This is a genomic window from Paraburkholderia fungorum, assembly GCF_046026025.1.
GTDB lineage: Bacteria > Pseudomonadota > Gammaproteobacteria > Burkholderiales > Burkholderiaceae > Paraburkholderia > Paraburkholderia fungorum_E.
Map to the genome: position 1 here is coordinate 1 of NZ_JAQQFL010000038.1, position 57,671 is coordinate 57,671.

General features: G+C 62.4%; 49 protein-coding genes and 1 pseudogene (1 of these 50 running past the window's edge). 24 read left to right on the forward strand and 26 right to left on the reverse strand.

Going from position 1 to position 57,671, the window contains the following annotated elements; genetic code table 11:
• Window positions 1–154 precede the first annotated feature (154 nt).
• From PQR67_RS31385 to garD, 6 genes are all read right to left on the reverse strand, one after another.
• Entirely contained in the window at window positions 155–1,507 is a 1,353-nt protein-coding gene (locus PQR67_RS31385; protein ID WP_408466695.1) for a TRAP transporter large permease, read from the reverse strand.
• 8 nt (window positions 1,508–1,515) lie between these two features.
• Window positions 1,516–1,995, reverse strand: coding sequence for a TRAP transporter small permease (locus PQR67_RS31390; RefSeq protein ID WP_408466696.1), 480 nt, complete (start codon window positions 1,993–1,995; stop codon window positions 1,516–1,518).
• Window positions 1,996–2,134: 139 nt separating this feature from the next.
• Window positions 2,135–3,127 carry a TRAP transporter substrate-binding protein gene (locus tag PQR67_RS31395; protein WP_408466697.1) on the reverse strand — a complete coding sequence of 331 codons (993 nt, stop codon included), beginning with the start codon at window positions 3,125–3,127 and terminating at the stop codon, window positions 2,135–2,137.
• Window positions 3,128–3,758: 631 nt separating this feature from the next.
• A complete protein-coding gene (locus PQR67_RS31400) occupies window positions 3,759–4,688 on the reverse strand; it encodes an SMP-30/gluconolactonase/LRE family protein (RefSeq protein ID WP_408466698.1) in 930 nt (309 codons plus the stop codon).
• Window positions 4,685–5,527: an NAD-dependent epimerase/dehydratase family protein gene (locus PQR67_RS31405; protein WP_408466699.1), complete on the reverse strand. Its 843-nt coding sequence runs from the start codon at window positions 5,525–5,527 to the stop codon at window positions 4,685–4,687. Before PQR67_RS31405 ends, PQR67_RS31400 begins: the two co-directional genes overlap by 4 nt.
• A gap of 61 nt (window positions 5,528–5,588) precedes the next feature.
• Window positions 5,589–7,178 carry a galactarate dehydratase gene (gene garD / locus PQR67_RS31410; protein ID WP_408466700.1) on the reverse strand — a complete coding sequence of 530 codons (1,590 nt, stop codon included), beginning with the start codon at window positions 7,176–7,178 and terminating at the stop codon, window positions 5,589–5,591.
• Window positions 7,179–7,453: 275 nt separating this feature from the next.
• Between garD and kdgD the strand changes: the two genes are divergently transcribed.
• The 3 genes from kdgD to PQR67_RS31425 all read left to right on the forward strand — a co-directional run bounded on the left by kdgD (window position 7,454) and on the right by PQR67_RS31425 (window position 10,853).
• On the forward strand, window positions 7,454–8,371 hold the full coding sequence (gene kdgD / locus PQR67_RS31415; protein WP_063498797.1) for a 5-dehydro-4-deoxyglucarate dehydratase: 918 nt from the start codon (window positions 7,454–7,456) through the stop codon (window positions 8,369–8,371).
• 187 nt (window positions 8,372–8,558) lie between these two features.
• Entirely contained in the window at window positions 8,559–9,911 is a 1,353-nt protein-coding gene (locus PQR67_RS31420) for an MFS transporter (RefSeq protein ID WP_408466701.1), read from the forward strand.
• Between the two features lie 198 nt (window positions 9,912–10,109).
• Window positions 10,110–10,853: a FadR/GntR family transcriptional regulator gene (locus PQR67_RS31425; protein ID WP_408466702.1), complete on the forward strand. Its 744-nt coding sequence runs from the start codon at window positions 10,110–10,112 to the stop codon at window positions 10,851–10,853.
• Between the two features lie 128 nt (window positions 10,854–10,981).
• On the opposite strand, the gene PQR67_RS31430 is transcribed toward PQR67_RS31425, so the two are convergent.
• Window positions 10,982–12,565 carry an aldehyde dehydrogenase (NADP(+)) gene (locus PQR67_RS31430; protein WP_408466703.1) on the reverse strand — a complete coding sequence of 528 codons (1,584 nt, stop codon included), beginning with the start codon at window positions 12,563–12,565 and terminating at the stop codon, window positions 10,982–10,984.
• Between the two features lie 236 nt (window positions 12,566–12,801).
• Here PQR67_RS31430 and garL point away from each other — a divergent pair, with 236 nt between their 5' ends.
• Both garL and PQR67_RS31440 read left to right on the forward strand, forming a co-directional pair.
• Window positions 12,802–13,602 (forward strand): 2-dehydro-3-deoxyglucarate aldolase, encoded by an 801-nt coding sequence (gene garL / locus PQR67_RS31435; RefSeq protein WP_408466704.1) that lies wholly within the window; start codon window positions 12,802–12,804, stop codon window positions 13,600–13,602.
• A gap of 11 nt (window positions 13,603–13,613) precedes the next feature.
• Window positions 13,614–14,528 carry a 2-hydroxy-3-oxopropionate reductase gene (locus PQR67_RS31440; protein ID WP_408466705.1) on the forward strand — a complete coding sequence of 305 codons (915 nt, stop codon included), beginning with the start codon at window positions 13,614–13,616 and terminating at the stop codon, window positions 14,526–14,528.
• 185 nt (window positions 14,529–14,713) lie between these two features.
• On the opposite strand, the gene PQR67_RS31445 is transcribed toward PQR67_RS31440, so the two are convergent.
• The gene (locus PQR67_RS31445; RefSeq protein ID WP_408466706.1) at window positions 14,714–14,899 is read right to left on the reverse strand and encodes a hypothetical protein; all 186 of its coding nucleotides are present in this window, start codon (window positions 14,897–14,899) and stop codon (window positions 14,714–14,716) included.
• On the opposite strand from PQR67_RS31445, the gene PQR67_RS31450 reads away from it, so the two are divergent.
• Window positions 14,898–17,009: a glycoside hydrolase family 28 protein gene (locus tag PQR67_RS31450; RefSeq protein WP_408466707.1), complete on the forward strand. Its 2,112-nt coding sequence runs from the start codon at window positions 14,898–14,900 to the stop codon at window positions 17,007–17,009. The genes PQR67_RS31445 and PQR67_RS31450 overlap by 2 nt on opposite strands.
• Window positions 17,010–17,119: 110 nt before the next feature.
• On the opposite strand, the gene PQR67_RS31455 is transcribed toward PQR67_RS31450, so the two are convergent.
• The 3 genes from PQR67_RS31455 to PQR67_RS31465 all read right to left on the reverse strand — a co-directional run bounded on the left by PQR67_RS31455 (window position 17,120) and on the right by PQR67_RS31465 (window position 20,467).
• On the reverse strand, window positions 17,120–18,412 hold the full coding sequence (locus PQR67_RS31455) for an MFS transporter (protein ID WP_408466708.1): 1,293 nt from the start codon (window positions 18,410–18,412) through the stop codon (window positions 17,120–17,122).
• Window positions 18,413–18,441: 29 nt separating this feature from the next.
• Window positions 18,442–19,254, reverse strand: a complete 813-nt coding sequence (locus PQR67_RS31460) for an NAD-dependent epimerase/dehydratase family protein (RefSeq protein ID WP_408466709.1) — start codon at window positions 19,252–19,254, stop codon at window positions 18,442–18,444.
• A gap of 391 nt (window positions 19,255–19,645) precedes the next feature.
• Entirely contained in the window at window positions 19,646–20,467 is an 822-nt protein-coding gene (locus PQR67_RS31465; RefSeq protein WP_408466710.1) for an alpha/beta fold hydrolase, read from the reverse strand.
• Between the two features lie 755 nt (window positions 20,468–21,222).
• Here PQR67_RS31465 and PQR67_RS31470 point away from each other — a divergent pair.
• Entirely contained in the window at window positions 21,223–21,555 is a 333-nt protein-coding gene (locus PQR67_RS31470; RefSeq protein WP_408466711.1) for a type II toxin-antitoxin system RelE/ParE family toxin, read from the forward strand.
• The gene (locus PQR67_RS31475) at window positions 21,542–21,829 is read left to right on the forward strand and encodes a helix-turn-helix domain-containing protein (RefSeq protein WP_054040241.1); all 288 of its coding nucleotides are present in this window, start codon (window positions 21,542–21,544) and stop codon (window positions 21,827–21,829) included. The genes PQR67_RS31470 and PQR67_RS31475 overlap by 14 nt, the downstream gene beginning before the upstream one ends.
• A 9-nt stretch (window positions 21,830–21,838) precedes the next feature.
• Here PQR67_RS31475 and PQR67_RS31480 read toward each other — a convergent pair whose 3' ends face one another.
• The 4 genes from PQR67_RS31480 to PQR67_RS31495 form a co-directional block, all read right to left on the reverse strand.
• Window positions 21,839–22,591 carry an IclR family transcriptional regulator gene (locus PQR67_RS31480; RefSeq protein WP_408466712.1) on the reverse strand — a complete coding sequence of 251 codons (753 nt, stop codon included), beginning with the start codon at window positions 22,589–22,591 and terminating at the stop codon, window positions 21,839–21,841.
• 18 nt (window positions 22,592–22,609) lie between these two features.
• On the reverse strand, window positions 22,610–23,776 hold the full coding sequence (locus PQR67_RS31485) for an acyl-CoA dehydrogenase family protein (protein WP_408466713.1): 1,167 nt from the start codon (window positions 23,774–23,776) through the stop codon (window positions 22,610–22,612).
• A gap of 144 nt (window positions 23,777–23,920) precedes the next feature.
• Window positions 23,921–25,222 (reverse strand): CitMHS family transporter, encoded by a 1,302-nt coding sequence (locus tag PQR67_RS31490; protein WP_408466714.1) that lies wholly within the window; start codon window positions 25,220–25,222, stop codon window positions 23,921–23,923.
• 204 nt (window positions 25,223–25,426) lie between these two features.
• A complete protein-coding gene (locus PQR67_RS31495; RefSeq protein WP_408466715.1) occupies window positions 25,427–26,572 on the reverse strand; it encodes a CaiB/BaiF CoA transferase family protein in 1,146 nt (381 codons plus the stop codon).
• 421 nt (window positions 26,573–26,993) lie between these two features.
• Between PQR67_RS31495 and PQR67_RS31500 the strand changes: the two genes are divergently transcribed.
• The 4 genes from PQR67_RS31500 (at window position 26,994) to PQR67_RS31515 (ending at window position 30,705) form a co-directional block, all read left to right on the forward strand.
• Window positions 26,994–28,406 (forward strand): cytochrome ubiquinol oxidase subunit I, encoded by a 1,413-nt coding sequence (locus PQR67_RS31500; RefSeq protein WP_408466716.1) that lies wholly within the window; start codon window positions 26,994–26,996, stop codon window positions 28,404–28,406.
• A gap of 28 nt (window positions 28,407–28,434) precedes the next feature.
• Window positions 28,435–29,439: a cytochrome d ubiquinol oxidase subunit II gene (gene cydB, locus PQR67_RS31505; RefSeq protein WP_408466717.1), complete on the forward strand. Its 1,005-nt coding sequence runs from the start codon at window positions 28,435–28,437 to the stop codon at window positions 29,437–29,439.
• Window positions 29,414–29,605: a hypothetical protein gene (locus tag PQR67_RS31510; RefSeq protein WP_408466718.1), complete on the forward strand. Its 192-nt coding sequence runs from the start codon at window positions 29,414–29,416 to the stop codon at window positions 29,603–29,605. The genes cydB and PQR67_RS31510 overlap by 26 nt, the downstream gene beginning before the upstream one ends.
• A 353-nt stretch (window positions 29,606–29,958) precedes the next feature.
• Window positions 29,959–30,705 carry a response regulator transcription factor gene (locus tag PQR67_RS31515; protein WP_408466719.1) on the forward strand — a complete coding sequence of 249 codons (747 nt, stop codon included), beginning with the start codon at window positions 29,959–29,961 and terminating at the stop codon, window positions 30,703–30,705.
• 69 nt (window positions 30,706–30,774) lie between these two features.
• Here PQR67_RS31515 and PQR67_RS31520 read toward each other — a convergent pair whose 3' ends face one another.
• Complete coding sequence (locus PQR67_RS31520; protein ID WP_408466769.1) at window positions 30,775–32,556, reverse strand: ATP-binding response regulator; 1,782 nt, start codon at window positions 32,554–32,556, stop codon at window positions 30,775–30,777.
• A gap of 295 nt (window positions 32,557–32,851) precedes the next feature.
• Between PQR67_RS31520 and PQR67_RS31525 the strand changes: the two genes are divergently transcribed.
• From PQR67_RS31525 to PQR67_RS31540, 4 genes and pseudogenes are all read left to right on the forward strand, one after another.
• Window positions 32,852–33,643, forward strand: a complete 792-nt coding sequence (locus PQR67_RS31525) for a hypothetical protein (RefSeq protein ID WP_408466720.1) — start codon at window positions 32,852–32,854, stop codon at window positions 33,641–33,643.
• Between the two features lie 218 nt (window positions 33,644–33,861).
• Complete coding sequence (locus PQR67_RS31530; protein WP_408466721.1) at window positions 33,862–37,272, forward strand: alpha/beta fold hydrolase; 3,411 nt, start codon at window positions 33,862–33,864, stop codon at window positions 37,270–37,272.
• 111 nt (window positions 37,273–37,383) lie between these two features.
• Window positions 37,384–37,491: pseudogene (locus tag PQR67_RS31535) on the forward strand (substrate-binding domain-containing protein); the annotation flags it as partial.
• Window positions 37,492–37,635: 144 nt separating this feature from the next.
• Window positions 37,636–38,412 (forward strand): hypothetical protein, encoded by a 777-nt coding sequence (locus PQR67_RS31540; RefSeq protein WP_408466722.1) that lies wholly within the window; start codon window positions 37,636–37,638, stop codon window positions 38,410–38,412.
• A 20-nt stretch (window positions 38,413–38,432) separates the two neighbouring features.
• On the opposite strand, the gene PQR67_RS31545 is transcribed toward PQR67_RS31540, so the two are convergent.
• Together PQR67_RS31545 and PQR67_RS31550 are read right to left on the reverse strand one after the other, a co-directional pair.
• A complete protein-coding gene (locus tag PQR67_RS31545) occupies window positions 38,433–39,881 on the reverse strand; it encodes an FAD-binding oxidoreductase (protein WP_408466723.1) in 1,449 nt (482 codons plus the stop codon).
• Window positions 39,878–40,867 carry an isopenicillin N synthase family dioxygenase gene (locus tag PQR67_RS31550; RefSeq protein WP_408466724.1) on the reverse strand — a complete coding sequence of 330 codons (990 nt, stop codon included), beginning with the start codon at window positions 40,865–40,867 and terminating at the stop codon, window positions 39,878–39,880. Before PQR67_RS31550 ends, PQR67_RS31545 begins: the two co-directional genes overlap by 4 nt.
• 304 nt (window positions 40,868–41,171) lie before the next feature.
• Between PQR67_RS31550 and PQR67_RS31555 the strand changes: the two genes are divergently transcribed.
• Genes PQR67_RS31555 through hutC (PQR67_RS31575) form a run of 5 tightly spaced genes read left to right on the forward strand, consistent with a single transcriptional unit; the run spans window position 41,172 to window position 45,000 of the window.
• Window positions 41,172–41,999, forward strand: a complete 828-nt coding sequence (locus PQR67_RS31555) for a transporter substrate-binding domain-containing protein (RefSeq protein WP_408466725.1) — start codon at window positions 41,172–41,174, stop codon at window positions 41,997–41,999.
• 23 nt (window positions 42,000–42,022) lie between these two features.
• Window positions 42,023–42,673: an amino acid ABC transporter permease gene (locus PQR67_RS31560; RefSeq protein WP_408466726.1), complete on the forward strand. Its 651-nt coding sequence runs from the start codon at window positions 42,023–42,025 to the stop codon at window positions 42,671–42,673.
• Window positions 42,674–42,702: 29 nt separating this feature from the next.
• Entirely contained in the window at window positions 42,703–43,365 is a 663-nt protein-coding gene (locus PQR67_RS31565; RefSeq protein WP_408466727.1) for an amino acid ABC transporter permease, read from the forward strand.
• Between the two features lie 19 nt (window positions 43,366–43,384).
• Window positions 43,385–44,254, forward strand: a complete 870-nt coding sequence (locus tag PQR67_RS31570) for an amino acid ABC transporter ATP-binding protein (RefSeq protein WP_408466728.1) — start codon at window positions 43,385–43,387, stop codon at window positions 44,252–44,254.
• Window positions 44,251–45,000 (forward strand): histidine utilization transcriptional repressor HutC, encoded by a 750-nt coding sequence (gene hutC, locus PQR67_RS31575; RefSeq protein ID WP_408466729.1) that lies wholly within the window; start codon window positions 44,251–44,253, stop codon window positions 44,998–45,000. The genes PQR67_RS31570 and hutC (PQR67_RS31575) overlap by 4 nt, the downstream gene beginning before the upstream one ends.
• A 113-nt stretch (window positions 45,001–45,113) precedes the next feature.
• On the opposite strand, the gene hutC (PQR67_RS31580) is transcribed toward hutC (PQR67_RS31575), so the two are convergent.
• The 8 genes from hutC (PQR67_RS31580) to PQR67_RS31615 all read right to left on the reverse strand — a co-directional run bounded on the left by hutC (PQR67_RS31580) (window position 45,114) and on the right by PQR67_RS31615 (window position 52,990).
• Window positions 45,114–45,797, reverse strand: coding sequence for a histidine utilization transcriptional repressor HutC (hutC, locus tag PQR67_RS31580; RefSeq protein ID WP_408466770.1), 684 nt, complete (start codon window positions 45,795–45,797; stop codon window positions 45,114–45,116).
• Between the two features lie 289 nt (window positions 45,798–46,086).
• Window positions 46,087–47,730, reverse strand: a complete 1,644-nt coding sequence (locus PQR67_RS31585) for an HAL/PAL/TAL family ammonia-lyase (protein ID WP_408466730.1) — start codon at window positions 47,728–47,730, stop codon at window positions 46,087–46,089.
• Window positions 47,731–47,785: 55 nt separating this feature from the next.
• On the reverse strand, window positions 47,786–48,577 hold the full coding sequence (locus PQR67_RS31590) for an ABC transporter ATP-binding protein (protein WP_408466731.1): 792 nt from the start codon (window positions 48,575–48,577) through the stop codon (window positions 47,786–47,788).
• Between the two features lie 34 nt (window positions 48,578–48,611).
• Window positions 48,612–49,367, reverse strand: a complete 756-nt coding sequence (locus PQR67_RS31595) for an ABC transporter permease (RefSeq protein ID WP_408466732.1) — start codon at window positions 49,365–49,367, stop codon at window positions 48,612–48,614.
• 15 nt (window positions 49,368–49,382) lie between these two features.
• A complete protein-coding gene (locus PQR67_RS31600) occupies window positions 49,383–50,105 on the reverse strand; it encodes an ABC transporter permease (protein WP_408466733.1) in 723 nt (240 codons plus the stop codon).
• Between the two features lie 108 nt (window positions 50,106–50,213).
• Entirely contained in the window at window positions 50,214–51,038 is an 825-nt protein-coding gene (locus PQR67_RS31605) for a transporter substrate-binding domain-containing protein (RefSeq protein WP_408466771.1), read from the reverse strand.
• A 364-nt stretch (window positions 51,039–51,402) separates the two neighbouring features.
• The gene (locus PQR67_RS31610) at window positions 51,403–52,083 is read right to left on the reverse strand and encodes a methyltransferase family protein (protein WP_408466734.1); all 681 of its coding nucleotides are present in this window, start codon (window positions 52,081–52,083) and stop codon (window positions 51,403–51,405) included.
• 76 nt (window positions 52,084–52,159) lie between these two features.
• On the reverse strand, window positions 52,160–52,990 hold the full coding sequence (locus PQR67_RS31615) for an arylamine N-acetyltransferase family protein (RefSeq protein WP_408466735.1): 831 nt from the start codon (window positions 52,988–52,990) through the stop codon (window positions 52,160–52,162).
• A 462-nt stretch (window positions 52,991–53,452) separates the two neighbouring features.
• Between PQR67_RS31615 and PQR67_RS31620 the strand changes: the two genes are divergently transcribed.
• From PQR67_RS31620 to PQR67_RS31630, 3 genes are all read left to right on the forward strand, one after another.
• Entirely contained in the window at window positions 53,453–54,964 is a 1,512-nt protein-coding gene (locus tag PQR67_RS31620; protein WP_408466736.1) for a carbohydrate porin, read from the forward strand.
• Window positions 54,965–55,076: 112 nt separating this feature from the next.
• Complete coding sequence (locus PQR67_RS31625; protein WP_408466737.1) at window positions 55,077–56,228, forward strand: NHL repeat-containing protein; 1,152 nt, start codon at window positions 55,077–55,079, stop codon at window positions 56,226–56,228.
• A gap of 88 nt (window positions 56,229–56,316) precedes the next feature.
• Window positions 56,317–57,671: the 5' portion of a Dyp-type peroxidase gene (locus PQR67_RS31630; protein ID WP_408466738.1), read on the forward strand. It continues 22 nt past the right edge of the window; 1,355 of the gene's 1,377 nt are visible here — the first part of the coding sequence; it begins with the start codon at window positions 56,317–56,319; the stop codon falls past the right edge of the window.

A 57,671-nucleotide genomic window follows, 5' to 3' on the forward strand; every position in this document is an offset into this window, starting at 1 on the left:
TGCCGTACAACGTCACGCTGCTCTGAGCGTGCGCGCCGAGGGCGACCAACCCAAGGGCCGAGGTTGCTATTGCCTTTTTCATTTCTGCTCCTCTGTAAAAAACGTATTCTTTATGTCTGGCAGTGCCTTACCGGCGCCGACTCTTGATCAAGCGTTAAAACACCGGGTGGCCGTTGATCAGGCTAGGCAACCACGTCGAAAACATCGGTACGTACGTCACAATGTTGATCGCGCTGAAAATAGCCAGGTAGTAAGGCCACGCCACCTTGGTCGTTTCACCGATCGACACATTGCCGATCGCACAGCCGATGAACTGCACCGAGCCGATCGGCGGATGCACGAGACCCAACGCACAGTTCAGCAGGATCATGATCCCGAACTGCACCGGACCAACGCCGGCATGCATCGCCATCGGCAGGAACAAGGGCGTGGTGATCAGGATGTGCGCCGCCATGTCGACGAACGTGCCGAGGAAGATCTGGATGACGTTGATATACAGCAGCATCAACCACGCGTGACTCGTTGCGCCGTCGAGCATGTGTTCGATTGCGTCGGGGATCTCCAGATAGGCCATCTGGTAGCGCAGCATGTTCGACACGCCGATCAGCAGCAGCACCACGCCGGTGGTTTTAGCCGCTTTAGACAGCGCATGAAAGAGCTTCTGCCTCGTCATCGAGCGATACACGACGATGGTCAGCACCAGTGAGTAAGCCACCGCAATCGCGGCCGCTTCTGTCGCGGTGGCAATGCCTCTTGCCACGCAGAACAGAATGATCGCGATCACCATCAAGCCAGGCAAAGCGCCGAGAAACGTGCGGGCCACCGCGAACCAGCCGGGAAAGCGCTGCAATTCGGTCGAACCGTCGGGGCGGCGCGGATAGCCGAACTTGACCGCCTGCCAGTACGCGGCGATCAGCACGAAACCCATCACCCACAGCACCGGCAACAGACCGGAAAACAGCAGGTCGCCGATCGACACGCCGCTCATCTGGTGACCGTTCAACGTGCCGGTGATGCCTTGAGCCGCGAACGCATAGATGATCATGTTCGTCGACGTGGGCATCAACGCACCCGCCAGCGACGAATGGGTCGTCACATTGACCGCATAGGCCGCGCTGTAGCCTTCGCGCTTCATCAGCGGGATAACCACGCCGCCCATCGCGGACGTGTCCGCCGTAGGCGAGCCGGATACGCCGCCGAACAACGTGCATGCGACTACGTTGGCCATGCCGAGCCCACCGCGGAAATGACCCACCGTGGCCTGCGCGAAACGCAGGATGCGGTCGGCGATACCGCCGTGCAGCATCAACTCGCCGGAGAAAATAAAGAACGGGACCGCGAGGAACGAAAACGCGTTCATTCCCGAAATCATCGACTGCATGGCGGTTGCCGCCGGCAAGCCTTCATACAGATAAGTCAGGACGCACGAGAGTCCCAGCGCAAACGAAACAGGAACCCCGAATACGAGGAACACGAGGAAACTAACTGAGAGGATGGCAAGTTCCATGATTCTTCTTATTTGTGTTTCTGTGCGAAAAGCCCGAGCAGGTTCTCAAGCGAGAACAGAGCGATACAGGCGCTGGCGATAACCGGGATCAGATAACGAAGCGCTTCCGGAAGACCCAGAATCGGAATCCTGTCGTCCATCGTGGTCTCCGCCATCTCCCAGCAGCCGAAGAAAATCGCCACGGCCAATACGATCAGGCAAAGATGCTGGAACGCATGGGCGATCGTCTGGCCTTTCGGCGGCAATTTCTTGACTAGCGAGTCAAGCCCGATATGACCGCCTTCGCGAACCTTGAGCGCGGCGCCAAACATGGCGATCACAATCACCAGCAGGAGGGCAATGGGTTCGACGAAATCCGGTGCATCGCTGAAGACATAGCGCATCACAACGCTATAGATCACCAGCGCGCACAGCGCGGCGAGACTCGCCGACGCCACCACCACCAGCGCGCGGAAGAGAACATCATTCGGGCGTTTCATGAAACTCATTGACCCCATCCTTGCCTGCATCGGACCTAGTTTTAATCTTCAGGAATCCTTTGATCTGTCGCCAGATCAGGAAACCGTACAGCACGAAAGACCTCCAGCACCTGCTGCAAGGTCTTTCGCCACAGTGCTACTTGCGGATTTATTTGACTGCCTGGATTTCGTCGACGAGCTGCTTCATTTGCGGGGTCTTTTCATACTTCGCCCAGACCGGCTGCATGGCCTTCACGAAAGCCGGACGGTCGATCTGCGACGCGGTGACGATCGTCGCGCCGCCCTTGGTGACCGTTTTTGCCGCGTCGGCTTCGCGCGCGGTCCACAGCTTCTCGTAGTAAGGCACCGAGTCAGCCGCCGCCTTCTTGATGATGGTCTGCTCTTGCGGCGTCAGCGTGTCCCACACCTTTTTGGAGAACACCAGGACTTCCGGCGTCATTGAGTGCTGGGTTTCGGAATAGACCTGTGCGACTTCGAAGTGCTTGGTTTCTTCATACGACGGCAGGTTGTTTTCCGCGCCGTCCACCAGACCCGTCTTGAGGCCGGTATAGACTTCGGCGAACGGCATCGGCGTCGGCGTGCCGCCCATCGCCTTGATTTCGTCGACCATCAGATCCGAAGGCTGCACACGCACCTTGAGACCCTTCATGTCGGCGGGTGAATGGATGGCCTTCTTCGCGTACATCGAACGCGCGCCGCTCTCATAGAACGTCAGCGCGATCATGCCCTTCGCCGAGAAAGCGTCGAGAATCTTCTGGCCTTCCGGGCCGTACATGACTTTGCGGAAATGGTCGATGTCGCGAAACAGGAACGGCAGCGACGGGATCATCGATTCGGGCACGATCTCGTTGAACGCGGCGCCGTTCGCGCGCGCCATGTCCAGTGCGCCGATACGGACCTGATCGATCGTGTCGTTTTCGGAACCCAGCGCGCTATTGCCGAAGACCTTCACGGAATCCTTGCCACCGGTTGCCTTGTTGATTTCTTCGCCCATGTACTTCACGGCCATATTGGTCGGATAGGTGTCGCCATGCACGTCCGACACGCGGAACACGCGAGCGTGTGCCGACACGGTGCTGAACGCCAGCACGGAGGCCGCGACAATCATCGAGACACGGGAAGAGGCGAACTTCTTGTTCATCGTGACATTCCTTGAAAAATAGATCATCCAATCGATTGCGGAGGGCCGCTTGTGGATGTTGCGACATGGTTTTAATGCGTCTCCCGGCTTCAAAAAATGCCGCGCCTTTTTTCTCTGCCGTGCGATCACCACCTTTTCCGGTGGCGAGAGTTTTAACGTGTGAGCCTGCGCGATATCCCCGGCACAGATCATCAGCACTCCTCTCGGACAACTCGACTTCTTTGCTTCGACTGCATCAGCGTGAACCTCGCGCACTAATCACCTGCGCGAAGAGCGCCGCCCTCTTTGTCCAGCGGCCAAAGCTGTCCCGAAATGAATTTGTTTGGCCTCACATGTTGTACGACGACATACGAAGTCTATAAAACGTAATCTAAGTTGTACAGCCGGTATTTACCCGCACGAAAGCGAGTTGAACGTAAGAGTTTCCGGATTGAAATCAGGCTAAAAGCCATGGTAGACAAGGATTCGAGCCGATCCCATATCTCGTGGCTTAGTATTTCTCGTAGAGGGGGAGATGACTCGAAAGTGGCATTTACGCCACTATGTTGTACGACAAGTGATGAATAAAAGATGACGACTGTTGGGCGCCGGCCTACTAATACCCGGCGCCGCGGCTCATACCAGTCGTTTTTTAGAGTTCGCCCGCGTAATCAGGCTCGGGCAGCCCCGTCACGCCAGGGCGAACGGCGAAGAGATGGCCGTCGTGTTCGCTCGCGCCAGTGGCGGGGCGAATCGACGTCACAAACAGCGTATCCAGATTGCTGCCGCCAAATGCACACATCGACGGCTTCACGGCCGGCAAGGCAATCTGCCGATCGAGCTTGCCTTGCGGGGTAAAACGGAGCAACAGACCTGCGTCGTTCGCGCAGATCCAGTAGCAGCCCTCCGCGTCCACCGCGGCACCGTCGGGACGCCCGGAGTAATCATGCAGGTCGGCGAATACCCGGCGATTGCGCGGCTCGCCCGCCTCGATATCGTAGTCGAATGCCCAGATCTGGCGGCGCAGCGGATGCGAGTCAGACAGATACATCGTGGTCCCATCGGGCGACCACGCCAGACCGTTTTGCGTAATCAACGCGTCGACAACCGGCTCCGACAACACCCCACGTTCATCGAAGCGATAGAGCGCGCCCGCGGGATTGGCCGCGGCCATGTCCTGCACCATCGTGCCGGACCAGAAGCGACCTTGCCGATCGCAACGGCCGTCGTTGAAACGCATATCGGCGAACGGGAAAACCGGCGCAGCAAGTTTCCTTGTAGTCACGGCGAGCGATTCGGCGTTCGACGCGCCCTCAGTCAGCGCAACCGCGAAGAGTCCTGTCTCGCAGCCCGCCAGCACCGTGCCGTGGCGATCGAAGGCCAGACACGCCACCTTCTCCGGCAATTGCCACTCGGTGCGCTCTGCGGAATCGGGCCGCAGCCGCACGATTTTTTGCGCCGGAATATCCACCCAGTAGAGCACCTGCTCCGCCGCACGCCACACCGGACTCTCGCCGACCGATGCGGGCGCCTGCCCCGCCGCCTCCACACGCTCCACCCGCGGGTTCGCCACGGAACTCATCGCTTGGGCTCCATCGGACCGGCCAGCACGAATGGGCCGCCCTGGAAACGCTGCGTCGGATCGTCGAGCTCGGCAGTGGGCGCCGCGACCGGGAACAAGTGCTCGAATTCGATCGAACTGTCCTGCGGACGAAAGCCGAGGAATGCCGCCTTGGTGTTATCGACCCACTTGGTCCGGTTATCGGAGACGCCATAAACGATGGCGTGGCCGACCCGGTTGGTGAACAGCGAGCAGCGCACCAGTTCGATAAGGTCGCGAAAGCTCAGATAGGTGACGAGCATGCGCGGATTTTTCGGCTGCTCGAACGACGAGCCGATCCGCAGGCACACCGTTTCGAGACCAAAGCGGTCGAAGTAATAGCGCGACAGCGATTCGCCGAAACACTTCGTCACGCCATACAGGCTGTCGGGACGCAGCGGCGCGTCGATATCGAGCACCGACGTGGTGGGATGAAAGCCCACGGCATGATTCGAGCTCGCGTAGACGATGCGCTTCACGCCCTGCTTCTGCGCGGCCGAATAGAGGTTGTACAGGCCGCGGATATTCGCTTCGAGCAGATCTTCAAACGGCGCCTCGACAGAAATGCCGCCAAGATGAACGACCGCATCCACGCCGTCGAGCAGCGCGTGAACGGCGGCTTCATCCGCGAGGTCGGCGATCGAGGCTTCTTCATGCGCCGCCACGTCGCCCAACGGCGCGATATCGGTGACGCGCACGACATCGGCCCACGCGGCGAGCGCGCCGCGCACCTGCTGGCCGAGGTTGCCGGCAGCGCCGGTGAGCAGAAGACGGCGGAAGGGTTTTTGCGCCGCCTGGCGCTCGAGGGTCGAGTCAGTCATATCTCAGTCTTTGTCTTGATTGCCAGCAGTACGATGAGGTCTATCGAATCTACCGGATCGATCAGGTCACCGGCGCCGGATTGAACAGCGTCAATGCGTTGTGGAGTTTGAGTTTCTCCGCGCACGTCTCTTTGCGTCCGCTTGCGACGTCGAGCATCAGGCGGAACAGCTCCCAACCCACGTCCTCAATCGACGCCGCGCCGGTTGCGATGGTACCGGCATTGATGTCCATCAGATCGTGCCAGCGGCGCGCCAGATCGGAGCGCGTCGCGACCTTGATGACGGGCACTTCCGCGAGGCTGTACGGCGTGCCACGGCCGGTCGTGAACACATGCAGGTTGATGCCCGCCGCGACCTGCAGCGTGCCGCAGATAAAATCGCTGGCCGGCGTGGCGGCGTAAATCAGGCCCTTCTGCCGGACCTTTTCACCCGGCGACAACACGCCTGAGATAGCCGAGTTGCCGGACTTGATGATCGAACCCATCGCCTTTTCAACGATGTTCGACAAGCCGCCTTTCTTGTTGCCCGGCGTGGTATTCGCACTCCGGTCAGCACCGCCGCGCTTCAGATAATCGTCGTACCACTGCATCTCACGGATGATCGCGGCAGCCACGTCCGCATTGGCCGCGCGCGCCGTCAGTTGATCGACGCCGTCGCGCACTTCGGTCACTTCGGAGAACATCACCGTCGCCCCGGCGCGCACCAGCAGATCGGTGGCGAAGCCCACGGCGGGATTCGCGGTCAGCCCGGAAAATGCATCGCTGCCGCCGCATTGCACGCCAACCACCAGATCGGAGGCCGGGCACGTCTCGCGACGGCGATTGTTCAGCCGCTTCAGATGACCGTCGGCCATTCTCATGATCGACTCGATCATCGACTGGAAGCCGACATGGGCGTCGTCCTGAAGCACCACCACGCCGCCGTTCAGATCGGCTTCAACGTCGCCGATGTCGGCCACTTCGGCGACATTCGCGGCAGCGGCAATCGGAATGGTGCCCGGCGGCATCAGGCGCTCAGGCTGCAGCTTCTCGCAACCGAGGCTGACCATCATCACTTCGCCGCCAAAATTCGGATTCAGGCTGATGTTGCGCACGGTGCGGATCGGCACCATCGCGTCCGGCGCGTCGATCGCGACGCCGCAACCGTAGGTGTGCCCAAGGCTCACGACATCGTCGACATTGGGATAGTGCGGCAGCAGCTCGGCCTTGATGCGCGCGACCGCATGCTGAACCACGTCGGCCACGCATTGCACCGTGGTGGTGATCGCCAGAATGTTGCGCGAACCGACCGAGCCGTCGGCATTGCGGTAGCCCTCGAACGTGAAGCCTTCCAGCGGCGGCATGTCCGGCGCCTTGATGGTCGCGATCGGCAGATCTTCCAGTCCGGGCGGACTCGGCATGCGGATCACGTGTTCGTTGATCCAGCTGCCCTTCGGCAAAGCCTTGAGCGCGTAACCGATCACCACGTTGTAGCGGACGACCTCGTCCCCCTCCGCGAGATCGGCCAGCGCGACTTTGTGCCCTTGCGGAACACGCTCGCGCAGCGCGAGGCCATCGGGAAATGCGGCGCCCTCGCCCAGACCGCCGTCGTTGACGACGATCGCGACATTGTCATTGGGGTGAACGCGAATGTAGAGCGGGGTTTGTTCCATTACGTCGATCCTTGTGGCGATTTCACGCCTGCAGCGCCCATTGTGGCATTGACTGCGGCGCCGATTGGGGCGCCAGTTGGGGCACCCACAATTCATACGTCATCCTACAACATGGGAGATTGTCCGGACGTTCCGTATTTACCCTATGCCGCGCATTATGCCGTGAAAACCCCGTTGAGTTAGTCGATTCGTTGTTGTACGATGACGTATAAGAAATCTCCATTTCCAAGTACAGCCCCTTACGGCCCCTATTTGACACGCCCTGGATACTCATCATGACGACACCGCAAGAACTGAAGCAGATCGTTTCCGAAGGCCTTCTGTCCTTCCCCGTTACCGACTTCGACGAACAAGGCGATTTCCGCGCCGATACCTATGCCGAGCGCCTCGAATGGCTCGCGCCGTACGGCGCTTCGGCGCTGTTCGTCGCCGGCGGCACGGGCGAATTCTTCTCGCTCACGCATAACGACTACTCGAACGTCGTGCGCACGGCAACCGAGGTCTGCAAAGGCAAGGTGCCGATTCTCGCCGGCGCGGGCGGCCCGACCCGTGTTGCGATCGCGTACGCCCAGGAAGCCGAACGCCACGGCGCAAACGGCATTCTGCTGATGCCGCACTACCTGACCGAAGCCTGCCAGGAAGGCATTGCGGCGCACGCGGAAGAAGTCTGCAAGTCGGTGCCGAACATGGGCGTGATCATCTACAACCGCGCGAACTCCAAGCTTAACGCCGACATGCTCGAAGGGCTGGCCGAGCGCTGCCCCAACCTGATCGGCTTCAAGGACGGCGTGGGCGAGATCGAGAACATGGTGTCGATCCGCCGCCGCCTCGGAGAGCGCTTCTCGTACCTCGGCGGCCTGCCGACCGCCGAAGTCTATGCGGCGGCTTACAAGGCGCTGGGCGTGCCGGTGTACTCGTCGGCCGTCTTCAACTTCATCCCGAAGACCGCGATGGATTTCTACCGCGCGATTGCGGCGGACGACCACGCAACCGTCGGCAAGCTGATCGACGAATTCTTCCTGCCGTATCTGGCGATCCGTAACCGCCGCCAGGGCTATGCGGTCAGTATCGTGAAGGCCGGCGCGAAGCTGGTTGGCCACAGCGCGGGTCCGGTACGCGCACCGCTGACCGATCTGACCGAAGAAGAAATGGCGCAACTCGACGTCCTGATCAAGAAGCTCGGCGCGCAGTAAATCACGAAATTGCGCACGAAATCGCGCATGAAGTCGCGCATGAAGTCGCGCACGCGGCAATGCACGCGGTAGCGCAGTAAGGCGCCCAGCCGTGCGAGCCCGGGGCGCGCGCACGGCACCGCGAAGAGCGCCCGGGACGGCAACGTCGCCGGGCGCTTTTTCACTGAAAAGAATTCAGGAGATGACGATGGAAATGAGCCGCACCGCGAGCCCCGCCCACGTCGCAAAGCGCACCAAAGTCCGCTACGCGATTCTGTTGCTGATCTTTCTGATCACGACATTCAATTACGCGGATCGCGCCACGCTCTCGGTCACCGGATCCGCGATGCGCGCCGACTTCGGCCTCGATGCGATCAAGATGGGCTACATCTTCTCCGCGTTCAGCTGGGCCTATGTGCTGTCGCAATTGCCGGCGGGCTGGCTGCTCGACCGTTTCGGCGCGCGGCGCGTCTACGCGGCGAGCATTTTCCTGTGGTCGCTGTTTACGCTACTGCAAAGCTCGATCGGTTTGCTGGGCAGCGCGGCAGCCGCCGTCACCGCGCTGTTCGTGCTGCGCTTCGCGATGGGCGCAGCCGAATCGCCGGCGTTTCCGGCCAATGCCAAGGTCGTGGCGAGCTGGTTTCCTACCAACGAACGCGGTACCGCCTCCGCCATTTTCAATTCAGCGCAATACTTCGCAGCGGTCATTTTCACGCCGCTGATGGCATGGCTGACCCATGCGTTCGGCTGGCACGCGGTCTACCTCGTGATGGGCGTGGCCGGCCTGCTGCTTGCCCTCACGTGGCTGAAGGTGATGAAGAACCCCGCCGACCACCCACGCGTCTCGCGCGCGGAGCTCGACTACATCGAACAGGGCGGCGGCGTAGTGAACGGGCACACGAAAGCAGCCCGGGCTGAGGACATTGCCGGCGCCGGCGGCTGGTCGCTGGTGCGTCAACTGCTGAGCAACCGCATGCTGCTCGGCGTCTATCTCGCGCAGTACTGCATCAACGTGCTGACCTACTTCTTCCTGACGTGGTTTCCGATCTACCTCGTGCAGGCGCGCGGCATGACGATTCTGCAGGCGGGTCTGGTGGCGTCGCTGCCCGCGATCTGCGGATTCTCCGGCGGCGTGCTCGGCGGCATCCTGTCCGACGGGCTGATCCGGCGCGGGCATTCGCTCACCATCGCGCGCAAGGTGCCGATTGTCGGCGGCATGCTGCTGTCGGTGTGCATCATCGGCTGCAACTACGTGTCGACCGACTGGATCGTCGTCGCGCTCATGTCGCTCGCGTTTTTCGGCAAGGGCATCGGAGCGCTCGGCTGGGCCGTCGTGGCGGATACGTCGCCGAAGGAAGCGCTCGGTCTGTCAGGCGCCATCTTCAATATGTTCGGCAACGTTGCCGGCATCGTGACGCCCATCGTGATCGGCTACCTCGTCGCGAAGACCGGGTCGTTCAACGGCGCGCTGGTTTTCGTCGGCCTGAATGCCTTGCTGACGGTGTTCAGTTACCTTGTGATCGTCAAGGACATCAAACGGGTCGAACTGCGTCACGGCTAAGCGCCGGGCCGTTATCGTACTTCCGACGGCGCTGGCAGAATAGTGCGGCCCGGTCGCGCGACGCCTGAACCCGGGCATCGACGCCGAGTCTGGCGTCGATGCCGAAAATGATCCGGCGTTTATATAATCAGTCGTCAGACGACGGTATAATGAATCGCAGGAAGTACCTGCAACTATCTGATTCGAGGGGCGTTTTCGATGGCTACACCACTGGCATCCGCGGCACCGCCACGACGCGCGCGCAATCTTGCCGAGTTTGTCGTCAGCTACGTCACTGAGCAAATCGCGTCTAACGCCTTGAAGCCCGGCGACAAGCTGCCGACCGAGTCGCAACTGATGGTCACGCTGAGCGTGAGCCGCACCGTGATCCGCGAAGCGATTTCACGCTTGCAGGCGGGCAAGGTCATTGAGACGCGTCACGGCATCGGCAGCTTCGTGCTGGAGCCGCAGCGCGAAAAGCTGGGCATCGACATGGTGCCCGCCACTACCTTGCGCGACGTGCTGTCGATCCTGGAACTGCGCATCAGCCTCGAAACGGAATGCGCCGGTCTCGCCGCCCAGCGGGCCAAGCCGGACGACCTCGCGCGCATGCGCGCCGCGCTCGACGCGATCGAGGCCACCCGCCACAACGGGCTGGATAGCGTCGATGCCGACCTGCAGTTCCACATCTCCGTGGCACGCGCCACGGGCAACCGGTATTTCGTCGACATCCTCACGCAAATGGGCAGCGCGCTGATCCCGCGCAACCGGCTCGATTCGGCGGGGATTGCGCGGGCCGAGCCCGACGCGTATCTGTCGCTCGTCAATCTGGAACACGAAAGCATTCTTGAGGCGATAACGCGCCACGACGCCGAAGGCGCGCGTGCGGCAATGCGGATGCATTTGTCCAATAGCCGCGAGCGGCTGCGGCGCGCCAACGAAAGCGCGGAAGCGAATAGCTGAGACTTTGCGCTGGGTAAGCGCTGATTCGTTACGCTGAACGCAAGAAAATGGCCGGGGGCAATTCAATGCCCCCGGCCATTTTTTATCTTGCGCGGCGGCGCCCCGATCAGGCGCCGCTCATACTCCACTTAGCTGCGCGTGATCTCGCCATCGCGACGGCGCCACAAATCCAGCGGATTACCGTCAGCCAGCGACGCCGGCAGCAGATCGGCCGGGAAATCCTGATAGCACACCGGGCGCAGGAAGCGCTCGATCGAAGTCGTCCCCACTGACGTCGCCCGGCTATCGGAAGTGGCTGGGAACGGCCCACCGTGCACCATCGCGTGCGAGACTTCGACGCCGGTCGGGAAACCATTGACCAGGATCCGTCCGGCCTTGCGCTCGAGAATCGGCGCCAGCTTCTTCGCCGCAGTCAGATCGGCGCCATCCATTTGCACTGTGGCGGTCAACTGACCGGCAAAGTGCTCGGCCACCGCGAGCAGTTCCTGCTCGTCCTTGCAGCGCACGATAGTCGACGCCGGTCCGAAAACTTCGTCCTCCAGCGCCGGCGTGGACAGGAACGTCAGCGCATCGGTCACGAACAACGCCGCGCGCGCTTGCGTGGGACCCGTCGCGTCGACGCCTTGCGCAACCGTTTCGACACCACGAGTTGCCGCCAGTTTGCTCTCGCCTTCTTCATAGGCCGTGTGAATGCCGGCCGTGAGCATGGTCTGCGCCGGCTTGCCGCTCAACGCCTCGGTCGCCGTCGCAATGAAGCCCTTGAGCGCATCGCTGTCGACGGCGATCGCGAGTCCCGGGTTGGTACAGAACTGCCCCGCGCCGAGCACCAGCGAATCGACAAAGCCGCGCGCGATGGTCTCGCCGCGTTGCGCCAGCGCATTCGACAGGAGGAACACCGGGTTGATGCTGCTCATTTCCGCGTAGACCGGAATCGGCTCGGCCCGGGCGGCCGCGACACGCATCAGCGAGGTGCCGCCCGCGCGCGAACCGGTAAAGCCCACCGCCTTGATCGCCGGATGCGCGACCAGGGCTTCACCGACGGAATTGCCGGCGCCGACGATCATCGAGAACACGCCCTCAGGCAAGTCCATGTCCCGCGCGACCTGCTGAATGACGCGACCGACCATCTCCGAGGTGCCCAGATGAGCGCGATGCGCCTTCACCACCACCGGGCAGCCCGCCGCGAGCGCCGCAGCGGTATCGCCGCCCGCCACCGAAAACGCGAGCGGGAAGTTGCTGGCGCCGAACACCGCGACCGGGCCCAGCGGAATCTTTTGCATCCGCAAATCGGAGCGCGGCAAAGGCTTGCGTTCGGGCAACGGCGAATCGAGCGTGGCGGCCAGCCATTGGCCGGCGCGCACGACTTGCGCGAACAGCTTGAGCTGGCCCGTCGTGCGGCCACGCTCGCCTTCGAGACGCGCTTTCGGCAAACCCGACTCTTCGTGCGCGCGCTGGATCAGCACGTCGCCGAGCGCCGTAATGCCGTCCGCGATACGCTCGAGAAACTCGGCGCGCACTGTGAGCGGCAGATGCCGGTACGGGTCGAACGCCTGCTGCGCGAGTTCGCACGCGAGCTCGACATTCGCGACCGAGCCGCTACCGAACACGGGCTCGGCGATCTCGGCCCCCAGGGCCGGATTGAACGCGCGCAAGGGTTTTTCCTCGCCGCGCACGGTTTTGCGACCAATCAGCATTTCGCCGGTAATAGACATTTCGCTTTCCTTGGATGAACGCTCTAGATATATGTCATCCTATAACATAGAGTCGCCTACGCGCAACCCGAAACCCTTGTCGGACGAAGAATTCGGGTTTACGTGGCAGTTACAAGCAGACGACCCGGTGCTAATCTTCATCAAGACGTACGACAACTTATAACACTCAGTTCAACAACAGTCGGAGCTTGCCCGCTTAACTTGCCCGCTTAACTGCAGTTCAAGGAGACATGCCCATGACAGCCGCCACGCCTTATCAGCCCTTACCCAATAGCTTTCGCCGCGCAGTCCGCGGCGGCGACACCCTGATCGGCTGCTGGGCCTCCCTCGCCAGCCCGATTGTGACGGAATTGCTTGGCGTCGTCGGCTTCGACTGGATGCTGCTCGATGCGGAACACGCGCCGAACGACGTTCTGACGCTTATCCCGCAGTTGATGGCGCTCAAAGACAGCCCGAGCGCGCCAGTGGTGCGGCCACCCGCTAACGACAGCGTGTTCATCAAGCGGCTGCTGGATAGCGGCTTCTCCAATTTCCTGGTGCCGTTCGTCGATAGCGCCGAAGATGCCGCACGCGCCGTCGCCGCGACCCGCTACCCGCCGCAAGGCATCCGCGGCGTCTCGGTGAGTCACCGGGGCAATCGCTACGGAACGGTCGCCAACTACTTCGACATCGCCAACGACAACGTCTGCGTGATCGTGCAGATCGAGAGCCGCAAGGCCATTGAAAATATCGACGAGATTCTCGCCGTGGAAGGTGTCGATGCGGTTTTCGTCGGACCGTCCGATCTCGCGGTCGCCTACGGCCACATCGGCAATCCGGGCCATCCCGACGTGCAACAGGCGATCGCGCGCGTCTTCGAACGCGCAGAGGCTGCCGGCAAGCCGAGCGGCATTCTCGCCCCCGTGCAGGCCGACGCGGAGCGCTATCTCTCGATGGGCTGCCGCGTCGTCGCGGTCTGCGCGGATATGGGCTTGCTAAAAACCGCCGCACAGACGGTTCAACACCACTTCATGCAGAAACAGGCGGACCGGAAGTAGCCACGGCCGCGATGACATCCACGGAGCATTCCATGCAAAAAGCAGGCTTTATCGGACTCGGCATCATGGGTAAGCCCATGGCTGCCAACCTTCTCAAGAACGGCGTCGCTCTCGCGGCATTCACGCGCAGCGGCGTGCCTGGAGAACTCACCCAGGCCGGCGCGGTCGCCTGTGACAGCCCGGCCGCCGTGGCCGCGCATGCCGACGTGATTTTTGTCATGGTGCCGGACACGCCGGACGTCGAACGCGTGCTGTTTGGCGAACAGGGACTCGCGGACGCCTTGCGCCCCGGACAAATCGTGGTCGACATGAGCTCGATTTCGCCGATGGCCACGCGCGACTTCGCGGCCCGCGTGCGCGAGCGCGGCGCGGACTATCTCGATGCGCCGGTTTCCGGTGGCGAGGTCGGCGCCAAGGCCGGCTCGCTCACCATCATGGTCGGCGGCGAAACAGCGACCTTCGAGCGCGTCAAGCCGCTCTTCGACATGATGGGCAAGAATGTCACGCTGATCGGCGGCGTCGGCGCGGGCCAGGTGTGCAAGGTGGCCAATCAGGTGATCGTTGCCGCGACGATCGAGGCCGTCGGCGAGGCGCTGCTGCTCGCCTCCAAAGCGGGCGTCGATCCGGCGCGCGTGCGCGAAGCGTTGATGGGCGGCTTTGCATCCTCGCGCATTCTCGAAGTGCACGGTGAACGGATGACAAAGCGCACTTTCGACCCGGGCTTCCGCATCGAGCTGCACCAGAAGGATCTGAATCTCGCGCTTTCGACCGCTCAGGCGCTCGGCGTCTCCTTGCCGAATACGGCCACCTGCCAGGCGCTTTTCAACGCCTGCGTGGCGCATGGCGGCAAGGCATGGGATCACTCGGCCATGGTGCGCGCACTCGAAGTACTCGCCAATCACGAAATCGGCCAGCAAACCGCTTAAGCGCGCAGAGCCGGTCTCTCGCGCCGCCCCGCTCTCTATGTAAATAGAAAAGTGGGAGCGGCGCTTCCTCTTATTCACAGCCTGGCAAGCGAGTCTCACCAGCAACGGTTTCACCTGATCGTCCAGTTTTATTACAAATATTAAGGATGACTTACAGATAGAGAGACTGCGTTTCAATCCATCGCTTATTCAGGCGGCGGGTTGAAGAAACGCATCCCACCGAGCACCGGAAAATTCTGACGATCATTCACAACGCCCACAAAGGTAAAGGAGACATCCGTGGCAACCCACGACAAAAACAACGGCAAGCAGGCAGCATCGAGAGCGCCCGATCGAAACGAACCCAATTCACCTAAACGCAGAGCGTTCATGCTGCTCGCAGGAACCTCCGCCGGGGCCACCCTGTTAGGGACTTTGCCCGGATGCGGCGGTAGCAGCGGCTCGTTAGGCTCCACGACAGCGGGATCGACTACACCGACGCCCACCGCCGCCGCGGACCCGATCTGGGGGCCCACCGGCCAGGCAACGGCGATCATCAACAAGCTTGCCAGCATCACCACGTCGACTTTCCCATCTGTTGATTTTCAGGTGACGGGCTACGGCGCGCGGACATTGCCGGCATCCGCCTTGATTCAGGCGAGCGCGTGGCCGGGTGGCACGATTTCATGGGTCACGGGATCGCAGGCCGCGACTTCGCCGCAAAGCCCCGGCTCCAACGTGATGGTGCCGTGGGATATGACGGACACGACTTATGATTCGTGCTCCGCGTTCAATGCTGCGATTCAGGCCGCGCACGCGGCGGGCGGCGGCCGCGTGGTGGTGCCGGGCGGCAACTGGTATTGCGGCGGCCCGATCGTACTCCTGAGCAACGTGAATTTTCATTTGAGCTCCGGCTGCACGATCTATTTCAGTCCCAACCCGGTCGACTACGCGAAGAACGGCTCATACGCGACGGCGAACGGCAATCTGTACTGGACGCGCTGGCAAGCGAACGACTGCCTGAACTTCGGCTCGCCGATCTATGCGTACCAGCAGACCAACATCGCGCTGACCGCCGACGACAACACCTGCGTGTTGAACGGCCAGGCGATGACGCCGATGCAGTTGAGCACGAAGCCGCCGACCTCGTGCTGGTGGACATGGAAGGGGTCGAGTAACGAGTACGGCTACGTGAAACCGGCTTCGGGCGGTGCGCCGGTTTCGCAAGCCGACGCGAATGCGGGCACCACCGCCTACCCGGCCAACGCCGCCACCTACCCGGCCAGCGTCGCCTTGACGAGTCTGCCAGCAGCCCAGGTCACCAATCCGCAGGCCAACGTGTCGTTCACGAATCAGGATGGCACGACCACGACGCTGATGAACCTGCTTACGGTTTCGGGCTGGAATCAGGACCAGAACTATCTGCCCGCGCTGTCGGAGCTCGGCGTGCCGGTCGTGGATCGCACTTTCGGTCTCGGTCACTTTCTGCGTCCGTGCATGGTCGAGTTCATCGGCTGCACCAACGTGCTGCTGCAGAATTACCACACGCAGAACACGCCGTTCTGGCAGCATCACCCGACCGATTGCACGAACGTGGTGATCGACGGCGTGTTCGCGGACAGCATCGGCCCGAACAACGACGGCTTCGATCCGGATGCGTGCAATTACGTGCTGGTCCAGAACGTTCAGTTCAATACCGGCGACGATTGCATCGCGATCAAGTCCGGCAAGTGCCTCGACACGGAATACGGCCCCATGCAGAACATCGTGGTTCAGAACTGCACGATGCAAAGCGGCCACGGCGGGCTCACGATCGGCAGCGAAATGAGCGCGGGCGTGCAAAACGTCTACGCGCGCAATCTGACGATGCAGAACGAGAATTGGGCGACCAACCCGCTGAACATCGCGTTGCGCTTCAAGACCAACATGAACCGCGGCGGGTTCATCAATAACGTGTGGATCAACGGCGTGACGCTGCCCAACGGTGTGAACCTGGCGGGTAAATACGGCGGCGGCGCGCTGGGTTCGAGCGTTCCGGGTTCGGTCCCCGGCACGGGCACGGTCGGTCTCATGGCCAATCCGTCCACGGGCCAGGGCGGGTTGATCACGTTTGATTGCGACTACAGCCCCTCGGGCGATGCGGTGCGCTGGAACCCGGCGACGATCAACAACGTCAACATCACGAACGTGAACGCGACCAACACGTCGGGTACGGTGAGCTACGCGATGCCTGCGGGTTTCTCCGCAACGTCGGCTTCATGCTTCCAGGCAATCGTCGCACAGGGCCCGGTGGCCGCGGACTACAACGGCCCACTGCCGGTACCGACGGTGCAACCGATTACGGGTGTGACGATCTCGAACTGCAATCTGGGGACGCCGATTTGCACGGGCCCGGCAACCACCACCACGCCGGGGCCGGTGTTCGTGAACAATGTGAAAGCCATCACGCTCAGCAACGTGGTGATCGGTGGGATCACGTATAACAGCTCGCTGGTTGGCTGACGAACAGGCGAGAGTCTCAAAACAAATGGCGACGCCCTGGGGCGCCGCCATTTTTCATTGGTCCGCCGCGCGCTTCGCGAGCCGGCCCTAACCGCCATTCACACCATTGCTCACTTACCTGCCACATTCGCCGCCACCCAGCGCGGCTCGGGGGTCTTGTCGCCACTTCGGGCCAGCAGACACACCACGGCAGCCGCGATGATGTCGAACACGGCCAGCACCACAAACAACGGGCTGTAGCCGATCTGCGTGACCAGCACGCCGAACAGCGCCGTGAACGCAGCCGCGCCCAGGTAGCCTGCCATGCCACCCATCCCGGTGGCAGTGGCGACTTCGTTCTTGCCGAACATGTCGGAGGTGATCGCGTACAGCGCTCCAGACAGCGTCTGGTGGGCAAAGCCGCCCACACACAGCAGCGCGACGGCCGCATAAGGACTCGCCACCAGCCCGACGCAGGCCGGTCCGATCATGCAGAGCGCGCCCACCACGAAAACCAGCTTGCGCGACGTGAACAGCGAGACCTTCGCGTATCGATGAAACAGCGGGCTGAGGTAGCCGCCGAGCACGCAACCGATATCGGCCGCGAGGAAAGGCATCCACGCGTACAGCGCGACCTCCTTCAGGTTCATGTGCCGCTCGGTCATCATGTAGAGCGGAATCCACGCATTGAAGGTCTGCCAGGCCGGCTCGGAAAGAATCCGGGGAATACCGATCGCCCAGAAGTCACGGCTGCGCAGCATGGCAACCCAACTGCGTTTAACCGCACCGAATTCGCTGTGCTTTGCCTCCTGTCCGCTGAGAATGTATTCGCGCTCGGCGTCGCCCAGCAGCTTCTGCTTCTGCGGGTGCTTGTACAGCAGCATCCACAGCACGCTCCAGACAATCCCCGCCACGCCGACGATCAGAAACGCCCATTGCCACTGACCGTGCAACAACGCCCAGACGACCAGCGGCGGCGCCAGCAGCGCGCCCACGGACGAGCCGATATTGAACCAGCCGATCGCGACGGAACGCTCCTTGGCCGGAAACCACTCGCTCGTCGCCTTGACGCCGGCCGGGATGCCCGCCGCTTCAGCGATACCGAGCACACCGCGGAAGAACGCCAGGCTGCGCCAGCCCGTCGACCATGCCGCGGCGGCACACGCCAGCGACCAGGCGAGCGCGAACGCCGCAAAGCCGAGCTTGGTGCCCACCGTGTCGAGCACATAGCCCGCGACCGGCTGCATGAACGCATAGCAAAGTTGCCACGCCACCACCACGTGCGAATACTGCGCGGTGGTGATATTGAGGTCCTTCATCAGCGTCGGCGCCGCGACCGACAAGGTATTGCGCGCAAGGTAGTTGATGATGAGGCCGGCCGCGACCAGGCTGACCATCCACCAGCGGATGCCCTTGATTTTCATGACTGCGTCTCCTCGTATTCCTTAACCTGTCAGGACGACAGGTCCGCGTCGGCATCGCGCGAGTAATCGATGCCGACGAAGCTGCCGCCCTGGTAACGCTGACCCAACGCATCGAGCGGGTTCGGCTGCGCCAGGATTTCCTCGGCGTAGACCTCGGCGTCCTGCGTCGGCCGATAACCCAAACGCCTCGCGCCGCTGTTGTCCCACCAGCTACGCTTGTTGGCCGACACACCCCACACGGTGATGAATCCGACGTCGTCTGCCTCGACACAGCGGTCGAGGAAATGCAGCAGGTCGCGATGACCGAACCAGGTGCTCAGGTGCCGCCGCTCGGTCGGCCGCTCAAGGCAACTGCCGATGCGCACGCAAATGCTCTCGATACCGTGCTTGTCCCAATACATCCGCGCGAGTGCTTCGCCCCACACCTTGCTCAGACCATAGAAACCGTCCGGGCGCAGCTCGCAGTCGAGACCGAGATGTTCGGTGACCGGATACATGCCGATCGCGTGGTTCGAACTGGCAAACACCACGCGCCGAACGCCTTGCCGGCGCGCGCCTTCGTACACTTCGACCAGCGCGCGCAGGTTGTTGTCGATGATTTCCGGCAGCGGACGCTCCACGCTCGTGCCGGCGAAGTGAATCAGCACGTCGACGCCGGCCAGCAACCGATCGACGACGGCGGGGTCGCGCAGGTCGCCGTGCATCACGTCCTCGCCGTCCACCAGAGGAACCAGAGCCTTGGAGCCCGCCGCCGAACGCAAGGCGACGCCACGTGCGATCAACGCCGCGCGGACTACGGAGCCGAGCTGGCCGCCAGCCCCACTCAGGGCAATTTTCTTCATAGGGTTCCTTTACAGCGCTGCGCGCGATTGAGCCGGAGGACGGCAAGCCGTGAAGCCGAGGCGGCAAGGACCGAGAAGCGGCCCTTAGTTGTACGATAACGTACTATCAGCGATGAGAAGGCAGATTTCAACCAGGCATTTACCCGTACTCCGGCTGGTTGTCAGTCAAATTCTCCTTTATAAACAGTCCTGTTCGACAATTTTATTTATGTGACGTCGTATAACAAAACACCTGAATCAGACGTCGGCGATGCGCTATCCAGCTACCCGCTTCGAATGCCTAATGCGCAGATGGGTACCTCACTGCCCCGCGCGTAGAACGGGGCCAGATCCGGAAGCGGCCAACGCAGGCAAATCGCCTCACGCCAGCCGCACCCGCTACGTCAGCGCGTCAGGAGCCGATAAATTCCAGCAGATCGGCATTCACCTTGTCGGCCTCCACCGTGCACATGCCGTGCTGCCCACCCGGGTAGACCTTGAGCGTAGCGTTCCTGACGATCTTCGCGGTCTTGCGGCCTGCCGCGTCGATCGGCACGATCTGGTCGTCGTCCCCATGCAGCACCAGAGTCGGCACATCGATCTTTTTCAGATCTTCCGTGTAGTCGACTTCGGAGAACTGCTTGATGCAGTCGTACAGCCCCTTGATCGAACCGACCATGCCTTGCGCCCAGAACGAATCGATCACGCCCTGCGACACCTTCGCGTTCGGACGGTTATAGCCATAAAACGGCAGCGCCAGATCCTTGAAAAACTGCGAACGATCGTCGACCACACCCTTGCGGATGCCGTCGAACACGTCGATCGGCGTGCCTTCGGGATTGCCTTCCGTCTTGAGCATCAGCGGCGGCACAGCGCCGATCAGCACGGCCTTCGCCACGCGTTTCGTGCCGTGCCGGCCGATGTAGTGCGCGACCTCGCCACCACCGGTCGAATGCCCGACCATCGTGGCGTCCTGCAGGTCGAGATGCTCGATCAGCGCCGCGAGATCGTCGGCGTAGGTATCCATGTCGTTGCCGTCCCACGTTTGCGCAGAGCGGCCATGACCGCGCCGGTCGTGTGCAATCACGCGAAAGCCTTTGCTGCCGAGGAACAGCATCTGCGCGTCCCAGGCGTCCGCGGACAACGGCCAGCCATGCGAAAAGACAACCGGGCGGCCTTTGCCCCAGTCCTTATAGAAAATTTCCGTACCGTCTTTCGTGGTGATCGTGCTCATCTGCTGACTCCTTCGGGGATGAAGTCTGCCGTCTCCGGCAGGTGGATGAAGCGTGCCTCTCAGATCATTCGCGGAGCACGGGCCGTGCCGCCCGACGAAACCGCTAGCCCCGCTAGCCGTGCTAACCGCGAACGCAGGACAAACTCGAAGCGTGTGGGGTGACCGGGTGGAGCGTGGAAGAAAAACGACCGTCAATACGTGGCGGGATGCTTACTCAAGCATGACATGGCCTGCAACACACCTTGATGACGGACTCACGAAGAACGCGACCGGTTCACGTGTGGTATTCGAAACGACGGGCAGGAATACCGCAGCAAATCGCGACGCGGCGCTCATCCATTTCAAGCACGCGGCGGCACTGATGAACCGCCCGCTAGCAACTTGCATGGTAGAAACAAACTAGCCTGATGGCTAGCTAACAGGCTAATAGAAAGTCGGCGCGAACGGAGGTATTGTCGGTTGATGACGAATGGACCTTGGTCCCGAACCTTGATCCGTTACCCCCATTCAGGCAACCCATGTCAAAGGAGACATCCACCGTGCCGCGCCCGCCATCGCGCCCAGCACGACTCGAACCAGCCGAACCGCTAGTTGCGCCAACGCCGTCGTAACCGCTCATCGCGGTCCTGCTTCCGCCTTCTTTCCGCCGTTCGATCCTCTGCCGGGCAATGCCTCAGCCTTTTGCCGCATGACACCAACAATCGGCAACGTCGCATGCTTGTGCGTTAATAACATATTTGTTATCATCGATTCCAATGGCATTTACGATCGGCTTCTACAACGAAAAGGTCAAAGTGAACGTTGCCTCCCTACCGAAAACGCTGCTCGCGCGCTTTATCGCGCTGGCCGATCGCATGGAGGAATACGGCCCGAATCTCGGCGAGCCACACACCGCATCCATGGGTGGCGGCTTGTTCGAGATGCGCCTGAAAGACGCGGAGGGCATCGCCAGAGTGTTCTACTGCTCGATCGTGGAACGGCAAATCGTCATGCTTCACAGCTTCGTGAAGAAGTCACAACAAACGCCACGTAACGAACTGGACGTGGCGCGCAAAAGACTGCTGGAGATCAGAAATGGCAACTTATAAGGCAATGCGCGAGCGGGCGCTCGCCGATCCCGAAGTACGCGCCGAATACGAACGGCTGAACCGTGAAGAATTCGCCCTGCTCGATCAGATGCTCGCCGCGCGGCGTGAAGCCGGCTTGACACAAGCGCAAGTCGCCGAGCGCATGGGCACGAAAGCGCCGGCCATCACCCGGCTGGAACGGGCGCTTGCTTCAGGGCAGCACTCGCCTTCTGTCGACACGTTGCGCCGCTACGCGGCCGCGTGCGGCAAGCAATTGTTCATTTCGATCGCCTAGCCTGCGCCTTTATTCCGGCGGTTCCTGCTGCTCCTGCGCCTCGATCGCCTGCTTCACGCGCATCAAGTCAAGCGCATGCGCCTTCTGATCTTTCTGTATGCGCTCGGTCGGCCCCACTACGGAAAGACCATACAGGTCCCCGCCAATCGTCACGGCCACCGCGATCGCCGACAGCTCCGGCGCGCTCTCGCCGAGATTGGCGCACCAGCCCTGAACCTTTGCAGACGCCGCTTGCGCGACGAGCGCGGGCAGATCGGCAACAGTCGCAGCAGTGAAGCGTTCGAACGACAGTTGCGCGCCGAGTGATTGCTGTGCGGTGGTATCGAGTTCACCGAAAATCGCCTTGCCGATCGAGTTCGCGTGCAACGGCCGCAACTCACCGGGCGCACGCGTGTAACGAATCGCCTTGGTCGACTCGACCACATCGAGATACACCACAGCGGTGCCGTGAATCTTGCCGAGCACCGCCGTCTCGCCACTCGCGTCGCGCAATTCGACGAGGCGCGGATGGATCATCTCGACGATCGGGTCGACCGCATTGATCGCGTTTGCGAGCAGTTGCAAGCGACGCGTCGGATAGTAGCCGCCGCGTTTTCTAACCTCGACCAGGTAGCCGCGGCTCACCAGCGTGCGGGCGAGCGCGAGACAGCTCGACACCGGCACGTTCAGCAAACGCGCGAGTTCGGTGAGCGGCAGCGGCCGTTGTTCGGCGGCGAACAATTCGAACAGGTCTAACGTGCGGGCTACGAGTTTGACATCCATGGCGGCGAGGTGAAACGCTCAGTACGACTTCGGCAGGCCCAGTACTTTCTCCGCGATGAAACACATGATCATCTGCGGGCTCACGGGCGCGAGCCTCGGAATCATACACTCCCGCAGATAGCGTTCGACATGATATTCCTTGGCGTAGCCCATCCCGCCGAGGGTGGCGATCGCCGTCTGGCATGACTGGAATGCGGCTTCCGCGGCGAGGTACTTGGCCGCGTTGGCTTCGGCACCGCAGGGCTGACCGGCGTCGTAGAGCGAGGCGGCTTTGAACACCATCAGATTGGCCGCCTCGAGCTGCATCCAGGCTTGGGCGAGCGGATGCTGAATGGCCTGGTTCTGGCCAATCGGCCGGCCAAATACCACACGCTCCTTCGCGTACTGCGTCGCTCGCCTCAACGCCGCCTGACCGAGACCGATGGCTTCGGCGGCAATCAGGATGCGCTCGGGGTTCAAGCCATGCAGCAGATAGCGAAAACCCGCGCCCTCGTCGCCGATGCGGTCCTCGACCGGCACGCGCAGGTTGTCGATGAACAGCATGTTCGAATCAACCGCCTTGCGGCCCATCTTTTCGATTTCCCGCACTTCCACGCGCTCGCGGTCGAGGTCGGTATAGAACAGCGTGAGACCGTCGGTCGGTTTGGCGGCCTGGTCGAGCGGCGTGGTCCGCGCGATGATCAGCATCTTGTTCGCGACCTGAGCCGTCGAGATCCAGATCTTGCGGCCAGTCAGCACGTAGTGGTCGCCTTCGCGCACGGCCTGGGTTTTCAGGTGCGTGGTATCGAGGCCGGCGTCCGGTTCGGTTACCGCGAAGCAGGCCTTGTCGCGGCCCTCGATCAGCGGCGGCAAAAAACGCTGCTTCTGTTCGTCGCTGCCGAACACCTGCACCGGGTTGAGCCCGAAGATGTTCATATGTACCGCCGAGGCGCCCGACAAGCCCGCGCCAGTGCCGCTGATCGTGCGCATCATCAGCGCGGCTTCGGTCATGCCGAGACCCGAGCCGCCAAATTCCGGCGACATCGCAATGCCGAGCCAGCCCGCATCGGCCAACGTGCGATGAAAGTCATGCGGAAAACCACCATCGCGATCGCGGGCGAGCCAGTACTCGTCGTCGTATTTTTCGCAGATCTTTTCGATCGCGGCCTGGATCGATTGCTGGTCTTCGGTAAGATCGAAATTCATGTCTACGTCCTGAGTCGTTGCTGCTGGGTCTTTAATGCTGGGTCTTTAATGCTGGGGCGTTAATGCTGGGTCATTGCTGCCGGGTCATTGCTGTTCATTACCTGCGTCTCTCCACCCCCACGCGAAGCGCATTCAAATACGGATTTAAAGCGGAAACACGCCGATCAACACCGCGGTGAACACCATGAGGATCGTGGCGGCGAACAGAAAGGGAATCGTGAATTTCTGGTGCTCGGCCAGTTCGACACCCGTCAGGCCGACGATCAGAAATGTCGCGGGCGTCAGCGGGCTAACCGGAAAACCGGTCGTCATCTGACCAAGCAAGGCGGCCTGCGCCATCTGCACCGGCGGCACGCCGAGTATCTTCCCGCTCTCGGCCAGCACCGGCAAAATGCCGAAGTAAAACGAATCGGGATCGAACAGCAGGCTCAAAGGCATCGAGACGAGCCCGAGCACGAACGGCATATGGCGCGCATGGTCGACCGGCACGTGCTGCACCACGACCTGCGCCATCGCCGCCAGCATGCCGGTGCCCGACATGATGCCGGTGAACGCGCCCGCCGCGAGCAGGACGCTCGCCATCATCAGCGCGGCTTTGGCATGCGCGTCGATCCGCTCGCGCTGCTGCGCGACGTCCGGATAATTGATGATCAACGCGGCAACCGTGCCGAGCATGAACATCACCATCGGATCGACAATGCCCGATACCAGCGTGACCAGCACTATCAGCGTCAACGCAAGGTTGACCCAGAAGCGGCCTGGGCGGCGCAACGCCAGCTCCTCCGGCGTGAGCTCGCGAGGCGTCACCGCGACCGTCGCCGCATTCGCGCGATCGAGACCGAGGCGCTTTTCTTCGCGTTTGCCGAGCACATACGCAGTGCCGAAAACGAAAATCAGACCCACGATCTGCATCGGAATCATCGGATAGAAAATCGCCGTACCGGGAATATGCAAGGCGGCCGAGGCGCGCAGCATCGGCCCGACCCATGGCAGAAAATTGACACCGGCCGCCATCGACGCCACGCACGCGAGAATCCGCTTGTCGATGCCGAGGCGCGTGTACAGCGGCAGCATCGCCGGTAAGGTGACCAGGAACGTCACCGCGCCGGAACCGTCGAGGTGAATCAGCAAGGCGAGCAGTGCCGAGCCCATCACAATGCGCGTCGGATGGCAGCCGACCACGCGCAATACGCCGTTGATGATCGGATCGAGCATGCCCGCATCCGTCAGGATGCCGAAGAACAGAATGGCGAACACGAACATGCCGGCTACGGGCCCGATGTTCTGCACACCGTGCACGATGTACTTGCCCGTCGAAAGCCCAAAACCGGCGACGAGTGCCGCGCCGATCGGCACGACGATCAGCGCGACCAGCGGTGAGAGGCGCTTCGTGATGATCAGCCCGAATAGCGCGACAATGGCGACCGTGCCGATCAGCGCGAGCATGGTGCGGCCCCTCGCACGCCGTACGCCCACTCAACGGGCCCGACGAAACCGGACCTAAAACCCGACGGCGAGCGTCGTCCTGCGCAATCAAAGCACATGTTGTCTCCATGGCGGCACGCGGCCGCTTTTTGTCGTATCCAGGGGGTTGGTCGAGCGGGCTGATCAAGCGGACTGATCAAGACTGAGCGCGGCGACGCGAAAACATCAGCCGTCCGCGGGCGGCTTGCCAAAGACCTGCTCGGCGTGCTCATTGAGCGCCGGAGGCGTGCTACGGTAACTGGCCGGCGTGCGGCTCAGCTTGATCGGCGACGCAATGCCCCTGTAGGTGCCCATTTCCACCCGCATGCCGCGATGCGCCGTATGCGGATGCTCCAGCGCCGCACCGAGCCCAAGCACCGGCGCACACGGCACGCCACGCCGGATCAACGTGTCGGCGAGCAACTCGCCTTCCCATGACGCAAAGCGTTTCTCGAGTTCGGCGCGCAACTCGCGGCGATGCGCGCTGCGCTCCTTGTTGCTGGCAAAACGCGGATCCTCGACGAGCACCTGCGCATCGATCACGGCGCACAGTCCCGCGAATTGCGAGTTATTGCCCACTGCCAGAAAAATATCGACGCTGCCCGTATGGAACATGTCGTACGGCGTGATGTTGGGATGCGCGTTGCCGCTGCGTTGCGGCTCTTTGCCCGAGTAAAACCAGTTCGGCGTATGCGGATGCAAGATCGACAGCGCGCTGTCGAACAACGTCGATTCGACGAACTGACCACGCCCGCTCGTGTCGCGTTCGCGCAGCGCCATCAGGATGCCGAGCGCGGCGTTCAGCCCGGTGACCAGATCGACGATCGGCACGCCGATGCGCAACGGCGCACCGCCCGCCTCCCCGTTCACGCTCATCAAACCGGTGAGCGCCTGGACCGCCGCGTCGTAACCGGGCAACGCGCCGAGCGGGCCATCCGCGCCGAAACCGGAAACACGGCAATGCACGAGCCGCGGAAAGCGCGCCTGCAACGTGTCATAGCCGAGGCCCCAGCGTTCCAGCGTGCCGATCTTGAAGTTTTCGACGAGCACGTCGGCCGTCTCGAGCAGTGCCAGCAGTTTCTGACGCTCGGACTCCTGCCTCAGATCGAGCGCGACGCCGAGCTTGTTGCGATTCACGCCGACGAAATACGAGGCCGTGTCGCCGTCGAACGGCGGCCCCCAGGTGCGGGTTTCGTCGCCGTCAGGCGGCTCGACCTTGACGACCTCGGCACCGTGGTCAGCGAGGATTTGCGTGCAGTAGGGACCACCCAGCACGCGTGACAAATCGATGATGCGGAGTCCCGCGAGCGAACCGGGCGTGAGATTGAGCAAGGCCTGTCTCCCTGATTGGTCGAGGGCACACCGCGACCGTTAATTCCTGCACATGAATAAAACTTTACGCTCAGGAAATATTGAAGTCAAGCGGGTTACGGGGAAACACCAGGTTCGTGCAATCGGCGGCAAAAGGGCCAGGGCCCATTGTTGCAGCGCGGTCTATTGCCGCAGTTTCGCGTCCACTACGCGCAATGCAGGCAAGTGCGCGATTGGGAAAACTTGATACCTATCAACGATTTGCCGTCTCAAAATCGAAAATTCGCGCGAAACAAGGTGGTTTTTTGACGCACGTCGCGTCGCAGCAAAAAACAACGCGTTCCCCTACTCTTGCGCCATCTGCCCAGCGCAGTGCGCACCGACAACGGTCGACGCGCGTAGTCCGCCTCCGGGCACGACGCACCTAAGCCATTTCACGCTCATGAACTCCGCAATTTCGGCATTCGATCTCGCCCGCATTCAATTTGCGTTCACCGTTTCGTTTCACATTGTTTTTCCGGCGCTCAGCATCGGCCTCGCCAGCTTCATCGCCGTGCTCGAATGGCGCTGGCTGAAAACCGGTAAGGCGTACTACAAAGATCTTTGCCTGTTCTGGTCGAAGATCTTCGCAGTCGCCTTCGGTATGGGTGTTGTGTCCGGCGTCGTGATGAGCTATCAGTTCGGCACCAACTGGTCAGGCTTCTCCAGTTTCGCCGGGCCCATCACCGGGCCGCTGCTGATGTACGAGGTAATGACCGCGTTCTTCCTCGAAGCGGGCTTCCTCGGCATCATGCTGTTCGGCTGGCAGCGTGTGAGTCCGCGCGCCCACTTCGGCGCCACGTTGATGGTAGCGATCGGCACGTTGATCTCGACCTTCTGGATTCTCGCGTCCAATAGCTGGATGCAAACGCCGCAAGGCTTTGAAGTGGTGAACGGCCACGTCGTGCCGCTCGACTGGTTCAAGATCATTTTCAATCCGTCGTTCCCGTACCGGCTCGCGCATATGGCGCTGGCGGCATTCATCGTCGCGGGGCTGGTGGTGGCGGCGGTGGGCGCATGGCATCTGCTGCGTGGCCGGCGTGATCCGGCGGTCAAGAAGATGTTCTCGATGGCGCTCTGGCTGCTCCTGATCCTCACGCCGATCCAGGCAGTCGTCGGCGATCAGCATGGTCTGAACACGCGCAAATATCAGCCCGCCAAAATCGCCGCGATCGAGGGTCTGTGGGAAACCGAGAAAGGCGGCACGCCGCTGAATCTGTTCGGCATTCCCGATATGAAAGCGGAGACCACGCGTTATGCCGTGTCGATTCCGCACCTCGGCAGCCTGATCCTCACGCATAGCTGGGACGGCGAGATTCGCGGCCTGAAGGAATTCCCACCGGAAGACCGGCCGAACTCGACGGTGGTGTTCTGGAGCTTTCGCATCATGGCCGGGCTCGGCGTGCTGATGATCCTGATGTCCCTCGCCGCCTGGGCGCTGCGCCGCCGCGACCGGCTGTTCGAAGCGAAGTGGTTTCAGCGCGTCGCGGTAGCAATGGGTCCGACCGGCTTCATCACCTTGCTGGCGGGTTGGGTCACCACGGAAGCGGGCCGTCAGCCGTGGGTGGTGTACGGCGTGATGCGCACCTCGCAAGCGGTGTCGCCGCTCACCACGCAGCAGGTCGGCATCTCGCTGATGGCGTTCGTGGTCGTCTACTTCCTTGTGTTCGGCACCGGCATCTACTACATGCTCAAGCTGATGCGCGCGGGTCCCGCGCTGCCGGGACACACCCCGCACGGCGTGCCGGAACCCACGCCGAATCAGACCGCGCGCCGCCCGCTGTCCGCCGCCGATCAGATGATCGACGCCGCCTGACCTGATCCGCCAAAGAAAGAGAAAGAAAATGGACGTAACCGTAGCGTGGGCCGCGATCATCGCACTGGGCCTTTTCATGTATGTGGTGCTCGACGGCTTCGATCTGGGTATCGGCATCGTCTTCCCGTTCTTTCCCGATGAGAAAGAACGCGACCTGATGATGAATACCGTTGCGCCCGTGTGGGACGGCAACGAAACCTGGCTGGTGCTGGGTGGCGCCGCGTTGTTCGCGGTGTTTCCGGTGGTCTATTCGACCGTGCTGTCCGCGCTGTATCTGCCGCTGATTTTCATGCTCGTGTGCCTGATTTTCCGCGGCGTGTCGTTCGAGATTCGCGCCAAGGCCAAACGCACGAAACATTTGTGGGACCTGGCGTTCATCGGCGGATCGGCGGGCGCCACGTTCTTTCAGGGCATCGTACTGGGCGCGTTCCTGCAAGGCATCCCGGTGATCGACGGCGGCTATGCGGGCGACGCCTTCGGCTGGCTCACGCCGTTCAGTCTGTTGACCGGACTCGGTCTGGTGATCACCTACGCGCTGCTCGGCTGCTGCTGGCTGGTTGCGAAAACCGAAGGTGATCTGCAACGCCGCCTGCATCGCGTGGTATGGCCGCTGACGCTCGTGCTGCTCGGGTTCATCGCAATGGTCAGTCTGTGGACACCGCTGCAAGATCCGAATATCGCGCAACGCTGGTTCCACGACAACCTGTTCTACCGTCTGCTGCCGGTGCCGTTCCTTGTCGCGGTCTGCGCGTTCTTCATGCGTCGCGCGGTACGCGCGCGGCATCACAACACGCCGTTCGTGCTGGCGCTTCTGCTGGTGCTGCTCGGTTATGCCGGGCTGCTGGTGAGCTTGTGGCCGTATGCGATTCCTTCGAGCATGACCCTCTGGGAGGCCGCCGCGCCGCGCTCGAGCCAGATGTTCACGCTAGTTGGCGCAGCGGTGATTCTGCCGGTCATCATCGCTTATACGACGATGGGATATTGGGTATTTCGAGGCAAGGTGCGTCATGGCGACCAACATCACTATCACTAAGGACGCGGGCGTCAACGCCGCCCGCAACGGGTCTCGCCTGCCCACGCGCCGGCTGCCGGGCTGGCTGTGGTTCGTCGCGCTGTGGTGTTTCGGCGTGGGCTCGGCCATGTCGCTCGGTTTCGCATTCAAGCTTCTGATGAATGCCACGTTATTCGCCGTGAAATGACTCATGTATTCGAATCCCGCATTCGTGTGATTTCATCTGGTGCGCATAACCTGCGGATTCCTGCGTAGACTGCTTCAAAATTGTGTCATGCGGCTCGTCTTCCTACCAAGCCGGAACCTATGCGCGGGAGACCTGCCTTACACAATATGCTGGTGCATCGAACCAGCCGGCGAGCATATAACTAGACTGTCAAATTATGCGGCGGGCCGCGAAGCTCGCCGCGCCATCGATCGGCATATGATCGCGGGGTAGCCGGCCATGACGCCATACGAAAATAGAAGTAAAACGGGAAGCGAAGCCAGAAGCACGGCGGTGGTAGTCCACAACGCGCAGGTCCGACTTGCGGAGACATTATGAAGTTTCTTGTGGCCGACGACCATGAACTGATCCGGCAAGGCGTCAAAGGTCTGTTGCGCGGCCTCGACCCCGACGCGCAATTCGACGAGGCCGATAGCTGGGAAACACTCGCGGCCGCCGCGCGGCCCGACGCCGACCACGACCTCGCCATTGTCGATCTGCATATGCCGGGCATGAGCGGCGCTTCGTCGCTCGAAGTGCTGTTGAAGGCGAACCCCGCGTTGCCGGTCGTCGTGCTCTCCGCTGAAGAATCGCCCGACGAAATGCGCGCGGTGCTGGCCGCCGGCGCGCTGGGTTTCGTACCCAAGCGGCAACCTGCCAGCGTCATGCTCAAGGCGATCGAACTGGTTCTGTCAGGCGGCGCCTATGTGCCGATGGAAGCGCTCAGCCTGCTGGGCTCGCGCGAGACGCAAGCCGCGCCCGCACATGCTGAGGCGGCGGCCGAACTGGCCGCTCATGCCTCGTCTCAAGGCGGCGCCGCGCTCACTGAACCGATCGTCCAGATCCCGGCGCTGCAGCCGCACCAGCAACATTTGCTGGAAAACCTGTCGCCCAGACAGCAAGACATCATGCGGCTCGTGCATCGCGGCTGGACCAACAAGATGATCGCGCGCGAGCTGGGTGTCGCGGAAGGCACCGTCAAGGTTCATCTTTCGGTGATCTTCCGGGCGCTCGGCGTGCACAACCGCTCCACGGCGATCGCCGTGATCAACGGCTGGCTCGAAGCCGGGAAAACCCTGTAACGACGGATCCGCGGGCGGCGCTCATGCCGCCGGTTGTTGCGCCCGTTGCAGCGCCCTCTGTAGCGCCCTTTAAGCCGCCCGTCCTTTATCCAGTTCGGCCTGTTGCCACAACATCTCGAGGGTGCGCCGCAAGCGGGCCGGCGTGACCGGTTTGTGCAGCACCGGAATTCCCTGCAAGGCCAGCGCCGCCAGTTCCGCCGACGCCATATCGCCCGTGATCAGCAAGGTCACCACGCCTTCGTGTCCGGCCCGCGCGAGCACATTGCGCACGGCCGACAACGCTTGCGCGCCGGTCCGGTGATTGGCCAACTGGTAGTCGCATAACACGGCATCCGGCACGAAGCCGTCTTCCAGCGCGACGAGCGCGTCGACCTCGTCGTGCGCGCCACGCACGATGCAGCCCCAGCGTCCCAGCAGACTGGCGAGTCCCTCGAGAATCGACGGTTCGTCGTCGATGCAGAGTACGCGCCGCCCCTGGGCCGACAGGCCGCCCGCCACCGTCTCGTTCAGGCTCGCGACAATCCCACTGGCGTCGCCCGGCCGCACGGGAAAGCGGAACGTCGACCCGCGGCCCGGCGCCGAGCGGAATTGCAACTCGCCGCCCAGCATCTCGACCAGACGCTTCACCGTCGGCAAGCCTAAACCGTGGCCCTGGCGCGCGTCGCGCTGGGGGTTGGCGACCTGATAGAACTCTTCGAAAATTCGCTCATGCTCCGCGGCCGGAATGCCGATGCCGGAATCGCGCACCTCGATATAGCCGCCCGAAGCTCGCCCGGCGCGGCGGTAGCCGACCCAGATCGCGCCCTCCTCGGTATAGCGCACCGCGTTCGAGAGCAGATTGCTCAGCACACGCTCGACCAGCACCGGATCGTCATGCACGACCGCCGAGGCCGGCGCGATCCGCAACGCGAGGCCCTTGGCCGCCGCTTGCGGGCGGTACTGGCTGCCGACACGCTCGAACAATTCCGACAACCGGAAATGCAAGCGGATCACCTGGGTCACACCGCTTTCGAGCCTGGCGAGATCGAGCACCTGGTTGAACAACTGGTTCAACGCTTCGACGTTATGAACAATGTGCTGGGCCGTCTTCGCGTGCTGCACGGGCGTCGCCGCCGCGTCGTTGAGCGAAGCCGCCAGCAGTCCGATCGCATGCAGCGGCTGGCGCAAATCGTGGCTCGCGGCGGCAAAAAAACGCGTTTTGGCAAGACTCGCCTCTTCGGCGACACGCTTTTGCGCCGCCAGCGACTCGGCCAGGTATTGCTGATCGACGCGCGCCTGCACGACCTGGTGGAACAGCTTGCGATAGCTCAGCGCATAGACGTTGATCGCGCAGAAGAAGAACGCGAGGACGATCGCGAGAATCGTGCGGTCGAACGTATGCGTGCCGAAATGCAGCACGATCGACGGCAGCAGCAGAAACGGAATCGAGGTCGAAAAGTTGAGCAGGTCGAAGCCGTTCGACATGAACACGCCGGCGGCCAGCGTGACGAGCATCACCGTGTGCAGCAGCGGCAGGTCGGTTTGCGGGCTCTGGAACGCGAACCACACCGCCAGCCCCGGCCCGCTATACAGCAGCACGCCGCGCACCGCATGCAGGTTGATCCAGCCGCGCGGCGTGACCAGTTGCGGGTAGCGACGATTGCAGATCCACAACGCGAGGCCTGCGCAATTGGCCAGCGCGTAGAACCCGAAGCACGCGATGAACAGCCGCGGCGACGGAATATTCGGCCAGTAGATCGCCACCAGCACCGCGATCGAGAACCAGTGCGAAAAGAAGGCGATGGGATCTTGCGCGTATAGCACGCGCACCAGGTCTTCGTCGATTGCACGCTGGATGGGTGCGGCCCGCATCATGCGGTCTCCTGTCAGGTATTGCGGTACTCGAGCGCGCCGCTACGGTGATCCGGTGCAACCCACGGCTTTCAGAAGGCAAACAGACAACCCGATAAACGGGCAAGGACAGGCGGAAATACGGATGGTTTACCCGATAGTTTACCCATCAGCTAACACTTAATCCATATAGGCGAAGCCCGCGCCGGAAACCATACTGACGTCACTTTCAAGCGCGGTTTAACAGTTTCAGCCCCCTTCCCCGCCTGTAGTCAAGGCTCCCGCGCTCCTGGTCTTTCCCCTTATGGAGGTTTTCATGGGCGCAGTTCCGAGCCACGCGTTCGTCCGCAATCTCGACGATGCGATCCTGCCCGACTTGTGGCGCCGGCGTACCCAGTTGTCCGGCGACGAAATGGTGTCGATGGTCGATCTGGTCAAGCGGGCGCTGCGCACTTATCACCCGCTTGAATTGCAGGCGCTCGGTGAGGACAAGGAAGAACTGGTCGCGCAGTTCATCTACGCGAAAGTGCTGCGCCTCGCACCCGGCCATACGGACACCAATGCCTGCGCCGACAGCGCGCCGTCCAACGGCTACGCACTGTGCGCGTATTTTCGCCGGTACCTGATCGACTGCCTGCGCAGCGCCGGCCATCAACGCAATGTGTCGATGGAAAACGAAGGCATGGCGCAGGAAATCGATCTGCACGCGCAGGCGCTGGAAGACCCGGTCGAAAGCGTATTGCTGCAATACGGTCTTAATGAACAAGGCGTGCGGCTTGCCGCGCGCGCGTTTATCGACAGCCTCGACGAACCGGAGCGCATCGTACTGGCCGGCAGCCTCGGCTGGTGCTCGGAAGGCAAAGGCGGTCTGTCGGCAGTCGCGGCTCAGCATCGGGTGCCCTCCTATCACTATCGCGCCGTCAAACTTGGCGTCACCATGAAAAAGACGGCCGGCGCCGCCGAATTTTCCAATACCAAGATCGGCCGCTGGCTGACCGACGAACTCGGCATCGAGATCGACATCGACAATCGCGCGGTGATTCTGCTCGCGTTGAACCTGCTCGCCGCCGAATCGAGCGACAGCGAAATGAATGAAGTAGCCGCCTAATAGCGACTTCACAGAGCGCCTTCACAGGCCGACGTGGGGCGACGGCGGCTTTCTTCTTCCTTGCAGAAATCGGACTGGCTCCATGCACGCGCCCCGTACGATGCGCCTTTTTTTGACATCGCGCATCGCCTGGGATAAAAAAGCGGCAGCCGCACACCGTCTTCCTTCCGAAGTCCGGGTTCCCTACCCGGCATCCCCTTCCTGACGAGGTGGTCCTGATGAACCGCTTATCGAGCGCCCTGACAGCAATGCAGTCGCATTACGATGTTGTGGTGGTGGGTTCGGGGTATGGCGGTGCGATCGCCGCAAGCCGTATGGCGCGCGCCGGTCGCAGCGTGTGCGTGCTGGAACGCGGTCGCGAATTCATGGCCGGCGACTACCCCCGCACGCCGATCGAAGGCGCCGCGCAGATTCAGTACAACACCGCCCTCGCGCAAATCGGCTCGCCGCTCGCGCTGCTCGAAGTCCATGTGAATCAAGAAGTGAATGCGGTGGTGGGCTGCGGACTGGGCGGCACGTCGCTGATCAACGCGAACGTCGCGCTCAAAGCCGACCCGCGTCTATGGGACGACGAACGCTGGCCCGAGGCGCTGCGCGCCGATGCGGCAGGACGCGACAGAGGCTACGAACTCGCCCACGCCATGCTCCAGCCGTCGGCGGTGTCCGGCGATTTTTTGCAGTTGCCGAAACTGCTGGCGCTCAAACAATCCGCGCAGGCGCTCGGCATGGCAGATCGCTTTTACCCACCCGAGGTCACGGTGACCTTCGAGGACCGGGTGAACGCGGCGGGTGTAGAGCAGAAGGCCTGCGTCGGTTGCGGCGATTGCAACTCAGGCTGCAATTACGACGCGAAGAATTCCACGCACATGAACTATCTGCCTGATGCCGTCGCGCACGGCGCCCATATTTTCACGGGCGCGGCAGTGCATTCGGTGGGTCGCGACGCAGCCACGCAAAAGTGGCTCGTGCGGTTTCAGGAGGTCAAGCTGGGCCGCGAGAGTTATGACGCGCCCGATCTGTTCGTCAGCGCCGATATCGTCATCGTGTCGGCCGGTACGATCGGCTCGACTGCCCTGCTGCTGCGCTCGCGCGAGGCGGGGCTTACCGTTTCGGACATGCTCGGCCAACACTTAACCGGTAACGGCGACGTCCTCGCCTTCGCCTACAACACCGATAAGGTCATCAACGGCATCGGCTGGGGGGCGCACAAGCCAGGCGAGATCCCGGCGGTCGGCCCGACCATTACCGGCATCATCGACCACCGCGATACCCCCGACGTGAAAGACGGCTTCGTGATCGAAGAGGGCTCGCTCGCCGGTGCGGTCGGCGCCGCGATGACCGCCCTGCTCGGCGGCGCCGCGCCGCTCGAAGGCGTCGACATTCCTGCGCCGCGCGCCGCCGGGGAACCGCTCGGCTACGACGCGCGCGTGATCGAGAGCTTCCTGCGCGGCCCCTACCACGGCGCCCTCAACCACACGCAAACCTACCTGGTGATGGCGCATGACGACGAAAGCGGCCAGATCCGCGTGGACGACAGGGGCAGGCCGCGCATCGACTGGCCGAACGCCGGCAAGCAGCCGATCTTCCAGACCGTCGAAGCAACGCTCAAGAAAGCGCAGACGCCGCTCGGCGGCAAATACGTGCGCAACCCGATCTCGACCGACCTGCTCGATAACCGCACCGTCACCGTGCATCCGCTCGGCGGCTGCGGCATGGGTGAGGACGCCGAGCGCGGCGTGGTCGACCATCAGGGCCGGGTTTTCAGCAGCACGGCCGGACATACGGTGCACGACGGCCTGTACGTGATGGATGGCGCGGTCATGCCGATGTCGCTCGGCGTCAATCCGTTGCTGACGATTTCCGCGCTGGCAGAACGCAATTGCGCGCTGCTCGCCACCGCGCGAGGCTGGAACATCGACTACCAGGCCGTGGGCACGGCCACTGCACCAGCGCCTCAACAGATCGGCCTGCACTTCACCGAAACGATGGTCGGCACCTATACGCCGGCCGGGGTGGGCGAAGCCGCCACCAGTCCGATTGAATTCACGTTAACAGTCGAATCGGACAATCTGGCCGATATGCTGAGCAATCCACAGCATCTGGCCCACACCACCGGCACGCTGACTTGTCCCGCGCTCAGTGCGCAACCCATGACGATCACCGACGGCACCTTCAACCTGTTCGTGGTCAATGAATCGGATGTGGACGAGCGCAACATGAATTACCGCATGACGCTCAATTCCACTGAAGGCAAGACGTACACCCTGAGCGGACAGAAGATCATCACGCGAACGTCGCCAATCAATCTATGGGAACAGACCAACACGCTCTACGCCGAAATTCGCGACCCGGCGCAAGCAGACGCGCCGGTCATCGGCAAAGCGACGCTGATCATCACGCCCGAGAATTTCCTCAAGCAGCAGCGCACGCTTGAAGTCACCAACGCACCCGATCTGGAAACGCGCCTTGAATGGACCCTGAAGTTCGGCAAGTTTTTTGCGGGCGTGCTGTTCACCGAATACGGCGGCGTGGCCGCGCCTTTGCAGTTTTATGATCCAAAAGCGCCGCCGCGCCAGAAGCGCGCGCTGCGCGCACCCGTGCCGCAAATGGTCTTCTTCGACACGCCCGACGGGACTACCCTGCGACTCACGCGCTACGCCGGGCCGCCCAACGCACCCCTGCGCCCCGTGCTGCTGATTCACGGCTCGGGCGTGTCGAGCCGGATCTTTTCCACCGATCTGACCGGGACCAATCTGGTGGAATATCTCTGTGCGGCCGGCTACGACGTGTGGCTCGTCGACCTGCGCGTCAGCATCGAAATGCCGAGCGTGCTGGTGCCGACCAACGTCGACAAGGTCGCTCGCGAGGACATCCCGGCGGCGGTCTCCAAAGTGCGGGCCTTGACCGGCCTGCCGGACATTCAGGTGCTCGGCCACTGCATGGGCGGCATGGCATTGACGATGTCGCTGCTGGCCGGCCTCGAGGGCGTGCGCTCGGCGGTCATCTCGCAGGTCTCGGCGCATCCGGTGCCAGGCACGCTGGAAAAGATCAAGTGCGGCCTGCATATCCCCGACATCATGGGGCATCTCGGCGTGCTCGACCTGACCGCCTTTACGGAACACCGGTCGTGGCCTCAGAATCTGCTCGACGAAGCGTTGCGGCTCTACCCGCTCAACCACCAACAGGGCTGCGGCAGCCCGATCTGTCACCGGGCGACCTTCCTCTACGGCCTGCTCTACGAACATCAGCAATTGAACGAGACGCTTCACGCGAACCTTCAGGAATTGTTCGGCGTGCATGATATCGAAGTGTTCAGGCATCTGGCCGCGATGGTGCGAGCGGGCAAGGTTGTCGATGCGGGCGGCAAAGACGTGTACCTGACAGGGACGGACGGCATGCGAGGTCTGCAAGGCATGCGATTGCCGATCGGCTTCATCCACGGCGAAAAAAACGAAACCTATCTGCCGGTGAGTACCGAGCTCACCTACGACATGCTGGTCAGGCACTTTCCCGAGCAGCCGTATGAACGGCATCTGATTCCCGGCTACGGGCATGTCGACTGTATCTTCGGCAAGAACGCGGCGGTGGATGTCTATCCGGTGATTGCGCGGTATCTGAACGCGCATTGACGAGGGGCGAGCGCCCAGTCGCCAAAGGATCGGAGAATCTGGCGGCTGCGTGCACGGGGTTGCACTCCGCGCCCTGTTCGGGCCGCCGTTCAGGTATGGTATGCATAAGGGGGCGCCGAGCATCCGCAAGAAGCAAAGGCACTGCTCGACTACCTCGCCTCGCCCGCCGCACAGCCCGTGGTCACCTCGACCGGGTTGGACCCTGTCGCAACACGTTGACGAAGCGGTTGGCGCAGTTCCGGCAAACGCCTGTCATTCCATCCGCCTTGGCTTGCAAGTTAGAATCGGACCCTCCTTCGATATCCGCCAGGTTGAGGGGCCACGCACGTCAGGGCGGCTTCACTAAAAATTCTTCATAAAACTATGGAACAGTTGACCTTCGGGGCCTGCGTCAAAAAAGGGTGGATCAGTTCGTGGCAAGCCGTCACGCAGATGCCCTGGTTGTTTCTGGGTGTTTGCGCCGTGTTGGCCTGCACCTCGCTGCTGATAGGACAACGTCCCGCCGCCACTGACAATATGGATGCGATGACGCGTGTCGGCCACGGCCTGCTGTCACTGGTCTGGTTCGTTCTACAACTGGCGGTATCCGGCACGCTGACCATCAAGGTCCATCGTTTCGTGCTGCTAGGCGAAGGCGCGCATCCGCTCGTGCCGCTCAACGGCAAACCGCTCGCCCGCTATGCGCTGGTGTGGCTCGCCATCATGCTGGTCGTGCTGGCGATCATAGGGTTCACATTTTTCGCCATGCGGGCGTTGAAGATGGGATTCCTGGTTTATGTGCCGCTGCTGCTCATTTATCTATTCGTGCTTATCCGCCTGAGCCTGCTTTATCCGTCCATCGCACTCGGCAGCCGGGTTGCCCTGCGCGCGGCGTGGCGGGACAGCCGTGGGCACGTGTGGAGCATCATCGGCGTGGGTTTCGTGACCTATGTGCCGCTCTTTATCGTCACCGCTCTTTTTTTCGTGGTCGTTGGCCCGAAGATGCTGGCCACGCATCAGACCCAGGGCGTAGCCGTCCTCGCGATCTTTCAGGCGCTGCTCAATGCCGTGTTCGTCGTGTTCGCAGCGGCCTCGCTGTCATGGCTATACCGGCGCTATGCCAACGAACTGCTGACGCACGCCGAAGACGCGCCGCGTTAAATCGCGCGGCGCGCCCTCGCTTAGAACAGCTTGCCTGGATTCAGAATGCCGTGCGGATCCAAAGCGTGTTTGATCGCGGCCATGGCGGCCAATTCAGCCGGTGAGCGCGAGATCGGCAAGTACTCGCGCTTGAGCAAGCCTATCCCGTGTTCCGCCGACACCGAGCCGCGCAACGGCCCCAGCATCTCGTAGACGAACCCATACACCGCACGATGATCGACGCCTGGGATCGAATGGCCGTCGACGGTGACATGCAGATTCGAGTCGCCGATATGCCCAAAGAAATACGACGCGTTGCCCGGCCAGCGCTGGTCGAGCGCAGCGCGGCAACGGTCGACGAAAGCGCCGATCTCGCCGATCGGCAAGCTCACGTCGAAGTTGATTGCATCGAGCCGCACCGGAAACTCGGCGGTGCATTCGCGAATCGCCCATAACGCGCGCACGTCGGCCACCGATTGCGCGATCACCGCGTCACGGATCGCTTCTGCTTCGAGCGCTTCGGTCAGCGCGGCGGAGAAGCGTTCACCGTCGTCGCTTGCGTCGAAACTCGCGTGTTCGATCAGGGCATACAGCGGGTGCGAATCGGCGAACGGTGAACGCGTGCCCGTCAGCTTCACGCCGAAATCATAGAAATCCGGCCACATGATCTCGAACGCGCCGATGTCGTTGCCAAAGCGCGTCGACAGGCGGCGCAGCAGGTGCACGGCGGCATCGTAATCGTCGAGTGCGACGAGCGCGGTGTGGCGTGCCACACGCGGTGGATGGAGCCGCAGCACCGCGTGCGTGATCACGCCGAGCGTGCCTTCCGAACCGATGAACCAGTGTTTCAGGTCGTAGCCGGTATTGTTCTTGACCATCTTGCCGAGCGAGGTCAACACGTCGCCGTTGGCGAGCACGACTTCGAGGCCGAGCACCTGGTCGCGCGCGGTGCCCGACTGGATCACGCGATTGCCGCCCGCGTTGGTCGCCAGATTGCCGCCAATCTGGCACGAGCCGCGTGCGCCGAGATCGAGCGCGAGTTCGAAGCCGGCTTCGGCGGCGGCTTCCTGTGCGGTTTGCAACGTGGTGCCGGCGCGCACGGTGAGCGTGGCCGAGGCGGTATCGATCTCTTCGACGCCGGTGAGCCGTTCGAGCGACAGCGCGATATCGGTGGCCCGCGCAATTGCACCGCCGGCGAGGCCGGTCATGCCGCCCTGCGGCACCACGGGTTGATGTGCCGCGTGGCAAATCGCCAGCGCGCGCGAGACTTCTTCCGTGCTGCGCGGCAGGAGCAGCGCAGCCGGACGTGTCGGATCGTGACGTGTCCAGTCGGTCATCGCGTGTGCGCCGATCTGCTCGCCAACGCGCACCGCGTCGGCACCGAGCACGGCGCGAAGCGCATCGAGCGTGGCGGACAGCGGCGCGGCGTGGTGGATTGCGTTGCCGCCTGGGTTGCTCGCTGCGCCGTTTGCCAAACTGTTATCTGTCATGCAGTGGTTCCTTGCGTCCCTGCCACGGCGGCTTTCTTCCGATAGCCCATCGAATCGTTGATCCGTCCAAGAATGTAGTCGCCCGCGGCAACCGGTTGGTACTTGAGATCGGCGTCGCTCGTACCGAGCTCACGCGGATCGACCATCGCTCCGTAAGTGGGATCATAAAACGTCGCGATCGAATAGCGTTCGCGCCCCGACGCATTGACCACGCGATGCAAGGTGGAGCGAAAGCGGTCATTGGTCCAGCGGGCCAGCAGATCGCCGACGTTCACCACAAAGCTACCCTCGATCGGCGGCGCATCGACCCACGTATCGTTGGCGATCTCGCGCACCTGCAAGCCACCCACCTGATCCTGCCACAGCAGGGTAATGCAGCCGTAATCCGTATGCGGCGCGACGCCGAACTGATCCGCGTCCGATTGAGGCGGCTGCGGCGGATAGTAGACCATCTGCGTGCGCTGCATCCGCTTCGTATAGCGCGGTGCGAAGAAATGCTCGTCGACGCCGAGACTCATCGCGACCGCCCGCAGCAGATCGGCGCCGCATGCGGCCACCGCTTCGTAATAACCGTAAAGCGCGGGCTGCAACTCAGGCATGAAATCCGGCCAGTTGTTCGGCCCGCGCAGCGCCTGCCCCGCGCGCACATCGGGATCGTCTTCCGGCAATTCGAGGCCGATGCTGAAGAACTCCTTGTAGTCGGGGCGCTTCGCCTGATACATGGTGGCGTCGCCGAGCGCGTTGAAACCGCGATGCCGTTGATTGACCGCCGCGCGCCGCTTGGTCTCGACAGGAAACGCAAAGAACGTGCGCGCCGCCTGTGCGGCTAGATCGATTGCCGCTTGCGGCACACCGTGATTGACGATGTAGAAGAAGCCGATCGTGGTGCATGCTTCGCGGATTTCATGCGCCACGCGTGTCAAAGCCTGCGGGTCGCCCGCGCGAACGCCGGCAAGATCGATGATCGGAATGCGGGTCACGGGCATTTCGCTGCTCCCAGGAAACAATTCAATTCAACTGATGAAAGAGACTGGCGGATCGGCTTGCGAAGCATTCGAGCACTTCGTGCTCCCTCGTGCTTCCTTGTGCGCCCTCGTGCATCTTCGTTGTATATACCGCCAAAAGCGCACCCGCAAGTTGCTTCGCGGGGCCTCGCATAAGGGCTTTTCTCTACTCGCGCGTTTATTTATTTCGCGCGAAAAGTGCGGTATATACTGCCTCGAATGACTCGCGCAGGGTCGGCTGACGAACCGCTTTCGCGCGACACCGCTTTGCCAACCGGAGAATCCCATGAGCATCCTTGCAGGCTGGAAGTGTCGTTTGGTCATGCTGGCGTTGTGCGCGGCAAGCGTCAGCGCCCACGCGGAAGACCAGCTCGCCAAAGTAAAGAAAGCAGGCGAACTGGTGGTCGGCACCGAGATGCAGTTCGCGCCTTTCGACTTCCTTGAAAACGGCCAGCAAGCGGGCTTCAACAAGGATCTGTTCGCCGAGGTCGGCAAGGAATTGGGCGTGAAGGTACGCTTCATCGACCTGCCATGGCCGAGCGTGCTGCCGGGTCTCGAAGCCGGCAAGTTCGATATGGTGGGCGGCCCGCTGACGGTCACCAAGGCGCGCATGGAGCGCTACACGTACACCCTGCCGGTCGCGGACGCGACCGACGCGCTGCTCAAGCGCGCCAACGACGCCTCCGTCAAGCAATCGTCGGATATTGCCGGCAAGACGGTCGGCGCGGGTAAAGGCTCGGCCCAACTCGACCAGTTGAAGGCGTACGTCGCCACCTTGCCGAAGCCGCCTGAAATCCGCGAATACGTCGACAACAATCAGGCCTACGCCGACCTCGCCGCCGGCCGCATCGCGGCGGTCGCGAACTCGATGACCAACATCGCGTATGTCGCCAAGCAGCGGCCCGAGGCCTTCGCCGTGGTGCAGCCGCCGTTCGGCGCGAAAGTGTACTTCGCTTACTGCCTGCGTAAAGACGCGGATAGCAAGCCGCTTGCCGACGCCTTCAACGCCGCGCTCGTGAAAATGCACAACGACGGGCGCCTCGCGACCTTGCAGAAAAAGTGGTTCGGTGTCGCGATGGATGCGCCGACCACGATGCCCACGCCGAACTACTGATGCATTGAGCGAGCGCGACGCGTATGTTCAGCACAACCGTGTTCCTCCAGGGTTTGCCGCTGCTGCTGCATGCCGCGCTCGCCACGATCGGCATTTCGCTGACCGGTCTCCTGATCGGTTTCTTTGTCGCGATCGGCGTATGTGCCGCGCGTCTTTCGCCGAAGCGCGCCGCGCGCATGTTCGGCGGCGCCTATGTATTCTTCTTTCGCGGCGTGCCGATGCTCGTGCAACTGCTGCTGGTGTACTACCTGCTGCCGTTCGCCGGGATCAATGTCTCGCCCATCGTCGCGGCAATCAGCGCCGTGTCGCTGTGTTCCGCTTCCTATATCGCCGAGATTCTGCGCGGCGGCTTCCTCAGCATTGCGCCGGGCCATCTCGAAGCCGCGCGCATGCTCGGGCTTTCGCCATTCGATATGCTGCGGCGCATTCTGGTGCCGCAGGCGTTTCGCTTGACGCTGCCCTCGCTCGTGAATGAAATGGTGCTGCTGATCAAGGCTTCGTCGCTGATCTCGGTGGTGGGCGTGGCCGAACTGACACGCACCGCGCAGAACATTGCGGCCAGCACCTATCGGCCGCTCGAGGCCTATGTCGCCGCCGGGCTGATTTACTTCGTGATCTGCGGAAGCCTGGCGCTCGTTGCGCACGCCGCCGAGTACCGTTTGCAGCACGCCTGAGCACCTCTGAGCCCGAGATCGGATAAGTCATGCAAACGCTCGACCCCACCGTCATCACGCACAATCTGCAGCCGATTGCCGCCGGTCTCGCGACCACGCTCGGCACCTGGGCCGCGGGCGTGACAATCGGCATCCTGATCGGCTTTCTGATCGCGGTGCTGCAACTCTTTTGCGGACGCTGGGTGCGCGGCGCATTGCGCTTCTATATCGAACTGTTTCGCGGCACGCCATTCCTGGTGCAACTGTTTTTGCTTTACTACGGCGGCCCTTCCTTCGGCCTCACGCTCGAACCGATGACGGCCGGCGTACTCGGCCTGGGCCTCTACGGCAGCGCGTATTTCGCCGAAGCGTTTCGCTCCGGCTTTCAATCGGTGCCGCCAGGCCATCTCGAAGCGGCATCCTGCCTCGGACTCACCCGCTGGCAAGCCATCCTGCGCATTCAGGTACCGCAAATGCTGGTGCTGATCGTGCCCGCGCTCACCAACCTGATTATTGTGCTGAGCAAAGAAACCGCCGTGCTCTCGATCGTCACCGTCCCCGAACTCACGTTCGTGCTGACCGGCATCGGCTCGGCCACCTTCGCTTTCGTCGAAACGCTGCTGATGCTGTGTGTGTGCTATCTCGCGCTGGTTGAACTGACCTCGCGCGTTGGCATGTGGGCCGAAACCCGCATCGCGCGCTTCATGGCATGAACGGAGTCCGGACCACCCTATGAACGCTATCGCCGACATGCCCTCCTCCGCGTCCACCGCTGCCTTCGATACGCCTCCCGGCACGCCGCTGATCGAGGTACGCGACCTGAAAAAACGCTTCGGCGAAGTCGAAGTGCTGCGCGGCGTCGATCTTGAGATCGCCCGCTCTGAAGTCGTCTGCATCATCGGGCCGTCGGGCTCGGGCAAGAGCACGCTGCTGCGCTGCCTCGCCGCGCTCGAGACCTACGATCAGGGCGACGTGCGTATCGAAGGCGCACTGCTCGGCTATAGCGAGCGCAACGGAAAACGCGTGCGGGCGTCGCAAAGCGAGATCAATCGCGTGCGGCGCAACGTCGGCATGGTGTTTCAGCAATTCAATCTGTGGCCGCACATGACGGCGCTGGGCAACGTGATGGAGGCCTTGCTGCGCGTGCGCCATCTTTCGCATGACGAAGCGCGCCGCCGCGCCAATGCGATGCTGGAAACAGTCGGCCTCGCCCATAAGGGCGATGCCTACCCGTCGAAACTCTCGGGCGGTCAGCAGCAGCGCGTTGCGATTGCACGCGCGCTGGCGATGGAGCCACACATCATGCTGTTCGACGAACCGACCTCGGCGCTCGATCCCGAACTGGTGGGCGAAGTGTTGCACGTGATGAAGCAGCTTGCGCGCGACGGCATGACGATGGCCGTGGTCACGCACGAAATGGGGTTTGCCGCGCAGGTCGCCGACAAGGTCATGTTCATCGACCAGGGGCGCATCGCCGTAGAAGGCAAGCCGCGCGAAGTCTTTCACGATGCGGGGCAACCGCGTTTGCGGCAGTTCCTGCAAAATTATTTCGACCGCAACGCGTTCTGGGCGCGCGGTCCCGACGACGTAGAGCCGCAATGAAAACCACGCAAGCGGCGAGCGACGCGCCGGCCGCCCGCTACGAACAGGTCAAGACCCATATTCGCCAGATCATCGAATCGGGCGGACGGCAAGCGGGCGAGCGCCTGCCCTCCGAGCAGGAGCTGGTCACGACACTCGGCGTGTCGCGCATGACCGCGAACCGCGCGCTGCGCGAACTCGCCGATGAAGGCCTCGTCACCCGCGTGTCGGGCGTCGGCACCTTCGTTGCGCAAACCAAGCCGCAATCCACCCTGCTGATGATCGCCCATATCGGCGATGAAATCCGCTCGCGGGGGCACGAATACAGCTACGACACGGTTCTCGCGCAACGCGAAACCGCGCCGGTGACGGTGTCGAACGCGCTAGGGCTTGCGCCCGGCACTTCCGTGTTTCATGTGATTTGCGTGCATCGCGAGAACGGCTTGCCGGTGCAGCTCGAAGACCGCTATGTCAATCCGGTAACCGCGCCTGACTTCCTGAAGCAGGACTTCGCCACGACGAGGCCGTCCGAGTATCTGTTCGTGACCGTGCCGGCGCACGACGTCGAGCATGTCGTGGACGCGGGTCTGCCGACCCGGGCCGAAGCCGAATTGCTGGAGATTCGCGCCGACGAGCCGTGCCTGACGCTGATGCGCCGCACATGGACGAGTGGCGTTGCGGTCACGTTCGCACGTTTCGTGCATCCGGGCTCGCGGTACCGGCTGGGCTGCCGGTTCACGCCGGACCTGTCGCAGCGACAGGGCTAGGGCCAGCGGGCTAGAGGGCTAGAGGGCTAGAGGGCTAGAGGGCTAGAGGGCTAGAGGGCTAGAGGGCCAAGGCTAACAGCGCGCACGCCGGGCCCTCGCCCGCGTCGTGCCGCTTAGACGTTGCCCGCCAGATGAAAACGCGATGCCGGATGCCACAACTGCACCGAGGTCGCCACATCATCGCCGACCCACGTGCGGCGCCATAGCTGCAGACAGGGCTCGCCGATATCCATCATCAGATGCCGCCGCACATACGCGTCGGGCTTCTGTGCATAGATGCGAAACTCCGCGCGCTGGATCGGCGCGAGCCGCACCATGTAGTGATTCGGCGTCTCCACGGTGAAGTCCTGCTGCAGGTAGTCGGGAAACACCTTTGGATTGACGTAGCGATCTTCGTACTGAATCGGCTCGCCCTCTTCGCTATGCACGATGCACGAGTGAAACACGGGGCCATCGGTGAGGCCGAGCGCTTCGAGCGCGTGGGGATCGTCGCTGGGTTCGAGCATCAATACGCGCGCTGAATGACGGTGACCGCGTGCGGCAATTTCGTCGGCAATATTGCGGATTTCCAATACCGTCGATTCGTAGCCCTGCGGCGCGACGAACGTGCCGGAACCTTGCACGCGCGTCAGCACGCGTTCGGTGGTGAGCTCACGCAGTGCGCGCGATACCGTCATGCGCGCGACGCCGAATTCCTTGACCAGTTCCGTTTCGGACGGGATCAAGCCACCGGGCTTCCAGTCCCCTTCATTGATACGCCTGAGCACGTAGCGCTTGATCTGCTCATAGGCGGGCATCGCCTTGGCGGGTGCCTCCTGGGTGCGGCCAGGGAGGGTCTGCGTCTCTTCGATTTGCGCGTTTGTGTTTGTAATAGTGTTCACGTCGACCTCGTGGGTGGTACGCGGGTGGTACACATTCTGGCCGGTTCACCGGCGGGTAAGCCCGCTCACCGGCGCTGTCTCCGTTATTGCAATCTGTTATTGCAATCCGTAAATGCAATTCGTCAAAATCAATCCGTCGATTCGGAACCGTCAGTCCGATCCGTGAATTCGAGCCAATCAACTCAAGCCCGGGCAACCGGGCCCTTCAACCTGCATGGGCCGCCGCCCGGCCATCGTTGGCCGCCGGATCGGCGCCAGGCTTGCCAGCGGTGGCAATACTCGTCACGCTCGCCCGGATGGCAGGACTCGCGCCGCTGACTGAAGCTTCCGGCCCGGGCCGAATCTTACCCGGGTTTGGCAGCGGTGGCGGCATTCCGTCGGCGATCAGGCGAAACGCGACCGACATGTCGTCCGCGAGCGGCCGGTCGTCGCGGTAGATCGGCACGACGCGGCGCACGCGTTGCCAGAGTGCGTCGGTGTGGGGCGCGCGCGGTGCATCGATGCTTTGCAGATCGTAAGCTTGCGCCGCCGCCAGCAATTCGATCGCGACAATGCGCCCGGCGTTGTCGACGATCTCCAGCGCTTTCAGCGCAGCGGGCGTGGCGTGGCAGAGGTGGTCTTCCTGCAGGCCGGAGGTGATGCCGCCATCGAGACTCGCGGGCATCGCAAGGCGCCGGTTCTGCGCCACCAGCGAGGCCGCCGTGTACTGCGCAATCATGAAACCGGAACAGGTGCCGCCCGGCTCCGCAAGAAACGCCGGCAAGCCGCTCACGAGCGGATTGACGAGGCGATCGAGGCGCCGCTCGGCCATCGCCGCGACTTGCGCGATCGCGGTGGCGAGGCTGTCCATCGCCAGTGCGATCGACGCCCCCACCGCATGCGCCTGCGAATAAACGCGCGGTTGTTCCGGCGTACCGGCGACGATCGGGTTGTCGGTAATCGATGCGAGCTCGCGATTGACCACGTCGGCGGTCCCGGCAAGCACGTCGCGCGCGGCACCGTGCACGTGCGGAATGGTCCGCATGCTCAATGGGTCTTGCGTGCGCTGGCCGACCACCGCGGCGAGAATGCCGCTATCGGCGAGCGCCGCACGCATCCGTTCGCCGACCAGATTCAGGCCCGGCGAAATACGCAACGCCAGCGCGTCTTCATCGAAAGCCGCGATCTGGCCACGCAGATTCTCGAAGCTCATCGCGGCAACCACGTCGGTCCAGTCGAGCAGACGTGCGGCGCGCGCCAGCGCCAAGGCGGCGAGACCGGTCACGCACGGCGTGCCGTTGACGAGGCACAAGCCCTCTTTCGCATCGAGCACCAGCGGTTCGAGGCCCAGCAGTTGCAACGCGTCACGCCCTTTGAGGCGTTCGCCGCGATAGCGCACATGCCCCTCGCCGATACAGACCAGCGCGATATGCGCCATATGGCTCAGATAACCGACCGAGCCGAACGCCGGCACTTCCGGCAGGCAATCGGCATTGAGCAATGCGACCAGTTGATCCGCGACTTCGAGACGGATCCCCGAATGCCCGTGCGCAAAATTGTTGACGGCTGCCGCCATGATCGCGCGCGTTTCGGCGACACCGAGCGGTGCGCCCACGCCTACCGCATGGCTCATCAGGATGTTGCGCGACAGCGTGCGCTGTTCGGACGGCGACACGATCACATCGCATAACGCGCCGACGCCGGTATTCACGCCATACGCGCGAATCCCGCGCTCGACGATCTGTTCAACAAGCACGCGCGCCGCCGCGATATGCGAGCGGGCATCGGTGGAAAGCTCGAGCGGTTCGCCGGCGGCGATGGCCGCTACCTGAACCCAGTCGAGAGGACGATCGGAACGGATCACGGCCATGGTAGTGCTCTGCGCGGTGAAGTGACGATGGGAGTAAGCAGCGAATGCCGATGAATTAGTGCGTCGTGCGATCCTGGTGGCTCGACACGAACTGGCGGAAACGGTCCGATTTGCATTCGACGAACACTTCGTCGGGCGTACCGTCGGCTTCGACCTGGCCTTGATGCAGGAACATCACGCGATTCGACACATGCCGGGCGAACCCCATCTCGTGCGTGACGACAAGCATCGTGCGGCCCTCTTCGGCGAGCGAGCGCATCACGCGCAGCACTTCGCCGACCAGCTCGGGGTCGAGCGCCGAGGTCGGTTCGTCGAACAGCATCACCTTCGGATGCATCGCCAACGCACGCGCGATCGCCACGCGCTGCTGCTGGCCGCCGGACAGGTGTGCCGGATAGTGGCCGCGTTTTTCCGCGAGACCGACTTTCGCGAGCAGCGCTTCCGCTTCTTCAACCGATTCGGCGCGGCTGCGTTTTTGCACGCGCATCGGCCCTTCGATCAGATTCTCCAGCACGGTCATATGCGACCACAGGTTGAAGTTCTGAAACACCATGCCGAGTTGCGAGCGCACCCGATCCACCTGGCGGCGGTCGCTCGGTTGCAGCTTGCCGTCGCCGCGCCGCTTCATCTTCAACTCTTCGCCGCCGAGCGCCACCGAGCCGTCATCCGGCGTTTCGAGCAGATTCAGGCAGCGCAGGAAGGTGCTCTTGCCTGAGCCGCTGGCGCCGAGAATCGAAATCACGTCGCCTTGATGGGCGTCGAGCGAAATGCCTTTGAGCACGTGGTGGTCGCCGAACGACTTATGGATGTTCTTGACCGACAATGCAACAGGTGCGGTAGCGTTCATGGGATTCTCCAGATTCTGCAAGAAGTGCAATCGTTCAGGGCGTAGCGCGGCGCGCTTCGGTCGTGGTCGACACCGGCCGGTTCTGCGCGCTTTGCGTGGGCGCCGCACGCAGATGGCGCGACAGGCGCGTCTCGAGGAAACCGAGCAAACGCACGATGACGAAATTCAGGAACAGATAAATCAACGCGGCGCAGATGAATACTTCAGTGGTGCGATACGTTTGCTGAATGATCTGCTGCGCGACACCGGTCACTTCCCACACGGTGACGAGGCTCGCGAGCGCGGTGGATTTGACGAGCAGCACGGCCTCGGTCGAGTACGCGGGCAAACACTGACGCAATGCAATCGGACCGATCACGCGGCGCAGCAGCGCGAACCCCGACAAGCCGATCGAATAGCCCGCTTCGATCTGACCGACCGGCACGGCCATCAAACCGCCGCGGATAATCTCAGCGGTATATCCGGCGGTGCACAGCGCCAGGGACAACACCGCGCACATGTACGGCTCGCGCAACACGGGCCACAGGAAGCTCTCGCGAATCACGCCGAACTGGCCCATGCCGTAGTAGACGAGAAACATCTGGATCAACAGCGGCGAGCCGCGGAACACGAGGATATAGGCACGCGCGAAGCGGTTCGGCAGCCAGTGCGGCGACACGCGCATCGTGACGATCACGAGCGAAAGCGCGCCGCCCAGAATCAGCGAGCAGAAGAACAGTCCGAGCGTGGTTGGCACGGCCGCGATCAGTTGCCGCAGCGTGTCGAGCAGGAAATCGAAGTCGAAATGCATGATGTCCGGTCCCTGTCAGTTGCGCGCGAAATTGCGTTTGAAGGATCGGCCCACGCGCGCTTCGGCGCGGTTGAAGATCCGGTTCGAGATGCCGGTCATCAGCAGGTACAGCGCGCCGCCCACCACGAAGAACGTGAAGTACTGGTGCGTCGAACCCGCCGCCACCTGGCTCACGCGCAGCAGTTCGGCCAGCCCCGTGACGGAAATCAGCGCCGAGTCTTTCAGGCTCAATTGCCAGACATTGCCGATGCCCGGTAAAGCAAAGCGCAACACTTGCGGAATCAGAATGCGGCGCGCCATGGTCAGGGTGGGCATGCCGATCGAGCGCGCCGCTTCAAGTTCGCCGCGCGATACCGCGAGCACCGCCGAGCGGTACACCTCGGCCTGATACGCGCCGGAAATCATGCCGACCGCGAGCGCGCCGACCACGAACGGCGGTACGCCGACAAAACCCTCCGCGCCGAACCATTGACCCACCGTGGTCACGAGCGTCGAGCCGCCAAAATAGAACAGATAGATGACGAGCAGTTCAGGCACGCCGCGAAACACCGTGGTGTACGTATCGCCGATCACGCGCAGCGTGCGAAACCGCGACAGCTTGGCCGCCGCGACCAGTGCGCCGAACACGGCGCCAACCGCGAGCGCCGCCAGCGTGAGCGCGACCGTCATCAATGCCGCGAGCAGCACCACGCCGCCCCAACCCTGCGGCCCGAAGCCGAGCATCTCTATCAGAGCCATTGCCACTCCCTCATCCATTACGGCGGATCGAACCAGCCGGCCTGCGCGATTCTTTACACCGCGCAGGCGGTTACCTCTGAACGCCCAGGCCAGTCAAAGAAAAACGAATCAAGGCGTGACGTCGGTCTTGAACCACTTGGCAGAGAGCTTCTTGACGGTGCCGTCGGCAAGCGCGGCGCTGATCGCGGTATCGAACTTCGCTTTCAGGTCGGCGTCCTGCTTGCGAAACGCGAGGCCTTCACCCGGACCCCAGATCGGGCCGCCGATCTTCGGGCCGGCCATGATGATCGACGCGGTGTCTTTCTTGTCGATGTTGGCGGCGTAGTACGTCACGTCGTCGAACGAGGCGTCGATACGGCCATTGGCCAGATCGAGATCGCGCTCAGGCGAGGTTTTGTAGACGCGGATCGTGGCGACGTCCTTGAAACCGTCGTTGATGAACTTGGTGTAGACCGTGCCCGACTGGATGCCGATGGTCTTGCCCTTAAGCTGCTTGCGCAACGCGTCGACGGTGGGCTGGTCGGTTTTCGGGTCGCCCGACAACTTGACGACGGCCGCGGTGGGCGCAGCCTTGGGCAACACTTTCGCGTCGGTCACGGCAAACGTGGCCGGCGTGGCGGCGTACGGCCGCGAGAACGCAATGATCTTTTCGCGTTCCGGCGTGATCGAGATCGCGTCCATCAGTACGTCGAACTTACCGGCTTGCAGACCCGGGATCATGCCGTCCCAGTCTTGCGCCACGAGGTTGCACTGCAGTTTGATGCGCTCGCACAGATTGGCGACCAGTTCGGGTTCGAAGCCGCCCAGCTTGCCGCCCGGCAGAGTCAGATTCCACGGTGCGTAGCCGCCTTCCAGCGCGATCGTCACCGTCTTCCAGTCTTTGGCCTGCACCGGTGCCGCGAAAATCGTCGCGGCGCCGAGAACGGCACCCATCAATGCTTTTGCTAACGTCGTGCGCTTCACTTTCACGTCGAAACTCCTTGGATTGGGAAAACCGTCGAGCTGGATGTTTTAACTGTTGCTTAATTTGTATAGACAAGTCTGCATGAGTCAAAAAGCGATCGCAAGCGGATTTATTCGAAATCGCATGGATCATCGGGTAAGCCCCTATTCGATGCCGTACGACAAGGCTTTCATGAATATTCTCAAGGCGTGACGGTGACGCACCAGTCATAAACGGGTGCGTCAGTCAGCTTTATTTTGTCTAGACAGGTTGGCAACGAAAGCGCTGACGCGCCAGGTTAGCGAAGTTAGCAATGGAAGCGCTGGCGCACTCCAGGTCGGCGCATTGCGCGCCCTACCAGATGAACGGCACGAAGCGGTAACGCACGCGTGAGACGTAGTCGGTATAGCCGTCGAGTTGCTCTGCCAGCACGCGTTCCTCGCGTACCGTGCGCCAGCCGAGGCCGATCACCAGCACCGGCACGCAGGCAACGCCCCACCACGAGCCGAGCAGTAACGGCGTGCCGATGAACAACAGCAGCGCGGCCGCGTACATGGGATGACGGACGTGCGCATACGGGCCGGTGTCGATGACTTTATGACCGCGGCCAGTCTGGATCTTCACGACCGGCGCGGCGTAGCTATTGGCCCGGAAGACGATCAGGCACAGGAGGAGGCAAACGAAAATGCACAGCGAGCCGAGGCTCACCAGCCAAACCGGAAACGGCGCGGACCAGCGATAACGCATTGCGTCGAGTCCCATCAGGACGAGCCACGCGCACCACGCCACCGTCACGGCCACCATGAAGATCCGGTCCCAGCGACTTTGTTGCGCCTGAACGATCGGTGCGAGACGCTCGGCAAGCAGAGCGGGGTCATGGCGTGCCAGCCACAAACCGATCCATACACTCAGGCCGCCCGTCTCGATCAGATACCACCATCCGGCGGGCCACGCGAGTGTGCCTGCCGAGCCGAACAGCAGCGCGCCCATGCATGCGAGCCAGACCACCGTTTGCAGGATAAGGCGCGTGATCATGGCTGGGTTGTGGTGCTCGTGAGGGGTTGCTGGTAATTGCGGATGCGCGCGCCTGGGTGCCCGCTACGTTCTTGCCTCAGGCGGAAGCTGAACTCACGCGCCCGAATACCTCTGCAATGTCGATGTCGCCCGTATTCAGGCCGAATTGACCGCGCAGGCAGGCCGCGAGTTCGTCCGCACTCTTCAGTTGCCGCTCGCCGATGACCTGGCCGTCCGCCGCGCGTTCATTCAGTTGGTCGTTGAGCAAGGTCAGGCGCGATTCCGGCAGGACCCGGCAAACGATCAGGTTGTTCAGGAACACCGACTCCGGCGCGGTCGAGGTGTACCAGTTCGAGGTCTCGTAGTCGATCCATTCGACCGGCTGCAGGTCGAAACGGTAGACGCGCGCCCAGGATTCGTCGCGGGACTGCACCTCGAGATAGAGCGCACCGTGCGATGCATCGGCCAGACGAAACGTGCCTAGCTGCGTGGGCTGCGCGCTGCCGGCGATCAGGCGCAGCGGCGCGGTGAGCGTCACGCTGCCGAAGCCGACGTCGGCGATCCATGCTTCGTTCCTGATGTCGACACGCAGGACCATGTGCGTGCGCGGGGGAATCGCGGCGGATTCCCGCCCCCAAAGGACCCGGCCGAGCAGAGGCGTGACGTTGAAGCCCAACTGCATCAGGACATTCGCGAACAGCGCATTCTGTTCGAAGCAGTAGCCGCCGCGCTTTTGCGTAATCAGCTTGTGCTCGACTGATTCGAGATCCAGTTTTACCGCGCGGTGCGTAAGCGGGTTCAGGTTCTCGAAGGGGATCGATCTGGGGTGCAGCTTGTGGAGTTCCTGGAGCACTTCCAGCGTCGCCGCACGAGGCCCCTGGTAGCCTATGCGGGTGAAGTAATTGTCCAGATTCACGGTGTGTGACATCGGTGTCGTCCCGAGATGGTTTGGAGACTGGGCACTTCAAGGCATGGCGCCTCGGCGCGGCATCGGAAGAAGATCATAGCGTCTTTTGTTGTCTGCCCGGCACACTGGCCTTCCATGTTTCCGTAGTGGACCCGTTCCGCCCGCCCGCTCCCGATCGCAAGCCCGGATACCGGCCACCCCGGCACCGGCTCGGCACACCCTATTCATACTAAAACATTACATATTCATTCCATTTTATTTACATATAAATAGCCTTTAGTAGCAGTCCGTAAAGTTCGGAATTACACCCTAGTAATATTGATGCGAATCGTTCTCATTTGTGTTGACGCACCTATTCCGCATGCGTACGATCTCGCCATCTGCTGCATCCGGCGTCGCGAACCGATGTGGCAACTCGCAGGCACACGGTGACGTCACGCCGCGATGGTTAGATCAGTCGATACAACACAAATAAGGATTTCGATGAAGTTCGCCCAATCAACTGAACCCGCCGACCGGGCGCGTTCGCTTCGCGACGCCGGCGCCGTGCGCCGTTCGCGTTTGCCTTCGATGCGGCGCGTGGCGCTCTGCACGGCTTTCGCCTGGGCTTCGTTGACCGCCGGCGTTGCCATGGCCGACGCCAATCCCGATGCCGCGCCCGAAGCGCCGGAAGCCGACCTGAATATCAAGGCGACTCAAACGAATCAGTGGACCGGTGTCTGGAATCGCGCGACGTTGCTCGGCGACATCGGCGGCCTGCGCCCGTGGCTCGGCAAATACGGCGTGACATTCGCGCTCACCGAAACCAGTGAGGTTCTCGACAATCTGCGTGGCGGCCTCGCGCGCGGCGCGGATTACGACGGTCTCACGACCGCGACCTTGCAGATGGATACGCAAAAGGCGTTCGGTTTGCCGGGCGGCCTGTTCAACGTCAGCGCGTTGCAGATCCACGGCGCCAATCTCAGCGCCAACAAGCTGGGCACGCTGAATACGGCGAGCGGTATTGAAGCCGATGACGCTACCCGTCTGTGGGAATTGTGGTATCAGCAGTCGTTCCTGAACAAGCGCGTCGACGTCAAGATCGGTCAGCAAAGTATCGATCAGGAATTCATCACCAGTTCGAACGCGGCCCTCTTCGTCAACACGATGTTCGGCTGGCCTGCCCTGCCGTCCTACGACATGCCGTCCGGCGGTCCCGCCTATCCGCTGTCCGACCTGGGCGTGCGGGTGCGCGGACAGATCACGCCTTCGTTGACGGCCCTCGTCGGCGTCTTCGACGGCGATCCGCTCGGCAACAATCCGAACAACAAGAGCGGCACCAACTTCAACCTGCATAACGGCGCGCTGTACATCGGCGAGTTGCAGTACGCGATCAACCAGCCGGCCGACGGTGAAATGGTCGGTGCGGGTGGCGGCGGTTTGCCGGGCACCTACAAAGTCGGCGTCTGGTACAACAACGGCAGCTTCGCTGATCAGCGCTTCGACAACACCGGCGTTTCGCTTGCGAACCCGGCGAGCACCGGCGTCGCGCAGAACCATCACGGCGACTACAGCTTCTACGCCGTAGCCGACCAGATGATCTGGCGTCCGGATCCGGACGAGCCGCGCAGCCTCAGCGTGTTCGGGCGCGTGATGGGGGCACCGGGTGACCGCAACCTGGTCAGCCTCTCGGCGAACCTCGGCATCGTGTTGAAAGCGCCGTTTGCCGGCCGCGACAACGACAGCGCCGGCATCGCGCTCACCTACATCAAGATCGGCAACCACGCGAATGGCCTCGATCAGGATAACCAGGCATTTAGCGGCGGTCCCTATGGCGTGCGCACCAGTGAAACCACGCTCGAAGCGACCTACCAGTATCAGGTCAACCCGTGGTGGCAATTGCAAGCCGATGCGCAGTACACGTTCAACGCCGGCGCCGGCCAGAATCCGGGCAACCCGGCTCAGCCGCTGCGCAACACGTTTGTGATCGGCCTGCGAACCAACATCACGTTCTGATGCCGTTCGCCATGACTACCTACGCACATTCGCACACCCAGGCCAAATCGAATCCCATGCTTTCGATCATGATCGCAACTACCGCTTTGTGCTCCGGCACGGAGGCACACTCATGAACCATCCCACGCGCAAACATTCGCCCCGCGCCGCGCGGGCCCTGATTGCCGCAACCGTCAGCGCCGCCGCATTCGCGACGGCCGGCGTGGCGCACGCCGAGCCACAAGGTTTCCTCGAAACCATCAAGCATCACACGACGCTGATCAACACCGTGCCGGACAACGGCGACCAGAATCCGTATGCGGTGGTCGTCGCGCCGGTGACGGCAGGCACCGTCAAGCAAGGCGACGTGCTGGTCGGCAACTTCAATAACTCGACCAATCTGCAAGGCACCGGCAGCACGATCGTCAACTATCATCCGGATACCAAACAGATGACGGTGTTCGCGACGGTGCCGCGCGATCTGAAGGAATGTCCGGGCGGCATCGGTTTGTCGACCGCGATGACGATGCTCAAGTCGGGCTACGTGATCGTCGGCAGCACGCCGAGCAATGACGGCACCACCGGCACCAAGGGCGCAGGTTGCCTGATCGTGATCGACCCGAACGGCAAGATCGCGTCGACCATCAACAGCCCGAACATCAACGATCCGTGGGGCAACATGGCGGTCGTCGACAACGGCACTAGCGCGACGCTGTTCGTCAGCAACGCCGGCTTCGGCGTGGGTGGCGCGGACGGCAATCCGCCGGTGTTCAAGCAGGCCACCGTGCTGCGTCTGGACCTCGACGTGCCGGCCGGTAAGCCGCCGGTCGTGAAGAAGGAAACCGTGATCGGCAGCGGCTTCGGCGCACAGGCGGACAAGGGCGTGTTCCTCGTCGGTCCGACCGGCCTCGCGCTGTCGGGCGATCAGAAACTGCTCTATGTGTCCGACGCGATCGGCAACCGCATCACCGAAATCGACGAACCGATGACGCGCGACACCAGCGCCGGTGTGGGCCGTCAACTGACCGCCGACGGTCTGCTGCACCGCCCGCTCGCCATGGTCACCGCGCCGAACGGCCACCTGCTCGTCACTAACGCGCTGAACGGCCAGATCGTCGAAATCGACCCTGCCAGCGGCAAACAGATCTACGCGCGCTGGATCGACACCGACAAGGCGCAATCGCCCCCGGGCAACGGCGACCTGTTCGGTCTGGCGCTGACGCCCGAAGGCGATGGTTTCTATTACGTGCAGGACGACGTAAACACGCTGGTCCTGGCGAAGTAAGCCAGCTGGCAAATTAAGGACGCAAATCCGGCCGTCGAGCCGGAAGCGTTTCCGGCAGCCCCCACGGCCAACTGAAGGCGAAGTAACCATGGCAAACGATCAACCCCCGCGGCCCTCACGGCGCGGTTTTCTGAAGGCCGGCAGTGCCGCGGTCGCAGCGGGCGCGAGCCTCGGTGCGACCGGCGTCGCCCAGGCCGCGCTGGGCAAGACGCCGGCACACGCCGCCGATCCGACTCAGGCGGTCGAGCCGTTCTACGGCTTGCATCAAGGCGGCATCGTCACGCAGCAGCAAAGCCACACGTACGTCGCGGCGCTCGATCTGACGACCGACAAACGCGACGACGTGATCGCGCTGCTGCGCGCATGGACCGACGCCGCCGCGCGGATGACGCAAGGCAACACGGCCGCGCCGCTGCCGACCGGCGCCGCGGCCAACGCGGAGCCGACGAGCACGAAGGCTGATACGAAGGCCGATGCCGGGGCCAACAACGCGGCCTACAGCCCGACCAACGCCAAAGCCGCACCCGATTCCGGCGACGTGCTCGGCCTCGGCCCGTGCGGCCTGACGATCACGTTCGGTTTCGGCCCGGGTCTGTTCACCAAGGACGGCAAGGATCGCTACGGCCTCGCCGCGCGCCGCCCCGCCGCGCTCGTCGATCTGCCTCGTTTCAACGGCGATCAGTTGATCGAGCAGAAGACCGGCGGCGACCTGTTCATTCAGGCCTGCGCGAACGATCAGCAGGTCGCGTTTCACGCGGCCCGTCAATTGGCGCGCCTCGCGAATGGCGTCGCTGTGATGCGCTGGGGCCAGTCCGGTTTCCTGTCCGGTCCGCGCGGTCAAACACCGCGCAATCTGATGGGCTTCAAGGACGGCACCAACAATCCGTCGACCGCGAAGCCGCAGTTGATGAACGAATTCGTCTGGGCCGGCGCCACCGCCGACGCACCGTGGATGGAAGGCGGCACCTACACCGTCGTGCGGCGCATCCGCATCACGCTCGAACACTGGGACAACACCGAAGTCGACTTCCAGGAGCAGGTGTTCGGCCGTCACAAATACAGCGGCGCGCCGATCGGCAAGAAGAACGAGTTCGATCCGGTGAACCTGAAGGAAGAAGACAAGGACGGCAATCCGGTGATCCCGGAGAACTCGCATGTGCGTCTCTCGAATCAGGCCAGTAACAACGGTGCGCAGATTCTGCGCCGCTCCTATTCGTACAACGACAGCACGAACTTCTACATCGAGCGCTGGCCGCCATGGCGTCAGGAAACCGAATACGACGCGGGGCTGATTTTCGTGGCTCACCAGAGCGACCCGCGTACCGGCTTCATTCCGATCAACGACAAGCTCGCGAAGTTCGACATGATGAACCAGTTCACCACGCACGTAGGCAGCGCGGTGTTCGCGGTGCCGCCGGGCGCGAAGCCGGGTTCGTATATCGG

Excerpts from the sequence above, each read along its gene's own strand:
- PQR67_RS31385 (WP_408466695.1), bottom strand. The coding sequence starts at position 1,507 with ATGGAACTTGCCATCCTCTCAGTTAGTTTCCTCGTGTTCCTCGTATTC.
- PQR67_RS31390 (WP_408466696.1), bottom strand. The coding sequence starts at position 1,995 with ATGAGTTTCATGAAACGCCCGAATGATGTTCTCTTCCGCGCGCTGGTG.
- PQR67_RS31395 (WP_408466697.1), bottom strand. The coding sequence starts at position 3,127 with ATGAACAAGAAGTTCGCCTCTTCCCGTGTCTCGATGATTGTCGCGGCC.
- PQR67_RS31400 (WP_408466698.1), bottom strand. The coding sequence starts at position 4,688 with ATGAGTTCCGTGGCGAACCCGCGGGTGGAGCGTGTGGAGGCGGCGGGG.
- PQR67_RS31405 (WP_408466699.1), bottom strand. The coding sequence starts at position 5,527 with ATGACTGACTCGACCCTCGAGCGCCAGGCGGCGCAAAAACCCTTCCGC.
- garD (WP_408466700.1), bottom strand. The coding sequence starts at position 7,178 with ATGGAACAAACCCCGCTCTACATTCGCGTTCACCCCAATGACAATGTC.
- kdgD (WP_063498797.1), top strand. The coding sequence starts at position 7,454 with ATGACGACACCGCAAGAACTGAAGCAGATCGTTTCCGAAGGCCTTCTG.
- PQR67_RS31420 (WP_408466701.1), top strand. The coding sequence starts at position 8,559 with ATGGAAATGAGCCGCACCGCGAGCCCCGCCCACGTCGCAAAGCGCACC.
- PQR67_RS31425 (WP_408466702.1), top strand. The coding sequence starts at position 10,110 with ATGGCTACACCACTGGCATCCGCGGCACCGCCACGACGCGCGCGCAAT.
- PQR67_RS31430 (WP_408466703.1), bottom strand. The coding sequence starts at position 12,565 with ATGTCTATTACCGGCGAAATGCTGATTGGTCGCAAAACCGTGCGCGGC.
- garL (WP_408466704.1), top strand. The coding sequence starts at position 12,802 with ATGACAGCCGCCACGCCTTATCAGCCCTTACCCAATAGCTTTCGCCGC.
- PQR67_RS31440 (WP_408466705.1), top strand. The coding sequence starts at position 13,614 with ATGACATCCACGGAGCATTCCATGCAAAAAGCAGGCTTTATCGGACTC.
- PQR67_RS31450 (WP_408466707.1), top strand. The coding sequence starts at position 14,898 with ATGCTGCTCGCAGGAACCTCCGCCGGGGCCACCCTGTTAGGGACTTTG.
- PQR67_RS31445 (WP_408466706.1), bottom strand. The coding sequence starts at position 14,899 with ATGAACGCTCTGCGTTTAGGTGAATTGGGTTCGTTTCGATCGGGCGCT.
- PQR67_RS31455 (WP_408466708.1), bottom strand. The coding sequence starts at position 18,412 with ATGAAAATCAAGGGCATCCGCTGGTGGATGGTCAGCCTGGTCGCGGCC.
- PQR67_RS31460 (WP_408466709.1), bottom strand. The coding sequence starts at position 19,254 with ATGAAGAAAATTGCCCTGAGTGGGGCTGGCGGCCAGCTCGGCTCCGTA.
- PQR67_RS31465 (WP_408466710.1), bottom strand. The coding sequence starts at position 20,467 with ATGAGCACGATCACCACGAAAGACGGTACGGAAATTTTCTATAAGGAC.
- PQR67_RS31470 (WP_408466711.1), top strand. The coding sequence starts at position 21,223 with ATGGCATTTACGATCGGCTTCTACAACGAAAAGGTCAAAGTGAACGTT.
- PQR67_RS31475 (WP_054040241.1), top strand. The coding sequence starts at position 21,542 with ATGGCAACTTATAAGGCAATGCGCGAGCGGGCGCTCGCCGATCCCGAA.
- PQR67_RS31480 (WP_408466712.1), bottom strand. The coding sequence starts at position 22,591 with ATGGATGTCAAACTCGTAGCCCGCACGTTAGACCTGTTCGAATTGTTC.
- PQR67_RS31485 (WP_408466713.1), bottom strand. The coding sequence starts at position 23,776 with ATGAATTTCGATCTTACCGAAGACCAGCAATCGATCCAGGCCGCGATC.
- PQR67_RS31490 (WP_408466714.1), bottom strand. The coding sequence starts at position 25,222 with ATGCTCGCGCTGATCGGCACGGTCGCCATTGTCGCGCTATTCGGGCTG.
- PQR67_RS31500 (WP_408466716.1), top strand. The coding sequence starts at position 26,994 with ATGAACTCCGCAATTTCGGCATTCGATCTCGCCCGCATTCAATTTGCG.
- cydB (WP_408466717.1), top strand. The coding sequence starts at position 28,435 with ATGGACGTAACCGTAGCGTGGGCCGCGATCATCGCACTGGGCCTTTTC.
- PQR67_RS31510 (WP_408466718.1), top strand. The coding sequence starts at position 29,414 with ATGGCGACCAACATCACTATCACTAAGGACGCGGGCGTCAACGCCGCC.
- PQR67_RS31515 (WP_408466719.1), top strand. The coding sequence starts at position 29,959 with ATGAAGTTTCTTGTGGCCGACGACCATGAACTGATCCGGCAAGGCGTC.
- PQR67_RS31520 (WP_408466769.1), bottom strand. The coding sequence starts at position 32,556 with ATGCGGGCCGCACCCATCCAGCGTGCAATCGACGAAGACCTGGTGCGC.
- PQR67_RS31525 (WP_408466720.1), top strand. The coding sequence starts at position 32,852 with ATGGGCGCAGTTCCGAGCCACGCGTTCGTCCGCAATCTCGACGATGCG.
- PQR67_RS31530 (WP_408466721.1), top strand. The coding sequence starts at position 33,862 with ATGAACCGCTTATCGAGCGCCCTGACAGCAATGCAGTCGCATTACGAT.
- PQR67_RS31540 (WP_408466722.1), top strand. The coding sequence starts at position 37,636 with ATGGAACAGTTGACCTTCGGGGCCTGCGTCAAAAAAGGGTGGATCAGT.
- PQR67_RS31545 (WP_408466723.1), bottom strand. The coding sequence starts at position 39,881 with ATGACAGATAACAGTTTGGCAAACGGCGCAGCGAGCAACCCAGGCGGC.
- PQR67_RS31550 (WP_408466724.1), bottom strand. The coding sequence starts at position 40,867 with ATGCCCGTGACCCGCATTCCGATCATCGATCTTGCCGGCGTTCGCGCG.
- PQR67_RS31555 (WP_408466725.1), top strand. The coding sequence starts at position 41,172 with ATGAGCATCCTTGCAGGCTGGAAGTGTCGTTTGGTCATGCTGGCGTTG.
- PQR67_RS31560 (WP_408466726.1), top strand. The coding sequence starts at position 42,023 with ATGTTCAGCACAACCGTGTTCCTCCAGGGTTTGCCGCTGCTGCTGCAT.
- PQR67_RS31565 (WP_408466727.1), top strand. The coding sequence starts at position 42,703 with ATGCAAACGCTCGACCCCACCGTCATCACGCACAATCTGCAGCCGATT.
- PQR67_RS31570 (WP_408466728.1), top strand. The coding sequence starts at position 43,385 with ATGAACGCTATCGCCGACATGCCCTCCTCCGCGTCCACCGCTGCCTTC.
- hutC (WP_408466729.1), top strand. The coding sequence starts at position 44,251 with ATGAAAACCACGCAAGCGGCGAGCGACGCGCCGGCCGCCCGCTACGAA.
- hutC (WP_408466770.1), bottom strand. The coding sequence starts at position 45,797 with ATGCCCGCCTATGAGCAGATCAAGCGCTACGTGCTCAGGCGTATCAAT.
- PQR67_RS31585 (WP_408466730.1), bottom strand. The coding sequence starts at position 47,730 with ATGGCCGTGATCCGTTCCGATCGTCCTCTCGACTGGGTTCAGGTAGCG.
- PQR67_RS31590 (WP_408466731.1), bottom strand. The coding sequence starts at position 48,577 with ATGAACGCTACCGCACCTGTTGCATTGTCGGTCAAGAACATCCATAAG.
- PQR67_RS31595 (WP_408466732.1), bottom strand. The coding sequence starts at position 49,367 with ATGCATTTCGACTTCGATTTCCTGCTCGACACGCTGCGGCAACTGATC.
- PQR67_RS31600 (WP_408466733.1), bottom strand. The coding sequence starts at position 50,105 with ATGGCTCTGATAGAGATGCTCGGCTTCGGGCCGCAGGGTTGGGGCGGC.
- PQR67_RS31605 (WP_408466771.1), bottom strand. The coding sequence starts at position 51,038 with ATGGGTGCCGTTCTCGGCGCCGCGACGATTTTCGCGGCACCGGTGCAG.
- PQR67_RS31610 (WP_408466734.1), bottom strand. The coding sequence starts at position 52,083 with ATGATCACGCGCCTTATCCTGCAAACGGTGGTCTGGCTCGCATGCATG.
- PQR67_RS31615 (WP_408466735.1), bottom strand. The coding sequence starts at position 52,990 with ATGTCACACACCGTGAATCTGGACAATTACTTCACCCGCATAGGCTAC.
- PQR67_RS31620 (WP_408466736.1), top strand. The coding sequence starts at position 53,453 with ATGAAGTTCGCCCAATCAACTGAACCCGCCGACCGGGCGCGTTCGCTT.
- PQR67_RS31625 (WP_408466737.1), top strand. The coding sequence starts at position 55,077 with ATGAACCATCCCACGCGCAAACATTCGCCCCGCGCCGCGCGGGCCCTG.